The 45,736-nt window shown below is 66.7% G+C and carries 42 protein-coding genes, 1 tRNA gene and 4 pseudogenes; 26 read left to right on the forward strand and 21 right to left on the reverse strand.

Annotation, left to right across the window (positions count from 1 at the left end; genetic code table 11):
* Nucleotides 1–317: 317 nt before the first annotated feature.
* Both BST17_RS25525 and BST17_RS25530 read left to right on the forward strand, forming a co-directional pair.
* Nucleotides 318–1,496 (forward strand): nitrate ABC transporter substrate-binding protein, encoded by a 1,179-nt coding sequence (locus BST17_RS25525; protein ID WP_083061709.1) that lies wholly within the window; start codon nt 318–320, stop codon nt 1,494–1,496.
* Between the two features lie 32 nt (nt 1,497–1,528).
* Nucleotides 1,529–2,497 (forward strand): isopenicillin N synthase family dioxygenase, encoded by a 969-nt coding sequence (locus BST17_RS25530; protein WP_083061710.1) that lies wholly within the window; start codon nt 1,529–1,531, stop codon nt 2,495–2,497.
* 20 nt (nt 2,498–2,517) lie between these two features.
* Here BST17_RS25530 and BST17_RS25535 read toward each other — a convergent pair whose 3' ends face one another.
* From BST17_RS25535 to BST17_RS25550, 4 genes are all read right to left on the reverse strand, one after another.
* On the reverse strand, nt 2,518–3,165 hold the full coding sequence (locus BST17_RS25535; protein WP_165762348.1) for a TetR/AcrR family transcriptional regulator: 648 nt from the start codon (nt 3,163–3,165) through the stop codon (nt 2,518–2,520).
* Entirely contained in the window at nt 3,122–4,390 is a 1,269-nt protein-coding gene (locus BST17_RS25540) for an oxygenase MpaB family protein (protein ID WP_083061711.1), read from the reverse strand. Before BST17_RS25540 ends, BST17_RS25535 begins: the two co-directional genes overlap by 44 nt.
* 106 nt (nt 4,391–4,496) lie before the next feature.
* Nucleotides 4,497–5,483, reverse strand: a complete 987-nt coding sequence (locus tag BST17_RS25545) for an NAD(P)H-quinone oxidoreductase (RefSeq protein WP_083061712.1) — start codon at nt 5,481–5,483, stop codon at nt 4,497–4,499.
* Nucleotide 5,484: 1 nt separating this feature from the next.
* On the reverse strand, nt 5,485–6,030 hold the full coding sequence (locus BST17_RS25550) for a hypothetical protein (RefSeq protein WP_083061713.1): 546 nt from the start codon (nt 6,028–6,030) through the stop codon (nt 5,485–5,487).
* A 158-nt stretch (nt 6,031–6,188) separates the two neighbouring features.
* Here BST17_RS25550 and BST17_RS25555 point away from each other — a divergent pair, with 158 nt between their 5' ends.
* Nucleotides 6,189–7,076 carry an oxygenase MpaB family protein gene (locus BST17_RS25555; protein WP_207573718.1) on the forward strand — a complete coding sequence of 296 codons (888 nt, stop codon included), beginning with the start codon at nt 6,189–6,191 and terminating at the stop codon, nt 7,074–7,076.
* A gap of 92 nt (nt 7,077–7,168) precedes the next feature.
* A pseudogene (locus BST17_RS25560) lies at nt 7,169–8,515 on the forward strand (amino acid permease); the annotation flags it as partial.
* A 56-nt stretch (nt 8,516–8,571) separates the two neighbouring features.
* Here BST17_RS25560 and BST17_RS25565 read toward each other — a convergent pair.
* Nucleotides 8,572–9,138: a dihydrofolate reductase family protein gene (locus BST17_RS25565; protein WP_083061747.1), complete on the reverse strand. Its 567-nt coding sequence runs from the start codon at nt 9,136–9,138 to the stop codon at nt 8,572–8,574.
* Between the two features lie 125 nt (nt 9,139–9,263).
* Here BST17_RS25565 and BST17_RS25570 point away from each other — a divergent pair, with 125 nt between their 5' ends.
* Nucleotides 9,264–9,380 carry a DUF2256 domain-containing protein gene (locus BST17_RS25570; protein ID WP_234807829.1) on the forward strand — a complete coding sequence of 39 codons (117 nt, stop codon included), beginning with the start codon at nt 9,264–9,266 and terminating at the stop codon, nt 9,378–9,380.
* On the opposite strand, the gene BST17_RS25575 is transcribed toward BST17_RS25570, so the two are convergent.
* Nucleotides 9,377–10,306 carry an NAD(P)/FAD-dependent oxidoreductase gene (locus BST17_RS25575; protein ID WP_083061715.1) on the reverse strand — a complete coding sequence of 310 codons (930 nt, stop codon included), beginning with the start codon at nt 10,304–10,306 and terminating at the stop codon, nt 9,377–9,379. The two genes, BST17_RS25570 and BST17_RS25575, sit on opposite strands and share 4 nt — an antisense overlap.
* Nucleotides 10,307–10,402: 96 nt before the next feature.
* Here BST17_RS25575 and BST17_RS25580 point away from each other — a divergent pair, with 96 nt between their 5' ends.
* The 3 genes from BST17_RS25580 (at nt 10,403) to BST17_RS29095 (ending at nt 12,341) form a co-directional block, all read left to right on the forward strand.
* On the forward strand, nt 10,403–10,642 hold the full coding sequence (locus tag BST17_RS25580; RefSeq protein WP_083061716.1) for a hypothetical protein: 240 nt from the start codon (nt 10,403–10,405) through the stop codon (nt 10,640–10,642).
* Between the two features lie 332 nt (nt 10,643–10,974).
* On the forward strand, nt 10,975–11,583 hold the full coding sequence (locus tag BST17_RS29090; protein ID WP_133053597.1) for a hypothetical protein: 609 nt from the start codon (nt 10,975–10,977) through the stop codon (nt 11,581–11,583).
* Nucleotides 11,580–12,341: a hypothetical protein gene (locus tag BST17_RS29095; protein WP_133053598.1), complete on the forward strand. Its 762-nt coding sequence runs from the start codon at nt 11,580–11,582 to the stop codon at nt 12,339–12,341. Before BST17_RS29090 ends, BST17_RS29095 begins: the two co-directional genes overlap by 4 nt.
* Here the strand turns inward: BST17_RS29095 and BST17_RS29930 are convergent.
* Both BST17_RS29930 and BST17_RS25605 read right to left on the reverse strand, forming a co-directional pair.
* Nucleotides 12,338–12,520 (reverse strand): hypothetical protein, encoded by a 183-nt coding sequence (locus BST17_RS29930; RefSeq protein WP_308214669.1) that lies wholly within the window; start codon nt 12,518–12,520, stop codon nt 12,338–12,340. The genes BST17_RS29095 and BST17_RS29930 overlap by 4 nt on opposite strands.
* Before the next feature lie 303 nt (nt 12,521–12,823).
* Nucleotides 12,824–13,705, reverse strand: a complete 882-nt coding sequence (locus BST17_RS25605) for a hypothetical protein (protein WP_083061721.1) — start codon at nt 13,703–13,705, stop codon at nt 12,824–12,826.
* Between the two features lie 547 nt (nt 13,706–14,252).
* On the opposite strand from BST17_RS25605, the gene BST17_RS25610 reads away from it, so the two are divergent.
* From BST17_RS25610 to BST17_RS29100, 3 genes are read left to right on the forward strand one after another with little or no spacing between them, the layout of a single operon-like run.
* The gene (locus BST17_RS25610) at nt 14,253–15,182 is read left to right on the forward strand and encodes a hypothetical protein (RefSeq protein ID WP_133053599.1); all 930 of its coding nucleotides are present in this window, start codon (nt 14,253–14,255) and stop codon (nt 15,180–15,182) included.
* A complete protein-coding gene (locus BST17_RS29775; protein ID WP_234807826.1) occupies nt 15,179–15,904 on the forward strand; it encodes a DUF8453 domain-containing protein in 726 nt (241 codons plus the stop codon). The genes BST17_RS25610 and BST17_RS29775 overlap by 4 nt, the downstream gene beginning before the upstream one ends.
* Nucleotides 15,901–16,434, forward strand: a complete 534-nt coding sequence (locus BST17_RS29100; protein ID WP_133053600.1) for a hypothetical protein — start codon at nt 15,901–15,903, stop codon at nt 16,432–16,434. Before BST17_RS29775 ends, BST17_RS29100 begins: the two co-directional genes overlap by 4 nt.
* Nucleotides 16,435–16,461: 27 nt before the next feature.
* Here BST17_RS29100 and BST17_RS25625 read toward each other — a convergent pair.
* The 4 genes and pseudogenes from BST17_RS25625 to BST17_RS25640 form a co-directional block, all read right to left on the reverse strand.
* Nucleotides 16,462–17,123, reverse strand: a pseudogene (locus BST17_RS25625) (tyrosine-type recombinase/integrase); the annotation flags it as partial.
* 571 nt (nt 17,124–17,694) lie between these two features.
* Nucleotides 17,695–17,768: transfer RNA gene (locus BST17_RS25630), tRNA-Leu, on the reverse strand.
* 69 nt (nt 17,769–17,837) lie between these two features.
* The gene (gene glsA, locus BST17_RS25635; RefSeq protein ID WP_083061724.1) at nt 17,838–19,844 is read right to left on the reverse strand and encodes a glutaminase A; all 2,007 of its coding nucleotides are present in this window, start codon (nt 19,842–19,844) and stop codon (nt 17,838–17,840) included.
* Nucleotides 19,845–19,972: 128 nt separating this feature from the next.
* Complete coding sequence (locus BST17_RS25640) at nt 19,973–21,292, reverse strand: HNH endonuclease signature motif containing protein (protein ID WP_083061725.1); 1,320 nt, start codon at nt 21,290–21,292, stop codon at nt 19,973–19,975.
* A 146-nt stretch (nt 21,293–21,438) separates the two neighbouring features.
* Here BST17_RS25640 and BST17_RS25645 point away from each other — a divergent pair, with 146 nt between their 5' ends.
* Together BST17_RS25645 and BST17_RS29900 are read left to right on the forward strand one after the other, a co-directional pair.
* On the forward strand, nt 21,439–21,984 hold the full coding sequence (locus tag BST17_RS25645; protein ID WP_083061726.1) for a DUF6611 family protein: 546 nt from the start codon (nt 21,439–21,441) through the stop codon (nt 21,982–21,984).
* Nucleotides 21,981–22,112 (forward strand): hypothetical protein, encoded by a 132-nt coding sequence (locus tag BST17_RS29900; protein ID WP_264001855.1) that lies wholly within the window; start codon nt 21,981–21,983, stop codon nt 22,110–22,112. Before BST17_RS25645 ends, BST17_RS29900 begins: the two co-directional genes overlap by 4 nt.
* Here BST17_RS29900 and BST17_RS25650 read toward each other — a convergent pair.
* The 4 genes from BST17_RS25650 to BST17_RS25665 all read right to left on the reverse strand — a co-directional run bounded on the left by BST17_RS25650 (nt 22,091) and on the right by BST17_RS25665 (nt 24,608).
* The gene (locus BST17_RS25650) at nt 22,091–22,402 is read right to left on the reverse strand and encodes a DUF308 domain-containing protein (protein WP_083061727.1); all 312 of its coding nucleotides are present in this window, start codon (nt 22,400–22,402) and stop codon (nt 22,091–22,093) included. The genes BST17_RS29900 and BST17_RS25650 overlap by 22 nt on opposite strands.
* An 18-nt stretch (nt 22,403–22,420) precedes the next feature.
* The gene (locus BST17_RS25655; protein ID WP_083061728.1) at nt 22,421–23,047 is read right to left on the reverse strand and encodes a flavodoxin family protein; all 627 of its coding nucleotides are present in this window, start codon (nt 23,045–23,047) and stop codon (nt 22,421–22,423) included.
* Nucleotides 23,048–23,187: 140 nt separating this feature from the next.
* Nucleotides 23,188–23,880 (reverse strand): hypothetical protein, encoded by a 693-nt coding sequence (locus BST17_RS25660; protein ID WP_083061729.1) that lies wholly within the window; start codon nt 23,878–23,880, stop codon nt 23,188–23,190.
* A gap of 41 nt (nt 23,881–23,921) precedes the next feature.
* On the reverse strand, nt 23,922–24,608 hold the full coding sequence (locus tag BST17_RS25665) for a type III PLP-dependent enzyme domain-containing protein (protein WP_083061730.1): 687 nt from the start codon (nt 24,606–24,608) through the stop codon (nt 23,922–23,924).
* 215 nt (nt 24,609–24,823) lie between these two features.
* Here BST17_RS25665 and BST17_RS28885 point away from each other — a divergent pair, with 215 nt between their 5' ends.
* The 8 genes and pseudogenes from BST17_RS28885 to BST17_RS25700 all read left to right on the forward strand — a co-directional run.
* A complete protein-coding gene (locus BST17_RS28885) occupies nt 24,824–24,919 on the forward strand; it encodes a potassium-transporting ATPase (RefSeq protein ID WP_109750299.1) in 96 nt (31 codons plus the stop codon).
* Nucleotides 24,916–25,005, forward strand: coding sequence for a potassium-transporting ATPase subunit F (locus BST17_RS28890; protein ID WP_109750300.1), 90 nt, complete (start codon nt 24,916–24,918; stop codon nt 25,003–25,005). The genes BST17_RS28885 and BST17_RS28890 overlap by 4 nt, the downstream gene beginning before the upstream one ends.
* Complete coding sequence (gene kdpA, locus BST17_RS25675) at nt 25,005–26,675, forward strand: potassium-transporting ATPase subunit KdpA (protein WP_083061731.1); 1,671 nt, start codon at nt 25,005–25,007, stop codon at nt 26,673–26,675. The genes BST17_RS28890 and kdpA overlap by 1 nt, the downstream gene beginning before the upstream one ends.
* Nucleotides 26,675–28,801 (forward strand): potassium-transporting ATPase subunit KdpB, encoded by a 2,127-nt coding sequence (gene kdpB, locus BST17_RS25680; RefSeq protein WP_083061732.1) that lies wholly within the window; start codon nt 26,675–26,677, stop codon nt 28,799–28,801. Before kdpA ends, kdpB begins: the two co-directional genes overlap by 1 nt.
* Before the next feature lies 1 nt (nt 28,802).
* Nucleotides 28,803–29,663, forward strand: coding sequence for a potassium-transporting ATPase subunit C (locus BST17_RS25685; RefSeq protein WP_083061733.1), 861 nt, complete (start codon nt 28,803–28,805; stop codon nt 29,661–29,663).
* Nucleotides 29,647–32,187, forward strand: coding sequence for a DUF4118 domain-containing protein (locus tag BST17_RS25690; protein ID WP_234807831.1), 2,541 nt, complete (start codon nt 29,647–29,649; stop codon nt 32,185–32,187). The genes BST17_RS25685 and BST17_RS25690 overlap by 17 nt, the downstream gene beginning before the upstream one ends.
* Nucleotides 32,184–32,864, forward strand: a complete 681-nt coding sequence (locus BST17_RS25695) for a response regulator (RefSeq protein ID WP_083061735.1) — start codon at nt 32,184–32,186, stop codon at nt 32,862–32,864. The genes BST17_RS25690 and BST17_RS25695 overlap by 4 nt, the downstream gene beginning before the upstream one ends.
* Nucleotides 32,865–32,886: 22 nt before the next feature.
* Nucleotides 32,887–34,659, forward strand: a pseudogene (locus BST17_RS25700) (DUF4118 domain-containing protein); the annotation flags it as partial.
* On the opposite strand, the gene BST17_RS25705 reads toward BST17_RS25700, so the two are convergent.
* A complete protein-coding gene (locus tag BST17_RS25705) occupies nt 34,656–35,549 on the reverse strand; it encodes a helix-turn-helix domain-containing protein (protein ID WP_234807828.1) in 894 nt (297 codons plus the stop codon). The pseudogene BST17_RS25700 and the gene BST17_RS25705 overlap by 4 nt on opposite strands.
* On the opposite strand from BST17_RS25705, the gene BST17_RS25710 reads away from it, so the two are divergent.
* Both BST17_RS25710 and BST17_RS25715 read left to right on the forward strand, forming a co-directional pair.
* Nucleotides 35,548–36,099 (forward strand): TIGR03086 family metal-binding protein, encoded by a 552-nt coding sequence (locus BST17_RS25710; RefSeq protein ID WP_083061738.1) that lies wholly within the window; start codon nt 35,548–35,550, stop codon nt 36,097–36,099. The genes BST17_RS25705 and BST17_RS25710 overlap by 2 nt on opposite strands.
* Nucleotides 36,100–36,383: 284 nt before the next feature.
* Nucleotides 36,384–38,285: a propionyl-CoA synthetase gene (locus tag BST17_RS25715; protein ID WP_264001854.1), complete on the forward strand. Its 1,902-nt coding sequence runs from the start codon at nt 36,384–36,386 to the stop codon at nt 38,283–38,285.
* Nucleotides 38,286–38,340: 55 nt separating this feature from the next.
* Here the strand turns inward: BST17_RS25715 and BST17_RS25720 are convergent, their stop codons facing one another.
* A complete protein-coding gene (locus BST17_RS25720; protein ID WP_109750301.1) occupies nt 38,341–39,531 on the reverse strand; it encodes a cytochrome P450 in 1,191 nt (396 codons plus the stop codon).
* Entirely contained in the window at nt 39,519–40,355 is an 837-nt protein-coding gene (locus BST17_RS25725; RefSeq protein WP_083061740.1) for a mycofactocin-coupled SDR family oxidoreductase, read from the reverse strand. Before BST17_RS25725 ends, BST17_RS25720 begins: the two co-directional genes overlap by 13 nt.
* Nucleotides 40,356–40,404: 49 nt before the next feature.
* Here BST17_RS25725 and BST17_RS25730 point away from each other — a divergent pair.
* Nucleotides 40,405–40,989 (forward strand): annotated as a pseudogene (locus BST17_RS25730) (TetR/AcrR family transcriptional regulator); the annotation flags it as partial.
* An 11-nt stretch (nt 40,990–41,000) separates the two neighbouring features.
* Here BST17_RS25730 and BST17_RS25735 read toward each other — a convergent pair.
* On the reverse strand, nt 41,001–41,837 hold the full coding sequence (locus BST17_RS25735; RefSeq protein ID WP_083061742.1) for a siderophore-interacting protein: 837 nt from the start codon (nt 41,835–41,837) through the stop codon (nt 41,001–41,003).
* A 323-nt stretch (nt 41,838–42,160) separates the two neighbouring features.
* Complete coding sequence (locus tag BST17_RS25740) at nt 42,161–44,080, reverse strand: heavy metal translocating P-type ATPase (RefSeq protein ID WP_083061743.1); 1,920 nt, start codon at nt 44,078–44,080, stop codon at nt 42,161–42,163.
* Between the two features lie 71 nt (nt 44,081–44,151).
* Here BST17_RS25740 and BST17_RS25745 point away from each other — a divergent pair, with 71 nt between their 5' ends.
* Together BST17_RS25745 and BST17_RS25750 are read left to right on the forward strand one after the other, a co-directional pair.
* A complete protein-coding gene (locus BST17_RS25745) occupies nt 44,152–44,505 on the forward strand; it encodes an ArsR/SmtB family transcription factor (RefSeq protein WP_083061750.1) in 354 nt (117 codons plus the stop codon).
* A gap of 309 nt (nt 44,506–44,814) precedes the next feature.
* The coding region (locus tag BST17_RS25750; RefSeq protein WP_083061744.1) for an MPT63 family protein at nt 44,815–45,736 on the forward strand (922 nt) is incomplete at its 3' end.

Consider the following 45,736-nt stretch of genomic DNA (forward strand, 5'->3'; position numbering starts at 1 on the left):
GGGGGGGGGGGGCGGGGGGGGGGGGGGGCTGGGCGGGGGCCGTATCCACTGGAGACTCCTGGGGCTGGCGGATCGTGAAGTTACATGCAACGTGACGTCTATCCGGTCCAACCCAGACTCGATTACATGTATTACCTCCGTGTTTCCGAAGGTAAATCGCAGGTAAGACTTCGCGGTGAAATCCCAGTTGGGCCGACGTACATAGTGCATGCGGGCCGAGTTTTACACCGCTGCAACAGAAACCGTGATTACATGCATTGTCGGCACCCAGCGGTGCGCTCGCCGATACTCCCCCACCAAGGTTACCGAGGACTTCCATGAATCGATCAGCCCTGTCCCGTGCGGCTGCCCTCACCGCCGTCACCTCCGTCGTGCTCACCGCATGCTCCTCGGCGCAGACACCCTCCGCCGAGGAGACCGGCCCGCGATCGGTCGCGCTGGAGCCGGCCCCGGAGGTCCAACAACTGGCCGATGTCTGTCCGGCCGATGTCGGCGTCCAGTTGCAGTGGCAGCCGCAGTCCGACCAGGGCGCGCTGTTCGCCATGCTGGGGCCCGGCTATCAGGTGGACACCAACGACAAGTCCGTCACCGGGCCGCTGGTGGCCGGCGGTCGGGACACCGGTGTCGATCTGACCCTCAAGGCCGGTGGCCCCGCCATCGGGTTCCAGTCCGTGCCCTCCCAGCTCTACCTCGACGACGCGCTGATGCTGGGCATCGTGCACGGTGACATGCTGGTGGCTGCCGCGGCCGATCAGCCCGTCACCGGGGTCACGCCGCTGCTGAAGTACAGCCCCGCCATCCTGATGTGGGATCCGGCGACGCATCCGGATTTCACGACCGTCGCCGATATCGGCAAGACCGATGCCACCGTCGTCACCTCCGAGGGCCAGATCTACCCCTCCTGGCTGGTCGCCAAGGGCATGCTCAAGCAATCCCAGATCGATCCCAGCTACGACGGTTCACCCGCCCGGTTCGTCGGGGATCCCTCGATCGTCCAGCAGGGTTTCGCCAACTCCGAGCCCTACGTCTACGAGCACGACACCCCGGAGTGGGGCAAGCCGGTCGGCTGGGGACTGGTCAAGGATGTCGGCTACGACATCTACGCCTCCAACATGACGGTGCGGTCGGATCGGGTCGACGAGCTGGCACCGTGCCTGGAGAAACTGGTACCGATCATCCAGCAGGCCGGCGTGGACTACGCCGCCGCCCCGGAAGCGGTCAACGCGACCATCGTCGACATCATCGGCCAGGACCCCACCTACTCGCCCTACACCCAGGGTGAGGCCGACTACGGAGCCCAGATCCTGGTGGAGACCGGTCTGCTGGCCGCCGAGGCAGACGGCTCGTTCGGTGTCTACGACCCGGCACGCACCGCAGCCAATGTCGACGACCTGCGCGCTGTGCTGGCCACCACCGGCAACACCGTTCCGACCGACACGACCGTGGAGGACCTCTTCACCAACCGGTTCACCGATTCGTCGATCGCGATGAACTGACCGACCGCCGACAAAAAAGGACACAGCCGAACATGGTCGAGATGACCGAATTGCAGCGAGAGCGCGCGATGGGCGCGTTGGGCACCGAGAGCGATCGCGAGGTGCGCCGTATCTCGTTGACCGACCTGGCGACCCGCCGCGACGAGATTGCCGATGAGATATGGAGCGCGGCAACCGATATCGGATTCTTCCAAGTGGTCGATCACGGGATCGACCTGGACCGGGTACGGGCAGCCTTCGACATGGCAGAGCGGTTCTTCGCGCTGCCCCCGCAGGTGAAATCCCGTTGGCCCAAGCGCTACAACTCGGGGTGGGAGCAGCTGACCCAGATACGGCCGTCGGTGGGTGTCCCCGACCAGAAGGAGTCCTACCAGGTCACCCTGTCCAACATGGATGGCCTCTGGCCCGATGATGAGGAGCTGCCCGGATTCGCCTCCACGATGCTCGATTTCGAGCACCGCTGCTGGGCGCTCGCTATGCAGTTGCTGTCGCTGTTCGCCGACAAGCTGGGGTTCGAGCGCGATTTCTTCACCCGTGCCCACAACCCCTCGTCGAGCACCTACCAGAGCACCCTGCGGCTGCTGCACTATTTCCCGCTGCCTGCGGAGGCCGATCTGACCGGTGTCTGGCGCGCCGGCGCCCATACCGACTTCGACTGCCTGACGCTGTTGTTCCAGCGGCAGGGGCAGGGCGGACTGCAGGTCTGCCCGGGCAAGGAGCGGGACACTCAGGAATGGACGTCGGTGCACCCGTCCGATGAAGCGATCACCTGCAACATCGGCGACATGCTGATGCGCTGGAGCGACGACCTGTTGCCCTCGAATTTCCACCGGGTGCGCAGCCCCGGGCCGACCGATCACCGTGGTGCCCGTTACAGCATCGCCTTCTTCGCCCAGGCCAACAGCGAGGTGACCGTCGCCGGGCCGCAGGGCAAGTATCCGCCGATCAGCGCCAAAGATTATCTACAGCAACGCATCAACGCGAACTTCGTCAAGAAGTGACCGGCGTCGCTGCGTCCGGCTCAGCCTCGGGTGCGGGTGATGCCGGAGATGCAGACGCGCGCCGCGTTCTCGGCAGTCTCCTCGACCCCGGCGTTCGCCCGCTCGCCGTCACGCCAGGTGATGGTCGAGTTACACATCCCGATGATGAGCAATGCCAGCGAAACCGGCGGCCCATCGAAGAAGACGCCCGCCTGCTGCCCATCGGCGATGACTTCCGCCACCCGATGAATGTAGGCCGAGATCCCGGCACGTAACGGCTCGGCCCGGTCGCTGTTCAATTTGTTCAACTCGTTGAACTGGACCTGAAACTGGCTGGGGGCAGCCGACACCACCCGCACGTGGTTGCGCACCAATGCGGCCAGCTTGACATCGGGCGGGTCATCGGCGGCGAATATCGGTTCGGCCGAGGAGTTCATCGCCTCCCCCGCCTCGGCGATCAGCTCGTAGAGGATGTCTTCCTTCGCGCGGAAATAGTGGTAGACCGCCTGTCGGCGGAAGCCGAGTTCGTCGGCAATCTGACCGAGGTTCGTCTCGCGGAACCCTTGACGGGCGAACAGCGCCGTCGCGGACTCGAGTATCTGTCGGCGGCGTGCCGCGTCTCTGGGCTCGACCACGCCGCCCAGGTTAGCGGGAAAGCGTTTCGACCGGACTGAAGCTCCCACGGCCACTGCCCAGGGTGCGGGCGTTCTCCGCCCGGCGCCACGCCCGGTGTCGCTCGTCGACCCACTCGGCGATCGCCGGGCTCTGCCGGCATGCGGTGTCGCGAAGGTAGTTCGGAACGACGCGCAGCAGTGGGGCGTACCGCCACCAGCCGACATCCGGGAACCCCGACTTGGTGTACGACGAGGGTGTGTAGAAGTAGGCATGCCCCAGTTGTGCCCGGTAGTTGATCTCGGCGGCGATCCGACGCAGTCCGGTGGCATCGGCCGGTGGCTTGTAGGTGTCCATGAACGAATGGCACAGCGCTCGGCTGTCGTCGTTGTCATCGGTGCGTTGCGCCAGGGCCAGTAGCCGCATCGCACGGAAGCCGTCGTCGATGGATTCCGGATACCACGCCGGCTCGACCCCAATCACATGGCCGATGTAGCGCTGCATGTGCATCAGTGCCACGATGTCGGCGTCGCTGGTTCGGTAGCCGAGTCGCTTGAGGTCCTGGCCGGCGATCATCGACCCCGCCATCAGGGTGCTGAACATGTTGAACTGGCTGATCGGCACACCGTAGCGGGAGCGATCCCATTCGCCGTGCCCCAGGACGCGCGACCGGATCATGCAGTGCAACAAGCGAACCCGTAGCGACGTCACGAATCCTGGATGTCCAGGCCGCATACCGCCGGGTTCGCTGGTGTCGGTCCAGTGCTTACACGTCTCCCAGAACCTGTTCAGCGCGGAGTTGCCGGTGTAGGCGCCGGTCAGAATCAGCGGCTTGGTGACCGACGGCGTGCGGTAGCCCGCGAAGGTGGCCATCCCGAAGTAGGGGTAGAGCTCCTTGCCATAGCGCCGGAACACCCGGGCACCCCGATCGAAGAGGTCCCAGTCCAGCCATTCCGGATCGGTGTTGATCTGGTGGAACAGTTCCACCAGCGAGGCAGACGGGTCGTCGACCGCGTCCATTCCCTGTTCCAGCGCCGTCGTGAATTCCGCGCGTGCCTGCCTGACCGATCCCCGGGACCGGGCGTCGGCGTACCAGGCGTCGCCCAGCCGGTCGCCGTGGTCCAGGCCGCGGCCCATCGCCTCGGCCAGCGTGTCGTCGATGGTGACGTCGACGCCGGAGAGCTCGCCGAGGCGCGCCGTCAGCGCCCGGGCGAAAGGCTTGTCCGTGATGTCGAAGTAGACGAACTCCGTCGGGAAGCGCTGCTCGGTGGTCGTGACACGGTCCGTCGATGCCGCTGCCATGGTGTCTCCAATCTCGGGCCTGCCACGACGATAGCTCCTTGCTTGCGCGCAAGCAAGGAGCTATCGACACCATCGCCTCGGCGATCGGGCGCTGATCTTCGCCGGCCTAGGTCCGGCCGTTGTCCAGGATCACCTTGCCCACCGTGCGCTTGGACTCGAGAAGTTCGTGCGCGCGGGCCGCCTCGTCCATCGGCACGACGGTGTCCACGACCGCCCGCACCGCACCGCTTTCGAACAGCGGCAGCACCTCCTGGCTGACGCCGGCGATGATGGCGGCCTTCTGGTCGAGCGGACGCGCCCGCAGCATGGTGGCGGTGACGCTGGCGCGCTTGGACATCAACGCTGCCAGATCGAGCATCGCCGGGGCCGTCGATCCTCCGATGGTCACCAGATGACCGTCCGGGGCCAGGCATTCGATGTTGCGGGCCAGATAGTCCGCGCCGACGACGTCGAGGATCGCGTCGACACCGCGGCCGTCGGTGGCCGCCAGCGTGACGGTGACGAAATCCTCGGTGCGGTAGTTGATCCCGGTTTGTGCGCCGAGGTCGAGGCCGGCCCGCACCTTGGCGTCGGTGCCGGCGGTGGTGATCACCCGGGCACCGATCGCGGTGGCCCATTGGATTGCAAAACTGCCGATGCCACCACCGGCACCGTGGATCAACACCGCCTGGCCGGCGGTCAGTCCGGCGATCATGGCCAGGTTGGAGTACACGGTGGCGGCGACCTCGGGCACGGCCGCGGCCTCGATGGCGCTGAGCCCCTTCGGGATCGGCATCACCTGGGTGGCCGGGACCGCGACCTCGTCGGCGTAGCCGCCGCCGTCGAGGAGTGCGCACACCTGGTCTCCGGGTGACCACCCGGAGACCTCGGCACCGACGGCGGTGATGGTGCCCGCGCATTCCAGTCCGAGGGGCCGCGGAGCCCACGCCGGCACGGGGTAGTGCCCACGGCGCTGCATCAGGTCGGCATTGTTGACCCCGGCGGCCGCGATGCCGATCACCACCTCGTGTGGCCGCGGCCGGATCGGATCGACCGGCCGCCACCGTAGGACCTCCGGCGGGCCGGGGGCATCGAACAGGATTGCCGACCCCATCTCAGCTGCGCCCGAATGCGCGGCGGGCAATGCTGTTCGCATAGCGCGGGGTCTCGACCCGACAGTGCGCACCCGAGGCCTCCTGACGCGCGGCCGCCGCCTCCTCGAAGGTCTGCCCCTGTGCGGCAATGAATTTCAGGAAGTCCTCGGTGGGATGCGAGGTCACGGTGTTGGTGTAGCGGCAACGGTCGCCGTCGAGCTGTTCCATGTTCAGTTCCCAAATGACCTGGGTGGTGGTCCATCCGGCCGGGGTGAGGATGTCGGACAGCGACACCATCTTGCAGTAGTGCGGTTCGGCGACCTCGTAACGGTACTGCTGCACCACCAGACCGGTGCCGATCATCTCGACGTTGATCGACATCGGGGTGCCGTCATCGTCCACCGTGTACCCGGCGGCCTTGTGGTCACCCGGCGCACACCGCTGGTACTCGTGCGTCGGGAGGGTCTTGAGCCACTCGGCGATGTCGACCCGTGCGAACGGCGCCTCGACATCGGCGGTGACGATGGCGTGGGAAAGGATCAGATCCTCGCGGACTGCGATGCTCATGGTGCGCTCCTGCCTGTTGCGGTGACACCTCCAGCCTGTCCGCGCGGGTTCGCCGCAACAATGCCGCTGTCGTGACCCACGCAGGTAGCGCTAGCACCCAGCGCCGCCGGTTTTGCACACCTCGTCGTCACCCGGCGTCGCCACGTACCGTCGTAGTCATGGTGCTGGCACGGGAGCTGGGTTCGGTCAGGGACGGTCTGGGCCGCGCGCTGTTCGGGTTGGTGGCCGGGCCGGAGGGGCCGGACAACCGCGCCCGGATCCACGGCACACCCGGGCCCCGGTGGTTCGGCGAGGATCGGCCGATCCGGCGCGTCCACGCCGACGCATCGATGTTCGTCGGCGGGTTGCGGGCGCTGCTGCTGCAGTCGCTGCACCCGCTGGCGATGGCCGGGGTCGCCGAGCATTCCGACTACCGGGGCGATCCATGGGGTCGACTGCAGCGCACCAGCACCTTTCTGGCGGTCACGACGTTCGGGGCGGCGCCCGACGCGCAACGCGCCGTCGACAAGGTGCGTGGCATCCATCGCCGGGTGCACGGGGTGGCGCCGGACGGCCGACCCTACGATGCGTCCGATCCGCACCTGTTGGAATGGGTGCACATCGCCGAGATCGACAGTTTCCTGCTGGCGCACCAGCTCTACGGCGCCCGGCCGCTGGATCAGGCCGGCCGGGACGGCTACGTCGCCGACACCGCCCGTGTCGCCGAGGCACTGGGCGTACCGCACCCGCCGCGCACCGAGCGCGAACTGCGCGATCGCATCGAGGCGTACCGGCCGGAACTGCGCAGCACCGCGGCCGCCCGCGATGCTGCCCGCTTCCTGCTACTGACACCGCCGCTGCCGCTGCCGGCCCGCGCTCCCTATGCGGCGCTGGCCGCCACGTCGGTGGCCATGCTGCCGAGCTGGGCACGGAAACCGTTGTGGTTGCCGTACTTCCCACCCCTGGAAGCGACGGTGGTGCGAGTGTCGGGCCGGGTACTGGTCGGTGGCATCCGCTGGGTCATGACAGCGGGCCGCGAGGACCTGGATCACGCGACGCCGGCCTGACGGCCCGCCGGCCTGATCGCCGGGAGTGAGTGCGATCACAGCTGGGTACTCCACTCCGATCGATTTTCACCCGGACGGCGTCGGAGGTTTTCATGAGCGAGGCACCCACCCTCAAAAGGTCGCTCAGCCAGCGGCAACTGACCATGATCGCGATCGGCGGCGTGATCGGCGCCGGGCTGTTCGTCGGGTCCGGCGTGGTCATCGGCGATACCGGACCTGGCGCGTTCTTGACCTACGGTTTGGCCGGCGTGCTGATCATCATGGTGATGCGGATGCTGGCCGAGATGGCGGTCGCAAACCCGTCCACTGGATCCTTCGCCGACTACTCCCGCAATGCCCTCGGCCACTGGGCGGGGTTCTCCGTGGGCTGGTTGTACTGGTACTTCTGGGTGATCGTCGTGGGCTTCGAGGCCATCGCCGGAGCCAAGATCATCCAATACTGGATGGATGTACCGCTGTGGTTGTCGGCGCTGATCTTCATGGTGCTGATGACGGCCACCAACCTGTTCTCCGTCGCCTCCTACGGCGAATTCGAGTTCTGGTTCGCCGGCATCAAGGTGGCCGCGATCATCGGATTCATCGCGCTCGGTTCGGCTTTCATCTTCGGACTGTGGCCGGACAAGTCCGCGGACTTCTCGAACCTGACCAGTCACGGGGGATTCATGCCGCTGGGCTTCGGGGTGATCACCGTCGGCATCGTCACCGTCATCTTCTCGATGGTCGGCGCGGAGATCGCCACCATCGCCGCGGCCGAGTCCGCCGACCCGGAACGGGCCGTCGCCAAGGCGGCGAACTCGGTGATCCTGCGCATCCTGGTGTTCTACGTCGGCGCCGTCCTCGTGCTCGTGCTGATCGTGCCGTGGAACGACGAGAGCGTGGCCGCGTCACCGTTCGTCGCGGCGTTCACCGAGATGGGCATCCCGTACGCCGACCACGTCATGAACGCCATCGTGCTGACCGCGGTGCTGAGTTGCCTGAACTCCGGGCTTTACACCGCCTCCCGGATGCTGTTCGTGCTGGCCCAGCGTCGGGAGGCGCCGCCGGCACTGGTGAAGGTGACCCGCCGCGGCGTGCCGGCCAACGCGATCCTGGCCTCATCGGTGATCGGCTTTCTCTGCGTCATTGCCGCGGCGGTCTCCCCCGACACCATCTTCGCCTTCCTGCTCAACTCCAGCGGCGCGATCATCCTGTTCGTCTACCTGCTGATCTCGATCTCACAGATCGTGCTGCGCTACCGGACCCCGGATTCGGAGCTGCGGGTCAAGATGTGGCTGTTCCCCGTGCTGTCGGTGCTCACCGCACTGGGCATCGTCGCGATCCTGGTGCAGATGTTCATCGATACCGCGCTGCGCTCGCAGCTGGTGTTGAGCCTGCTGTCCTGGGCGGTGGTGATCCTGCTCTATCTGGCCAACAAGTGGTTCGTGAAACGGCATCCCGCCGAACCCGATCCGGAGGTGACGGCCCCGGCCGGCGAACAGTCGCTGCGGTGACGCGTTCAGTCGCGTGTCGTCTCGTAGCGGAGCAGGACCGTGCCGCCGGGAAAGGTGCGATTTTCCAGTAGCCGCAGCGAGACCCACGACGGCAGCGTCGGGAAGAACGGGGTTCCCCCACCGACCAGCGTGGGTGCGATGACAATTCGGAACTCATCGACCAGGCCGGCCTGCACGATCGGGGCGGCCAGCGTCGCACCCGCCACCTCCATCTGCCCGTCGGTATCGGCCTTGAGCTTGGTCACCACCTCGACCGGATCGCCACGCTCCAGCCGGGAGTTCCACTCCACGGACTCCAGGGTGCGGGAGAACACGACCTTGGGCATCGCGCACCACACCCGCGCGAAGTCGACGATCAGCGGGGTGGCGTCCGGCGCCTCCTCGGCGGTCGGCCAGTAGGCCGACATCAGTTCGTAGAGCCGCCGGCCGTAGATCGACACGGCGGTCTCGCGCTCGAAGTCGTTCCAGTACTGGTGCAGTTCATCGCTGGGATCGGACCAGTCGATGTTGCCCTGCGCATCCGCGATGTAGCCGTCCGCCGAGACGTTGAAGCCGTAGATCAGTTTTCCCATGACCATCAGACTGCCCGGGCGGGCGAAACTCATTGCGGATCCCGCGGCTCGACACGACGCGCGGTGGGTATACCTCTGCCACGATTGTCGGCGAGGAGAACGAGGCGTTGGGCAAGAACACCGAGGTGAAAATCTGCGCGACCTGCGGTCGGCCGTTCCACAACCGCAAGAAGTGGTCGTCGCGCGGCCAATGGGAGCAGATCCGCTACTGTTCCCGCCGCTGCCGGGGCGCCGCCTCCTAGCTCAGGGCGGCCGCCAGCGCGGCGCCCAGCCGGTTGCCCGATAGCCATGCCGACTCAACGCGCGGCGCACCCGACGGGCACCAGGCATCCCCGCAGATCCCCAAGCGTCGCCCCGCGGCGGTCGACAGTCCGAACTCGGCACCACCGTGCGTGCCTGCGGGTTTCGCGAACGTCCATCGGTGCGCGTGTGTCCACAAGGGTCCGGCGTCGATGTTCAGAAGGCGTTGGAGCGCGGTGAGCACCGGGGTGACGGCGTCCTCGGGCCGGTCCAGGTGTTCGCGCGCCCGTGTCGCCGTGGTGTGCACCACCAGTACTGGCGCACCGTCACCGCGGCGAGCGCCGTCGTCGGCGATGAAGGCGATGTCCGGGTCGTCGTTGACGAAGGCGGCGTCGGCGAACGGCCAGGTGCGCTGCGGCCAGCCGGCCGCGACGGCGATCACCGGTTCGTAGTCCACCCACTCGCAGGCGTGGGGTGCCAGCCGCGCGGCCTGCGGGTCGGGCATCGCCAGCACCGTGGCGTCATGGGTGAGGGTGTCCAGGGAGTCGACTGCAGACTCGAGTTGGACGCCGTCGGGAAGCAGGTCGCGGACCAGGGACCGCAGCCCGCCCGGCGTCGCGAAGCGGAGCGGGCCCGCGGTGACGTCCTGCCCATCCGGGGAGATGACGTTGAAGGTGTCGGTCCACGGGCGGGCGAGCCCGCGCGTGACCCAGTCCTCGGCGATGGACACGAACTCCGGATCCTTGGCGGTGAAGTAGGCGGCGCCCATGTCGACGCGGCGTCCGTGCAGCGTCGGTGAGGCCATCCGGCCACCCGGGGCGCGGCCGCGCTCGAAGATGTCGACGACGATGTCGCGCTGCCGCAACGCGCGGGCGCACGCCACCCCGGACAGACCCGCCCCGATGACCGCTACCCGTGGTGATGCCATGTCGCGAGAGTAGCCGGGCGGGCGGATACCTCCACCAAACGAACAGATTCAGCAAACGCTATGCGGACTTGTCGAGGTCGTCTAACGTTCCCGACCGTGAACAAACTGACGTTGGCGATAATTTTGATCGGTGCCGGTCTCGCGGTGGCGCCTGTAGCCCAGGCCGAGGAGTGCGACTCCAACTACTCCGGCGCGTGCGTGCCGGTCGACAGCGACGTCGACTGCGCCGGCGGCAGCGGGAACGGTCCGTCATACGTCCAGGGACCGGTGACCGTCGTCGGCAACGACATCTACGACCTCGATCGCGACGGCAACGGGGTGGCCTGCGAGTCGTAGGCACCGGCTGCGGCGCTCGTGCCCCCAGTCGGACTCGAACCGACACTTGGCGGATTTTAAGTAGGGGCTTCCGGGTTTTCGGCAGGTCCCGCGACCTCCGAAAATAGTTCGCTGAATCGTACAAATTTGCTGCAAGTACATATTTCTCGCGTAACTAGATTGGGTTGCGGGCGGGCTCCGGTAGATCCCTGGTCGCCGGTATTTCACCGGTATTTCTGAGTTGGCTACGCGCGTAGCGACACGCCAATACAACGGTATCGCAAACGTCAATATTGTCGCATTATCGTTGTAACCTGGACTTTCACGTTTGACACGCGATCCAGGGGAACCGCATGACCGATGACGCCGCATCCGCCGGCAAGTTCGTACTCAAGATCACCGGGCCAGGAATGAGCTTCGAGCACGAGATCAATTCCTCGGCCATCCCCTCAGCGATCCAGTTAGCGCTTAATGGACAAAACGGCACGCCCGCGCCAACACCGCCGCCACCTCCCGGTTGGCAGGCCACGGACGACACCGTCGACTTAGACACGCCCGCCAAACCCGCGAGCGTGTCGGGTGGGCCAAAAAAAGCGGCCAAGAAGTCCGGGTCCAAGAAGCTCAACTTCTCACCGACAAAGGACATCAACTTTGCGCCACCAGGCGAAACTGCGTGGAAAGACTTTGCAGCGCAGAAGAACCCAGGCCCACTTCAAGAGAAAGCACTTGTGGCGGTCTACTACATGCAGAATACACTGAAGCGCAAGATATCTACGGGCGACGTCATCGCGGCGTTCAATGTTATCGGATGGAAGAACCCGGCTAATCCTGCGAACAAGCTTCAGGTCGCCGGGACGCTGGGATGGCTCGACACCAGCGACATGACCGACATCAAGACCGTGTGGGCTGGCCAAAACTACGTCGAGCACGACCTGCCTAAAGCAGCCAAACCCAAGAAATGATCGATCGGGCAAAGGCTCTAGCTTCGCTTCCACAAGGGCTCCAAGACGAACTATTCGACGAGTACGACGATATCGTTCGCAATTACCGCGAAGGTCGCTGGAAAGCAAGCGGTCTCGATGGCGGCAGATTCAGCGAAGTTGCCTATAATGTGCTGCTGGGCATCACGACAGGCACGTTTCCGGCGAATGCAAATAAGCCTTCCAACTTCAAGGCCAAGTGCGACGCATTCGCGACCGACAACCAGAAGTACCCACCAGCCAATTCGCCCCATTCCGCGCGAGTGCTAATTCCACGAATCTTGGCTGTACTCTACGACGTCCGCAACAATCGCAATGTCGGTCACATCGGCGGCGATGTCCCCTCCAACCACATGGACGCGGAGCTCGTTCTCCACTGCTCGCAGTGGGTCATGGCTGAGTTCGTCCGAATCTTCCATGGACTCAGCGTCGTCAACGCAACAGCAACCGTCGCCGCACTTGTCGAACGAACTGTCCCAACAATTTGGGAGGTAGGTAACAAGAAGCGCGTACTCAAGACCGACCTACCGCTGGCCGACAAGACGTTGCTGCTTCTCTACTCGACGACCGGGCCGGTCCAGGACAAGGTCCTGGCCGACTGGCTGGAGCAGCCGAGACTGGACAACTACAAGCGAGTTCTCCGCGCTCTTCACAAAGCAAAGTGGGTCGAGTACTCCACCGACGGATCGGTCACGCTCTCGCCAACCGGCACTGGCGAGGTCGAGGACCGCCTGCTTTAATTCGCCTGCTGCCGAGGCAGATTGACAACATTGTTCGGCAACTCATCGGTCGGCTTCGCCGGGACGGTCGGCTCGGGCAGCGTGTTGAGCGCGCCACCGTCCTCCTCGGGGATGTAGTCACCGTAGGTGTCCAGGGTCAGGGTAAAAGTGCTGCGCCCGAGCCACTTCGATACCTGCATAAAGTGCTCACCCGCCGAGAGCTGGAGCACCGCGACGCATGCCGGAGGTCATGCAGCCGTACGCCCTTGGTGGCCGGCGCATCTTTCGTCGCGGGTCGGCTCGCAGGTAGACCGACCGCCTCCAACGCGGGTCGGAAGATCGTGTCGAGCGGCCCGACCCTTGGGCCGAACCGGGCAACCGTGCAGCTGCCGTGCAGGGGTGCCGTACGGCGGTCCCTAGACCTCAACCGGGGCGGGTCTTCTTCGCCCTCGGCCATTGGGCACCTTCAGACGCCCGCCCCGGTTTGAGTCACCAAGGTCGTTCTACGGGCAGCTTTCGATGCCAGCCGAACCGTTCAGCTCCAGCGCAATGCCGAGAATCGCGTCGGACTCGGCTGGCGTGAACCGCATGCCAATGAGTGCGTCCTTCGCGTCAGCGATCGCCTTGTTGCTCGCTCCGTTTGCGCTGCCGAATGTCGAGCACGTTCGGTCCCACGCCACGCTGACCAACTCGTAATCCAGATAGCCGAAGCCTTGGTCTCTGAGCCCCGAGAGAATCGGCCGCTCGGCCGCTTCCGGGACTGCCGTGAGGAACTCGTCAACAGTCCGAGCGTTCGCGGCTCGCTGCTTTGGGGTTGCCGTGGCCGTAGCCGTGGGTCTGGACGTCGTGGTGGTCGGTATCGCAGGTGCCGCGGTTGGAGTTTGCGTATCGAGCCGCGACGCGAGGTCCGAGTCACCGCAACGACGCTCAGCCTTTCGTCCGGCAATAATCTGCGAAACAGGCTTTCCGAGTTCAGCAGCAAACTCGGGATCAGGCGGCACCGCCCATTTGCCGTCCTCATACGCCATATCGAACTGGACTAGAAAACCGAGGGCTTTGAGGCGCACGACGGCTCTGTTTGAACCCTCCATACGAACACCGGAAACGGTCACCGGCATCATCTGGATCGAACTTTGGCAGGTTTCGCTAAGCACCACATAATCGTTTTGACTAATGCCGTCGCGGATCTGCTCGGTAAACATCAGCCAAACACCCGCGTAGTCACCCGCCTGTCGACGGTCCGACCACTCCTGGGCCACCGCAGTCGCGGCTTCGAGCGTCTGCGGGTCGCCAGACTCCCAAGGCAGCGACAAATCCGATAGTTCGTCGCAACCCGACACCGGAACGATGAGCACCGCCAAGAGGGCAGTGGCGAAAATGCGCATACGGCGAAGGCTAACTACAAAGCCCAAGATCAGGGCGCATTTTTCGACGTAGCCGCTCCCGAAGTAGCCAGTTAGCTGGGGACGTCTCCCCTCGCCAGGCGATCGGTATCCCACCGGTAATTCCGTCGGTACCTAGCCGACCTAGCTACCCGAAACAGCCCTCTAGCAAGCCTTTGAGCGTGCCCCCAGTCGGACTCGAACCGACACTTGGCGGATTTTAAGCGGGAAACGCCAGCTTTCCAGCGGTAGCTGCACTGGGCCGCCGCGATCCATCCGCGGCCACAAAAGCGCATTTCAGACGGTACAGAAACGGTGCTGACGATCCATCAGAGGCAGCACGGTCCGTTGCCGCACGTCCGCAGGTTGCCGAACGCCTGCTGACGCGGTGCTGACACAGAGCGACGCCAGCCTCGTTGCTGACGGAGATGACATGGACTGTCCGCCAGTCGGCCGACTCAGCCGTGTCCTCAGCAAATCTGTCGGACGCGTCGATTACGTTGTTTTGGTGCGCTGACCATGGGTCGGGGCGGGATGAACGGATCATAGGATGAGTGATACACAGCCGACAGTGAATTCTGACGAAGGCTTCAGCCATCAGAAGTGCTACGCCAACACGCGTGGCGGGTGTTCGACCAAGATCACCGGTGAGCACTACGTGTCGCACGGGCTCATCAAGTTGTATGGCAACAATGACCCTGCCTACAAGGTTCAGCACCGCACCGGCAAGGGAGTTGGACACCCCGTGCAACCGAAAGAGTTTAAGGCCAACATCCTCTGCACGAACCACAACTCCGGGTTGCACCATGCCGACGACGCTGCGCTCGAGTTCGCTACTTTCCTGCGCAGGAACGCCTTTCAGTACAACGCAGGAGCCGGCGATTGGGGTGACTCTGAGGAAATCACCATCTCCGGCGACGACATGCAGCGCTGGGTACTGAAGCTGTTTCTCAACCACGCAGTCAAGGATCACTTCACGGTTCAGCAGGACAAGAAAGTCTCGTTTCCGACGGAAGCAATTGACTTGCTATTGGACCGCGCTGCTTGGCCGCCCACGTGGGGGCTGTGCGTGGCTGCCGACACTACGAACCGCCGCATGTGGTTCGATCCGTTTCAGATCAAGGAAGCCATCGATGTTGACTGGTGGGGCTGTGCACCATTTGTGTTCCATGACGAGACCTGGCTAGGCGGCGCGATCGTCGACCTGGCACACGTCAGTTTCGGTCTGACTCTGTTCAACCCTGGAAGGCACGACGTCCGATTTGAAAATCCGGACAACCCAATCCGAGGAACACTCCAGCGGCCGAAGTATCTCGCATGGGAACTCAACGGTGTGAAGAAGCGCGTCAATTTCCGATGGGACGACCCGTGGCAGCGACAGGGACTTACCTACACGCTGCGAACCCAGAATCGGGAAGACAGGTTGAAAGGACTGGCGCCACAAGGGCGTCAGTTCAGGAAACGTGGAATGGCCGAGTGACCGTGGACGCGAACTTCTGGGCGGCAGTTGCAGCCATCGCGCAGTCCGCCACGGTTATTGTGGCGGTCCTGGCGGCGATATACGCACGCGGGCAAGTCAGGGAAGCCCGCGAGACTCGTGAGCGTGTAGCCCAGCCTGAGATCGTCGTTTTCGTCGATCATCACCAAATCCGACGGTATGTAGACCTAGTTATCAAGAACTTCGGGCAGACAACGGCTTACAACATCCAAATAACATTGCCAGATCTTCAAGTGGCCCGGTACAAGAGCAGAGCTACTGACGAAGAGGTCACTCACCTTCTGATGCCGAGAGCGATCGCCGTGCTCGCGCCAGGTCAGGAATGGAGGACAGTGTGGGACTCCGCGGTTCGGCGGGAGAACTTCGAAGGCACACTGCAAGACCAGTACGTCGGTCGTGTCGACTTCGATGACAGAGTCGATGGACCGGGCAAACGAAGCTACTCGAATCCCATAATCCTTGATGTCAAGATGTTCTGGAACACAATGTGGATTGAGCGCAAGAAGGGAAGGTCGATCGAAAACGCTCTCTACGACATCGCCGAAACGCTGGAAAACTACAAGGATGAGCACGACGGGATCTGGGTCTACACAGTTCCCGGCGACGAGGAGCGTCAATATAGGAAGCGGCTCGAGGATGATCCAGAGTTCGCCTTCGACGAATTTATGGACAAAGCCAAACGCGAGGAGCGTCGACAACCATGACGCATTTATGGGAAATTTGGGCTGCCGCTGATCCAGGTTCACCTGCAACGCAACCTGACGGGCTGACTCAACCATGGGCAACCGTTATCGCAGCAACTATTGCAATCCTCGGAGCACTCTTCGCCTACCTTGGCGTCACGAAAACGACCCGCACAACGCGGAAAGAGAACCGAAGATCGGAAAAGGTTCGTGTACTTGATAATGCTTGGACTGCCGTTGTTAAGTACAGCAGAGCCCTTGAACGTCTGAATAATATTGATGCACCAGGCGAACGCGCCACAGAAATCACAAAGATGGCTGCAGGGCCGATGTGGGACCTGTCGGACGAGTACGTAGTCGCCGTTACCAAGTTGCCTATCTATAACTTCGGAGTCGCCTTTGCAGCAGTTTCAAAGCTGCATGCCTCAGAAATCAAGATATGGGAATCCCTTCGCGCCAATCCCCTCGAAAAGGCCGACGAAACGCGTGCGACGCAACTCTACAAAGAGGCTGAGAGTGCAATCAAGTACTCACTCGAAGCCCTCGATTGACGATAGCGCGGTGCGCCTTCAAAGGCCTCAGTTGGCCTTTGCAAGTGGGATTACGCTGGCCCCGACCCCCACAACACCTCGGCCGACCTTTGGCGCGGCCTGGTCATCTTCGTTGATGTAGTCCGCGTAGGTAGTCAGCGTCAGAACGAATGTACTGTGCCCCAGCCACTTTGACACCTGCATATAGTGCTCCCCTGCGCTGAGATTCATGGTAGCGAACGTGTGCCGCAGATCATGGAAGCGAACGTGTGCCGCAGATCATGGAAGCGCACGGCTCCGAGACCCAGCGCCTTGGTGGCGGGTTGCAGGTAGTGCTCGTACAGCGCTGCCGCGCACACCGGCTTGGCCCAATCGAAGACATAGCGATTCCGCCTCCCGGGAAACAGCGGGGCGTTCGGGTGATGCTTGTTGCCGGCCGAATTGGTGACCGAGAACGGATGGACATCGGTCAGGTAGTCCCGAAGTTCGTCGGCCAGCCACGGGGCCAGTGGCACGATGCGGTCAGTGGAAGCATCGCTTTTGGGCGTTCCGTAGACCCACTGAACGGTGGCAGACGGTGAGCCGTCCTCCCGTTTCACCCGCTTGCGCCGGGCGGTGCGTGTGATGCGAATGCTGCCCACGGTGCCGGGGATAGCCGACAGCGTCACGTCCTACACCTGAAGGCCCTGCAGCTCACTGGCCCGCACTCCTTGCATGCGCACGCTTGTGCACGTTGCGGGCGACCAACAAGCCGAGGCACCAACCGACCTCGAAATGCTGCCCGAATAGACGGGCATCTTGCTCTACGGACATCTTGCTCAGCTCTTCCGATTGAATCTGGGTTGAGTGAGCGCTCCGCACAACCATAACTCGATATGTAGCTGGCACACAACTGAAAGTCAGCTTCTAACTGCATATTTCGATCCCCATGGGACCCTTATGGCTTTGCTGGGTCGTACGCATTTCCTGCATCACAGCGCTTAAATCGCGCTACCAGCGGCCACAGTTTCCTAGTTGCACTAAATGCCTCATCTGTCACATTGCTGACAGCTTCCAAAACTTGCCCTGTCCTGGGGCTGATGATTCGACTAAGAGGACGGGCGCGCAGGCACCGGCACCCGGGTTTGTGTTGCCGAACACACCGGTCGCACTCTTTGCCGCGTCAGCGGGCTCCCGACTTAAGTCAACTGATTGCTGACGCGCTGCTGACGCGGAACCCGAAAGCGTGGTCGACCGCTCACTTGTTCGACCCAAAAAACGCCTTTACCTGGTCTTTCTCAGTGCCCCCAGTCGGACTCGAACCGACACTTGGCGGATTTTAAGTCCGCTGCCTCTGCCAATTGGGCTATGGGGGCGTGTGCACGTCAGAGCGTACTGGAGGCCACCACCGGGCAGCGCACCCACGAAGTCGCGGGCCGACAGTCTCAGTCCCGTAGCGGTGGGCCGTCACCGGAAGGCACTGCTGCGCTGAGTTTCTCGGGTATCTCACCGGGCCGATACCCCGGCAGCCGGGACGCCGGCAGGATCGCCACGACGCTGATCCCTGCCAGGATCAGTAGCCCCAGCTTCAACGCCCGCAGGCGCGCGTCGGTGTTGATCTGCACCGCGGCGTCCACCTCGGACTGCGAGGCGTCGGTCCGGGACAGCACCTCGCGCAGCTGGTCATTGCTGACGAAGTTCACCTGGTCCAGGTCGACCTGCGCGATCAGCCGGTCCGGGATCTCGACATCGTTGATCACGGCCTGGCCGACGTTGAGCGACAGGATGCCGACCAGCATGGCGCCGGCCAGCGCGGTGCCCACCGCCGAGGCGAGGTTCTGTGTCGTCCCGCGAACCGACCCGACATCACCGGCGAGTTCCTTGGGCGCAGCGGTGACCAGGACGTTGAACACGAGGGTCACCAGCGCGCCCTGACCGATGCCGAAGACGATGAGTCCGATGATCGTCGGGGCCGTCTCCCAGTTGTTGGTCACCACCACCGACAGCCAGACCAGCGCGACGGTGGTCAGAGTGAACGAGAAGACACCGATGGTCCGTGGGGTGAACCGCTTGTAGAACCGCACCACCAGCGTCGCGGTGATAGAAACGGTCAGGTTGAACGGCAGCATCGCCATCGACGTGTCGAACGGCGTGCGCCCCTGGACGATCTGGATGTACAGCGGCACCGTGAAGTTCAGCGCCGCCTCCAGCGCCACCACGATGAACATGGCATACACGGCGGCTCGTTCCCGCGAAGACCCGAGTACCGACAGGCTCACCAACGGCACCTTGCCGGTCCGGGTGCGGTGCCGCGTCCACACGAAAAACGCCTGCCCCAGCACGATTCCGATGAGCACCAACACCGGCGCCGGCGACAGACCCAACAGATCGAACGGGGCCTCGGGGTTGGCCTGGAACACGCCCCACCCGTTCAGGTTGTTGAAGCCCAGCGTCAGCGACACGATCGCCACACCGATCAGCAGCGCGGCGAACACGTCGATGTCGACCGATTTGTCACCGGCGGCCGAGTGCAACCGGAAGCTGAACAGGAACACCGCGACGGCCAGGACCAGCACGATGACGAACACCGGCCGCCAGCCGACGAATGTGCCGAGGGTGCCGCCGATCAGGAACGCACACACTCCGGACAGGGCGCGAGCCGAGCCGAGTGATCCGACGCCGGTGGCAGCGAGGACGGCCAGGGTGTCCCGGCACACCCCGGCCGATACGACCCTGCGCCCGGTCACCGGGTTGACGCCGCCATCGGCGAGCGTCGCACCCATGATGGCCAGATCCTTCGCCGTTACCCGTAGTGCGCACTGCCGGGTGTAGACGTCGACCACCGCCAGCGGATCAAGATCCAACCGGCCATAGCTTTCCAGCAACCGGGCGATCGCGCGGTTGCGCTGATTGGTCTGCGCCTCGGATTGATAGACCGTCTCGTCCAGTTCGAGCGGGCGGCCGGCGAACTCCGACAGACCGCGGACGATGTGCTCCCACTGGGCCTGTGGCGCCTCCCCCGGGATGAGCGCGGTCGTCGCGATGGCGCCGGCGTTGACCATGGGATTCATCGGGTGGCCGTTGTTGAGCTCGATGGCGATCACCGAGTTGAACGGCAACCCGGTGTTGTTCACCCCGATCCGCTCCGCCACGGCCTGATGCCCGAGTTCCTCGCACACCAGCGCGTAGACGAACGCCTTCGAGATCGACTGGATCGAGAACTCGATATCGCAGTCACCGGATGTGTGCACGCCGCCGTCGACTTCGGCGACGCAGACACCGAACCAGTTCGGATCGGCCTCGGCCAGCACCGGGATGTAGTCCGCGACGGCCCCGGCGGTGTCTGCCCGGCAGCGGCGATGCGCCGCCTCGACCAGCGATTCAACCTCCGAGAATTCGGGAAGCTCGCCGGTGTACGCCGCTTGTACGACGTCGCCCACCTCGACATCCATTGCCGGGCCCCTCCGTACCGCATCGCCGTGCCAGGCCACGCCGGAGCGTGCGGATAGGGCCCAGCCTAGGCAAGTGCAGCGGGTGAGGGGCCGGTTCGAGGTGACCGGGTATCGGCTGCTCTGCGCAGCTAATTGTCGGCAGCCGGCGGGGCCTTCGGTTCGAAGGGTGTGTACCACCACCAGTGGGCTTTCTCCCCCGACGGTCCGCGGCATGGCGCGACATGCGGTGGCGGTCCGGTCGGTGGGCGTGCCAGCGACGCCGAGGTCAGGGTGCGGCCCTGGGAGTCGGTGACGGTCAGCGCGTCGGCGGGCCCGGTCAGGGTGATCTCACCCTTGTGGTGCAGGCGGTGGTGAAAGGGGCACAGCAACACCAGGTTCCACAGCTCGGTGGGCCCGCCGTGCTCCCAATGCACCAGATGATGGGCATGCAGCCCGCGGGTGGCCCCACAGCCGGGCACCACACAGGTCGGGTCACGGTGCTCCAACGCCCGCCGCAACCGCCGGCTGATGGTGCGGGTGGCACGCCCGGACCCCATCGGCACACCGTGGCGTTGCAGCCACACCTCACAGGTGGCGTCACACAGCAGGAACTGACGATCAGCATCGCTGAGCACCGGCCCCAGGTGCAGGGCTGCGGATGCCTTCTCGATGTCGTAGTGCACCACCACCGTGGTGTGCGCCCCGTGCGGCCGCGCGGCCGCCTCGGCGTCCCAGCCGGCCTCGATGACACTCATGAACGCATCCACATTGTCGGGGAACGGCGGCGCCGGATCAGTGGGCACACTGACCTGATCCTCGATGCGCACCTCCGGTGTCTGGGCGGCGTCACGGCCGGCTTGGGCGTCGCGATCGCGCCGCCACTGCGCGATCAACCCATCCTTGCGTGCATCCAACGCGGCATCGAACTTGGCGGCCTCCAGCTTGGGCAACCGGATCCGGTAGCTGGTGTACCCGTCCTGCTCAATCCGACTGAATGACCGCTTGGGTTCCGGTGCGGGTTCGGGGTCGGGGCGGGGTTCCTGCTTGACCGCGGTCCGCAGCTGGGTGACGGTGGCGGTCGTGGCCAGCTCGGCATAGTGGTCATCGGAGCCGTCGGCGGCATGTTCGGCGATCACCCCGAACTGGTCGACCGACAACTGCCCCGCACGCAGACTCTCGGCCAGACGGGGAAACACCTCGATGCGTTGGGCGATCGCCACCATCACCTGAGCATTGCGTGGTGACATACCGAACCGCCAGGCCACCAACTCCGGCAACGAACGGCACCCGGTGTCACCCCACAGCGAGGGGCCGTCACCGCCGTCGATCTCGGCGACAATCTCCACCAGCCGCCCGTCGAGGGCGTTGCGCTGGCCGATCACCTCGGCCGCTTCGGCGTACAAGCCCAGCAGCCGGTCCGACACCGCATCCGCCGCATCAGCGGCGAAAACGTCTGTGGGAGGCGGCATACCACGATTCTAGAGAGGGGGTCCGACAAGTAACGGCGGTCGCCGAGGCCGATCCGGGACGCAGAAGTCGTCAGGAAACCGGCACCGCCCGTCAAGATTCCGTACAGATCGACCAGACCCGCGCAACCGCGGCGCATCGTGGATCGGTGACCAATACCTTCAGGCAACTGTGCCGGCTCCTGCTGGATGGTGACACCGTCTGGGGCACAGTGGAAATCCGACCGCAACGTTGGGGTGCCACTGCGTACCGGATCGTCGTCTACCCGCCGGGGATCACCTCCGAGGAGCGTCGCCGGGTCCGGGTGTGGCGTGGCTTCTACGCGTGGGGCACCGGGCTGTGGCTGGCCTCGACCGCGATACTGTCCGGATTCACCGAACCGTGGACCGCTGTCGCGCTGGCCTGCGCCGTATCGCTGAGCCTCGGAGCCATCGCCTTCGCCCGCGCCGGATCCCTTCGCGCCGCGGTCCGCACGGCCGATGTCACCGTCGCGGTGCCGAATCCCGACCGGGCACTGCTTCTTCGCGCCCGCCAGGTGCGGAACATCGGCGTGACGATGGTGCGCGCCGATCACAGCATGCGTGACGGCGACATCAGCGTTGCCGACCACGAGTTGATCTGGCATCACGCCTACGCGCAACTGGAACACAACATCGTGTTGCCGTCCGTCGGGCGTTACGGCGGTGTTCGATGACCGACCTGATCGCCGCGCTCACCCTGCTGGGCGCACCAGCGTTGGCGCTCTTCGCCGTCCGGTGCGCCATCGCCCGGCAGTTTCGGCGCGAACGCGACGACCCCGCTCAGCTCGTCGGCGGCTCGTAGGGAACCTCGGGATTGTCGCGGTGCCACTCGACCTGCTGCTCTTTGACTTTGCGGTGAAAACGGTTCAGCCAGAACAGTCCACCGGCGATCAGCACCACCGCCAAGATCACCGCCACGACACCGGCGGTGCGTGTGCCGTTTGCGAACGAGAACAGCCCGATGACCATGGCCAGCACACCCAGTCCCACCGAGACGATTCCCGGCGCGTTCTTGCCCGCCTTCATCGCCTCGCCGGCGTGCTGCCGATAGGTGCGCGAGTGGTCGACCGGATCTTTTGATGTGTCAGGCATGACGGCTCCCGTGAGTTCTCATTGATACGCCGGATAGAGGGACTGTTTGAGCGTGCGCGCCAGATGTACCGCATTGCGGGCCGCCGCCTCGGTCGTCGAGGCCACCTGCTCGGGCACCTCGTCGAGATCGTTGAAATCCTCGGATCCCATCGCGGGTCCGGTCCAGTAGGTGCATCCCTGGGCCGGGATGCTGAACCCCACATCGTTGAGGCCCTGAAAGACGTCCGCGACGACCTTGTGCGCACCGTCCTCATTACCGACGACGCTGACCAGCGCGACCTTGCCCACCATGGCGGGGCGGCCCTCGTCGTCGGTGGTGGACAGGTCCGCGTCCAGACGCTCCAGCACCCGCTGGGTCACCGAGGACGGATGTCCCAACCAGATCGGGGTGCTGAGCAGCAGGATGTCGGCGGCCAGGATCTTCCCCCGGATCTGCGGCCACTGGTCACTGTCGCCCATGTCGACCTCGACGCCCGGTGCGATGTGAAAGTCGACGCAGCGCACCAACTCGCACTCGACGCCGTCCTTGCGCAGGTAGCCGAACACGTGCTCGGCCATGGACTGGCTACTGGAAGGCGCCGGGCTGGCTTTCAGGCTACACACCAGGGCGACCGCCCGGATTGCCGATGGGGCGTTGGTGGTCATGCTGGCTCAGGTACCCCGTGCAGGGGCGATCAAACGGAATGGGCCCGTTTTCACAGCCGCGGATCGGGGCATCCCGGCGGGTCGAGAGCGCGCTGCGACAACGTCAATATCAGAACGCGACAGTCACTTTCGCGTCCAGGCTAAGCCGTCGGCACGTCCCAGACCGAGGCGTCGACCGGGCTACCGGTGACCATTTCCACGGCGGTGAAGATGAACTCGTCCTCGGTCATGTCACCGTCGACGGCCACCTGCCGCAACGCCTCGTTGACCAGCGGGAAGCCGGCGGCCAGGTCGAAGGTCCAGCCGCCGTCGGTCCGCACGAACTCCCAGTCGGCACCGGCGGGTTCGCCCTGCACCAGCATGGGCGCGTACGCCCGGTCACCCTCGATGCGCACCTCGCCCAGGGTGTTGCCCTCCAGCGCGGCGGCGTCGATCATCCCCTCGTTCACCCCGTAGACCAGCAGACCGGCCCCGTCCATGGTGTCGAAGTCCGGCGGGGTCTCGACCCGCATGCGCGCGATCATCAGGCGGTCCATCATCCCGGCCTGTGCGACCTCCGCCGGACCGGCCGTCCGGGCGAGGTGCACCACCTGGTCGTAGTGCGCGATGGTGTCCGGGCTGATCAGGGCGGGCACCGCGGCGCCGTTCTGCGCGCCGGCCTCGGTCCGGTACTGCTCGAACACCGTCCGCACGGCCTCGGCGTCGGCGGCCGGATCGATCGCCTCCTCGGTACTCGCCGAACTGACCGGCGAGCCCTCCAACTCCCGTTCGCCTGCGCAGCCGCCCAACAGCGCCGTCATGGCCAGGAATCCCGCCGCCAGGTGCAGCCGCACCGGATCACCTCCGCGTCACGAAGTCATTGCCATCGCAAACTCTAACCGGTGCCGCCGCGGCATGCGGGCCCCAAGGTCAGCACGGGCCTCGGCAGCCGCCACCGCGCACAACCGTCATCGATGGCCTCGTCGACGGCGGATGCGATGGACGTCAGCTGCTGTTTGTCCGCCCGTAACCACGCCGCGGCCGGCCCGCCGTCCAGACTTATCCGGGTCACCTCGGCGCCGTCACGGCGCAGGGCCGCCACCCGGCCGAGCAGCTGCCCGGCGGCATCAGCCCACCGCAATGGCTCCGAAGAGTCCACGCTGCAATGTATTCCGACCACATCCACGCCGTCGAAACGGTAGTCGGCGAGCAGACAACCCAGATCCAGGTGCACCGCGGCCGCACCACCGGTCAGTTCCGCGAGGACATTGAGGTGCCGTGGCGTGGACGCAACGAAGCGGGTCACCCCGCAGGACAACGCGCCCGAGATGCCGATGGACGAGGGCCCGCACCGCCACAGCACCTGTTCGGGTGCCACCCCGGCCGAGCGCACCAGGCCCAGCTCCCACGCGTCGGCGACGTACACGCTCACACCGTGTGCGCGCACCCACGCCGACACCAGCGGATCGGCCAACAGCAGCGCGGGCAGGCCGCAGGCGGATTTCGGCAGGACTCGTCGCACGACCCGCACAGCGGCGCGCAGCCGGTGCGGATGACCTGCATGCGTATCAAGATCCGTCATCACTTCGGTCTACGCTCGCCAGCTGGCCGCAGCCTGTGCAGTAGCCCAGACCACACCCAGAAAGCCGCCGCGTAGTGACCGCGTAAAGATGGCCACCCGGGCCGTCAAGGAAGCGTCAAGGCCCAGCTCACCGGCGAAAACCGGACGTAGTTTGGCCTTCGCCACCGATCCGATCCGGCGGGGGCGTCAACAACCGCAGGAGTGCTGATCTCGTCGTGACGACCACCGTGTCCATCGTCATCTTCCTCGCGCTGACCATCGCGATCTTCGCGCTGCTCGGCCTGGTGCAGAAGTTGGTCGAGCGGCTGTGAACCTTGCCAACGGCGTCGGCCTCGCGCTGGCGATCCTGATCGCGCTGTTCCTGTTCGCGGCCCTGCTCTTCCCGGAGAGGTTCTAGTGTCCACGACCACCGCGGGGATCATCTTCCTCGCCGCACTCGTCATCGTGCTGGCCGTCACCCACGTGCCGCTCGGCGATTACATGTACCGGGTCTACACCGACCCCAACGACTCCCGCATCGAACGCGGCATCTACCGGCTGATCGGCGCCGACCCGAAGGCCGAGCAGACCTGGGGCGCGTACGCCCGCAGCGTGCTCGCCTTCTCCGCGGTCAGCATCGGATTCCTGTTCGTGTTCCAGTTGGTGCAGGGCAAATTGCCGCTGCACCTGAACGACCCGGCCACCGAGATGACCCCGGCACTGGCCTGGAACACCGCGGTCAGCTTCGTCACCAACACCAACTGGCAGGCCTACTCCGGCGAGACCACCCAGGGCCACCTGGTGCAGATGGCCGGGCTGACCGTGCAGAACTTCGTCTCGGCCGCCGTCGGCATGGCCGTGGCCATCGCCTTCGTGCGCGGCCTGGTCCGGCGCAGCACCGGCGATCTCGGCAACTTCTGGGTCGACCTGGTGCGCGGCAGCCTGCGCATCCTGCTGCCACTGTCGGTCATCGGTGCCATCGTGCTGATCGCAGGCGGCGTCATCCAGAACTTCGCGGTGCACGACCAGGTGATCGAGACCATCGCCGGCGGGCAGCAGACCATCACCGGCGGCCCGGTCGCCAGCCAGGAGGTCATCAAGGAACTCGGCACCAACGGTGGCGGTTTCTACAACGCCAACTCCGCGCACCCGTTCGAGAATCCGACGACGTGGACGAACTGGCTGCAGATCCTGCTCATCTGCCTGATCCCGTTCGCGCTGCCGCGCTCGTTCGGTCGGATGGTGGGCAACAAGAAGCAGGGGTACGCGATCGTCGCGGTGATGGCCACCATCGCCACGCTGAGCGTCAGCCTGCTCATGCTGTTCCAGTTGCAGGCCCACGGCACGGTCCCGACCGCGGTCGGCGCGGCCACCGAGGGTGTGGAACAACGCTTCGGCGTGGCCAATTCGGCCGTCTTCGCCGCCGCCACGACGCTGACCTCCACCGGTGCGGTGGACTCGTTCCACGACTCCTACACCAGCCTCGGTGGGCTGATGACGATGTTCAACATGCAACTCGGCGAGGTCGCCCCCGGCGGTGTCGGGTCGGGCCTCTACGGCATGCTGATCCTGGCGATCATCACCGTGTTCGTCGCCGGACTGATGGTGGGACGCACCCCCGAGTATCTCGGCAAGAAGATCACCCCGCGCGAGATCAAGTTCGCCGCAACGTATTTCCTGATCACCCCGCTGCTGGTGCTCACCGGGACGGCGCTGGCGATGGCGATGCCCGGGCAACGCGCCGGAATGCTCAACACCGGGCCGCACGGACTGTCCGAGGTGCTCTACGCCTTCACCTCGGCGTCCAACAACAACGGTTCCGCGTTCGCCGGCATCGGCGTCAACACCGAGTGGTACAACACCGCACTGGGGCTGGCCATGGTGTTCGGTCGCTTCCTGCCGATCATCCTGGTGCTGGCGCTGGCCGGTTCGTTTGCCGCCCAGGCGAAGACGCCCGAGTCCGTCGGCACCCTGCCCACCCACCGGCCGCAGTTCGTCGGCATGGTCGTCGGGGTGACCGTCATCCTGGTCGCCCTGACGTTCCTGCCCATGCTCGCGCTCGGCCCCCTCGCTGAAGGAATCCACTGATGTCCACCGCCACCGCCGATCCGACTGCCACCACCGCCCCGCGCACCCCGAAGGACTCCGTGCGCAGCGGACTGCTCGACCCGATGATGCTGTGGAAGTCGGTACCCGACGCGCTGGGCAAACTCGACCCGCGCACGCTGTGGCGCAACCCGGTCATGTTCATCGTCGAGATCGGTGCCGTCTGGAGCACCGTGCTGGCCGTCACCGACCCGTCCTGGTTCGCCTGGCTGATCGTGGGATGGCTGTGGCTGACCGTGGTCTTCGCCAACCTGGCCGAGGCCGTCGCCGAGGGGCGCGGCAAGGCCCAGGCCGACAGCCTGCGCAAGGCCAAGACCGACACCATGGCGCGCCGGGTCACCGACTCCGGCGGTGAGGAGCAGGTGGCCGCCCCACTGCTCCGACAGGGTGATGTGGTGATCGTCGAAGCGGGACAGACGATCCCCGAGGACGGCGACGTCATCGAGGGCATCGCCTCGGTCGATGAATCCGCCATCACCGGTGAGTCCGCACCCGTCGTCCGCGAATCGGGCGGTGATCGATCGGCGGTGACCGGTGGCACCACGGTGCTCAGCGACCGCATCGTCGTCAGGATCACCCAGAAGCCCGGGGAGAGCTTCATCGACCGGATGATCGGTCTGGTGGAGGGCGCCAACCGGCAGAAGACCCCCAACGAGGTGGCGCTCAACATCCTGCTGGCCTCGCTGAGCATCATCTTCGTGTTCGCCGTCGCGACGTTGCAGCCGCTGGCGATCTTCTCCAAGGCCAACAACCCCGGTGTGCCGGATTCGTTGTCGCTCACCGGCGATGGCGTCACCGGCATCGTGATGGTCGCGCTGCTGGTGTGCCTGATCCCCACCACCATCGGTGCGCTGCTGAGCGCCATCGGTATTGCCGGGATGGACCGGTTGGTGCAGCGCAACGTGCTGGCGATGTCCGGCCGCGCCGTCGAGGCCGCCGGCGATGTGAACACCCTGCTGCTCGACAAGACCGGCACCATCACCCTGGGCAACCGCCAGGCCGCGGCCTTCGTGGCGCTGGCCGGGGTCACCGATGACGAATTGGCCGACGCCGCGCAATTGTCCAGCCTGGCCGACGAGACGCCCGAGGGCCGCTCCATCGTGGTGTTCGCCAAGCAGCAGTACGGCTTACGGGCAAGGACGCCCGGCGAGCTCAGCCACGCACACTGGGTGGAGTTCACCGCGCAGACCCGGATGTCCGGTGTCGACCTGGACGGCCACCAGCTCCGCAAGGGTGCCACGCAGTCGGTCGCGGAATGGATCCGTTCCGAGGGCGGCACCGTGCCGAACGAACTCGGCGACATCGTGACCGCCATCTCGAAGGCCGGCGGCACCCCGCTGGCCGTCGGCGAGGTCCGCGACGGCCGGGCCCGTGCGCTCGGCGTCATCCACCTCAAGGATGTGGTGAAGCAGGGCATGCGGGAACGCTTCGACGAGATGCGTCGCATGGGCATTCGCACCGTCATGATCACCGGTGACAACCCGATGACCGCCAAGGCGATCGCTGAGGAGGCGGGCGTCGACGACTTCCTGGCCGAGGCCACCCCCGAGGACAAGATGGCCCTGATCAAGAAGGAGCAGGCCGGCGGCAAGCTGGTCGCGATGACCGGGGACGGCACCAACGACGCCCCGGCGCTGGCTCAGGCCGATGTCGGAGTGGCCATGAACACCGGCACCTCGGCGGCCAAAGAGGCCGGCAACATGGTCGATCTGGATTCCGACCCCACCAAATTGATCGAGATCGTCGAGATCGGCAAGCAGTTGCTGATCACCCGTGGCGCACTGACCACCTTCAGCATCGCCAACGACATCGCGAAGTACTTCGCGATCATCCCGGCGTTGTTCGTCGCGCTGTTCCCCGGCCTGGACCTGTTGAACATCATGCGGCTGCACAGCCCGCAGTCGGCGATCCTGTCGGCGGTGATCTTCAACGCCGTCGTGATCGTCGTGCTGATCCCGCTGGCCCTCAAGGGTGTGCGCTACACACCGGCCAGCGCGTCGAAGCTGTTGAGCCGCAACCTGTTCATCTATGGCCTCGGCGGGGTCATCGCGCCGTTCATCGGCATCAAGCTGATCGACCTGGTCGTCCAACTATTCCCGGGAATGTGACATGAACTTCGCCAATCTCCTCCGTCAGCACACCGCCGCACTGCGCGCGCTGCTGGTGCTCACCGTGATCCTCGGGCTGGCCTACCCGGCGTTCATCTGGCTGGTGGCACAACTGCCCGGCCTGCGTGACCGGGCCGCCGGTTCGCTGCTCGAAGCCGACGGAAAGCCGGTGGGCAGCAGCCTGATCGGCCAGTCTTTCACCGACGCGGACGGAAATCCGTTGCCGCGGTACTTCCAGTCCCGCCCGGGCGGGTACGACCCGCTGGCCACCGGGGCGAGCAACCTCGGACCCGAGGACGTGGTGGACACTGCCGACGATCCAGCAGGAGGCCGCACCAGCCTGCTGACCGATGTGTGCACCCGCAGCCTGACGGTCGCCGAATTCGAAGGTGTGAACGGCGCCCGGCCGTTCTGCACGGCCGACGGGGTCGGCGCGGTGCTGTCGGTCATCGGCCCCCGCGATGCGCGCGGCAACGTCACCGAGCCGGCCCGGGTGGTCAGCGTGAGCCAGGTCTGCCCGGCGGCGCCGTTCACGACGACCTATCGCGGCGTCCGGGTGGAATGCGCCGAACCCGGCGCGGACTACACGATGGGCCAGATCGTGCCGGTGCACGGGCCGGAGGTCGACCCGGCGGTGCCCGCCGACGCGGTCACCGCCGGCGGCAGCGGGCTGGACCCGCACATCTCCCCCGCCTATGCGGCGCTGCAGGTGAACCGGGTCGCCGAGGCACGCGGTATCAGCACCGAGCAGGTTCGCGCACTGGTCGACGAGCACACCGAGGGCCGCACGCTCGGATTCCTCGGCGAGCCACGGGTCAACGTCCTGGCGTTGAACCTGGCGCTGGATCAGTTGGGTGGATGATGGGCTGGTGACCGACCGACCGAAACGCGGGGAGCTGCGCATCTACCTGGGCGCAGCTCCCGGCGTCGGGAAGACCTTCGCGATGCTCGGCGAGGCGCACCGGCGCCTGGAACGCGGCACCGACCTGGTGGCCGCTGTCGTCGAAACCCACGGCCGGACCAAGACCGCCGAACTCTTGGACGGCATCGAGATCATCCCGCCGCGCTACGTCGAGTACCGCGGCGCCGGCTTCCCGGAACTCGACGTCGACGCCGTACTGGCCCGCCGTCCACAGGTGGTGCTGGTCGACGAATTGGCCCACACCAACACCCCGGGCAGCGCGAACCCCAAGCGTTGGCAGGACATCGAGCAGCTGTTGGCCGCCGGCATCACGGTGATCACCACCGTCAACGTGCAGCACCTGGAGAGCCTCAACGATGTGGTCGCCCAGATCACCGGCATCGAGCAGCAGGAGAAGGTGCCCGACGAGGTGGTCCGCGCCGCGGATCAGATCGAACTGGTCGACATCACCCCGGAAGCGCTGCGGCGCAGGCTTTCCCACGGCAACGTCTACTCCCCCGATCGGATCGACGCCGCCCTGTCGAACTATTTCCGGCGCGGCAATCTCACCGCGCTGCGCGAGCTGGCGCTGCTGTGGCTTGCCGACCAGGTCGATGCCGCGTTGGCAAAGTACCGCTCCGACAACAAGATCACCGCAACCTGGGAGGCGCGCGAGCGGGTGGTCGTCGCGGTCACCGGCGACAGGGAATCCGAGACCCTGGTGCGCCGGGCCTCGCGCATCGCCTCGAAGTCCAGCGCCGAACTGATGATCGTGCACGTGGTGCGCGGCGACGGTCTGGCCGGGGTATCTGCCCCGATGATGGGTGCCGTGCGCGACCTGGCAGCCAGCCTGGGTGCCACCGTGCACACCGTCGTCGGCGATGACGTACCGGCTGCGCTACTGGATTTCGCGCGCGAGATGAATGCCACCCAGCTCGTCATCGGGACATCCCGACGCTCACGCTGGGCGCGCATCGTCGACGAGGGCATCGGCGCGACGGTGGTGCAGAACAGCGACACGATCGACGTACACATGGTCACCCATGAGCAGACCCGCCGCGGCGCCGCCCGCTCGGGCAAGCGGACCTGGCAGCAGCACGCCATGTCGTGGCTGGCCGCGCTGGTGGTGCCCTCGGCGCTGGCCGCCGTCGCGGTGCTGTGGCTGGACCCCTACCTCGGGGTCAGCGGGGAAAGCGCACTGTTCTTCATCGGTGTGCTGGCGGTGGCGCTACTCGGCGGCGTGGCGCCGGCCGCGCTGTCGGCGGTGCTGTCCGGGCTGCTCATCAACTACTTCCTGGCCGAGCCGCGCTACACCTTCACCATCTCCGAACCCGACAGCGCCCTCACCATCGCGGTGCTGCTGATGGTCGCCGTCGCGGTGGCCGCGCTCGTCGACGGCGCGGCCAAACGGGCCCGCGAAGCCCGCCGCGCGTCCCAGGAGGCCGAGCTGCTGGCGCATTTCGCCGGCTCGGTGCTGCGCGGCGCAGATCCGGCGGCGCTGCTGGACCGGGTCCGCGAGGTGTACTCGCAGACCTCGGTGAGCCTGCTGCGCGAGCGCGACGGGGACGCGGTGGTGGTCGCCTGCGCCGGCAAGGATCCGTGCGTGGAAGTCGACAACGCCGACACCGCGATCGAGGTGGGCGATGACGAGTTCTGGCTGCTGCTGGCGGGGCGCCGACTGCCCGCCCGGGATCGCCGGGTGCTCGGCGCCGTCGCCAAACAGGCCGCCGGCCTGGTCCGGCAGCGTGAGCTGATCGAGGAGGCCGGCCGCGCCGAGGCAATCGCCCGGGCCGACGAACTGCGCCGCTCGCTGCTCTCGGCGGTCAGCCACGACCTGCGCACCCCGCTGGCCGGCGCCAAGGCCGCGGTGTCCAGTCTGCGCAGTGACGATATCGACTTCTCGCCCGAGGACACCGCCGAGCTGCTGGCCACCGTCGAGGAGTCCGTCGACCAGCTGACCGCTCTGGTGGGCAACCTGCTGGACTCCTCGCGGTTGGCTGCCGGAGTGGTCAGACCCGAGCTGCGCCGGGTGTACCTGGAGGAGGCCGTGCAGCGCGCGCTGCTGGGAATCAGCCGCAGCTCCGCGGGTTTCGGCCTGGACCGGGTCAAGGTGGACGTCGGCGACGCGGTCGCGTTGGCCGACGCCGGGCTGCTGGAACGGGTGCTGGTGAACGTGATCGACAACGCGCTGCGCTACAGCGGCGGCAGCCCGGTGCGGGTGAACGCCGGCCGGGTGGGTGACCGGGTGTTGATCACCATCGCCGACGAGGGTCCCGGGATTCCGCGCGGCGCCGAGGAGCAGTTGTTCGCCCCGTTCCAGCGTCTCGGCGACCAGGACAACACCACCGGTGTCGGTCTCGGGCTGTCGGTGGCGAACGGTTTCGTCGCCGCCATGGGCGGCACCATCTCCGCCACCGATACCCCCGGCGGTGGGCTGACGGTCGTGATCGAGCTGGGGGCACCCGAGGAAGGACCGCACCCATGACCCGGGTCCTGGTGATCGACGACGAGCCGCAGATCCTGCGGGCGCTGCGGATCAACCTGTCGGTGCGCGGCTACGAGGTGAGCACTGCGGCCACCGGTGCCGAGGCGCTGCGCGCGGCCGCCGATCACCGCCCCGACGTGGTGATCCTCGACCTCGGGTTACCCGACATGTCCGGTATCGATGTGCTGGCCGGGTTGCGGGGCTGGCTGACCGTCCCGGTGATCGTGCTCTCGGCGCGTACCGATTCCTCGGACAAGGTGGAGGCCCTCGACGCCGGGGCCGACGACTATGTGACGAAACCGTTCGGGATGGACGAGTTCCTGGCCCGGCTGCGCGCCGCGGTGCGACGGGCCAGCGCGGCCACCGAGGACGACCAGCCAGTCGTCGAAACATCCTCCTTCACAGTCGATCTCGCCGCCAAGAAGGTCACCAAGAGCGGCACCGAGGTGCATCTGACACCGACCGAGTGGGGCATGCTGGAGATGCTGGTGCGCCACCGCGGCAAGCTGGTCGGCCGCGAGGAGCTGCTCAAGGAGGTGTGGGGACCGGCCTATGCCAAGGAAACCCACTATCTGCGGGTGTACCTGGCGCAGCTGCGCCGCAAGCTGGAGGTCGACCCATCGCGACCCAAACACCTGATCACCGAGGCCGGGATGGGATACCGCTTCCAGGAGTAGCGCCGCAGGGGATGATGGGTGGGTGAGCCTCCTCGGCCGTAAGCGCGCAGATCTGCGCATCTACCTCGGTGCCGCGCCCGGCGTCGGCAAGACGTTCTCGATGCTCGGCGAGGCCCAGCGCCGGATGAGCCGCGGCACCGATGTCGTGGCCGCGGTGATCGAGACCCACGGCCGCCGCCGCACCGCCCAGCAGCTCGCCGGTATCGAGGTGGTCCCGCCGATTCATGTCGAGCACGAGGGCACCCGGTACGCCGAACTGGACGTCGAGGCGGTGCTGGCCCGGCGGCCGCAGGTGGTGCTGGTCGACGAACTGGCGCACACCAACACCCCGGGCAGCCGTAACGCGCACCGCTGGCAGGACGTCGAGGAGTTCCTCGCCGCCGGAATCACGGTCATCAGCACCGTCAACGTTCAGCACCTGGAGAGCCTGCACGACGTCGTCGGCCACATCACCGGTATCACCGAAGCGCAGCGGATCCCCGACGAGATCGTGCGCGCGGCCGACCAGATCGAGTTGGTGGATATCACACCGGAAGCGTTGCGGCGCAGGATCGCCCACGGCAATGTGGTGCCATCCGACCAGATCGACGCAGCGCTGGACGACTACTTCCGGCCCGGGAATCTGTCGGCGCTGCGGCAGCTGGCGCTGCTGTGGCTGGCCGATCAGGTCGACGCCGCACTGGCCCGGTACCGCTCCGACAAGAACATCACCGACACCTGGGAGGCCCGCGAACGGGTGGTGGTCGCGGTGTCCGGCGGACCGGAATCCGAGACGCTGGTGCGCCGCGCGTCCCGGATCGCCTCACGCTCCGGCGCCGAACTGAAGGTGCTGCACATCGTGCAGGGCGACGGTCTGGTGGCAATCACCCCGCAGCAGCGCAAGATGCTGCGCGAGCTGGCCGCCAGCCTGGGAGCCACCATGCACACCGTCGTCGGCGAGGACATCGCCGCCACCCTGCTGGAGTTCGCGCGCAGCGCCAACGCCACCCAGTTGGTGATCGGCACCTCGCGTCGGTCGCGGTGGGCCCGGATGTTCGACGAGGGGATCGGCGCGCAGGTGATCGCCCAGTCCGGCAATGTCGACGTGCACATGGTCACCCATCCCGAAGCCCACACCGGCATGTCGTGGTCGCGATCGTCGTTGCACCGCAGGCGATTCTTGTCCTGGCTCACGGCGCTGGGCATCCCGGCGGTCATCTGCGCGGTGACCACCGGGCTGCCGGAGGGGACGCTCGGGATCGGCGGGCAGAGCGCGTTGTTCTTCACCGGCGTGGTGGCCGCGGCACTGGTCGGCGGGATCGCGCCGGCGGCCCTGTGCGCCGTGCTCTCCGGTGTGCTGCTCACCTACTTCGTGGTCAGCCCGGTACACAGCTTCGCGGTCTACGACTCCGACAGCGTCGTCACCATCGTCGTGCTGCTGGCCGTCGCGGTGGCCGTCGCCCTGCTGGTGGACCGCGCCGCCCACCGCGCGACGGAGGCACGGCGCGCCGCGCAGGAGGCCGAGTTGCTGGCGCTGTTCGCCGATGCGGCGCTGCGCGACGCCGATCTGGACGTCCTGCTCGACCGGCTACGGGAGGCGTATTCGCAACGGGCGGTGAGCATCGTGTCCGCCGACGGGACGGTACTGGCCGGCGTCGGCCACGATCCGTGCGCGGGCGTCGACGCCGCGGACACCGCGATCGACGTCGCCGATCACGACCACTGGCTGCTGCTGTCCGGTCGGACCCTGACCACCAGGGACCGCCGCGTGCTCAGCGCCGTCGCCGAGCAGGCGGTGTCGATGGTCAGGCGTCAGTCGACGTAACGCGCGGCGAACACTCCCGGTGTCACGCCGGTGACGCGGCGGAAGTCGCGGCTCAGGTGCGCCTCGTCGGCGTAGCCGAGATCGGCCGCCACCGCGGCCACGGTGGTGGCACCGGTGCGCAGCCGCCATGTCGCGTCCTGGATGCGGCGGCGGCGCACCAGCCATTTCGGGCTGAGCCCGACCCGGTGGCTGGTCAGTCGCTGCAGGGTGCGCTCGCCGATCCCGAACTGCGCGCAGACATCGGCGACGCGGTTGACCTCGGGGTTGTCCTCGATGTGGGCGACGATGTCGTTGACGGTGCGGCCCTGCTCGTCGACCGGCAGGAAGCGGCGCAGAAATTCGGCATAGCAGTCGACGGCCGCCGACTGTGCCTGCCGGGCAATCGGATCGGCGGTCATGACCGCGCGGATCCGACCGGCCAGCGCCGCCCCTGGCGCGCCGAGCAGGTCGGCGAGCTCGACATGGGTGTCGGTCCACCGCGACACCGCGCCGCCGGTGATCAGTGCCCCGGCGGCCGGTTCGAACATCACCCCGGCGGCCCAGCCGTCCCCGGTCAGCGGGGTGCCGGCCAATCCCGAGGCCGGACCGTAGAAGCGGGCGTAGGAGTCGGTGACCACCATCAGGCACACCGGGTACTGCAGCACCTGCTGGGTGAAGGTCTCCCCGGCCGGCACCTGCCAGACCGGAATCCAGAACCGCCGCACCAGACCGGCGAGGTCGGCGGGCGCATCCGGGCGCGACATGTGGATGGCCGCCCGGTGGGCCGGGTCGAGCAGGTGGGCGGGCTCGTCCGCGACGGTGTTCTCGGGTCTGTCGGGTTTGTCGGGTTTGTCGGGTTTGTCCAATCCGCTCGCCATCTCACTGCCTAACGTCTGGCCCATGACGGATTCGAGTGTTGCAGAGACCTACGCCGGCCTGACCGACGGGATGGCCGCCGTGATCGCCGCGGTGGACCCGCAGCAGTGGGATGCCGCGAGTCCGTGCGCGGGCTGGTCGGCGCGCGACGTGCTGGCGCACCTGATCGACACCCAGCGCGACTTCTTCGAGCGCCACGGATTCACCTTGCCGCCGCGCCCGGACCCCGCCGACCCGGTGGCCGCCTGGTCCTCGCACACCGCCAGGATCCGCGAGATCCTGGCCGACCCGCAGGTGGCCGCGCGCGCCTTCGACGGTCATTTCGGCCCGACCACCATCGGCGAGACGCTTCTGCAGTTCTACGGATTCGACCTGATCGCACACCGCTGGGACATCGCCGCGGTGACCGCGTCGCCGTACCGCTTCACCGACGGTGAACTGGATCGGTTGGAGGCCGCCATCGCCGGCTTCGGTGATGCCATCCGGATGGAGGGTGTGTGCGGTCCGGCCGTGCCGGTCGGCGCCGACGCGGACCGGCAGAGCCGGGTGCTCGCCGCGCTGGGTCGGGCCGGCTGAGCGACGGGTCCCGGTGCGCCCCCGGCGGCCGACCCGGTTCCTGCGACTACGTCTGCTGACTGCGACGACCAGATTGCCGCCAGGGTTGCCGATTGCCCGCTCCCTGGAATGCCGGACGACCGTGGACCCGGTCTCGCGACGAGATCGGGTGCACGGTCGTACCGTGGTGGTCGTCCGCCCCGATTCGCGACCCTCGTGTCGATCTCGGCCAAGCGTCTCGCAGGGGTACCCGGCCCGGAATTCCCCACCCGGGCCGGTTTCGCCTGTTGCAACCGCATTGCAACGTGACGCAGATTACGGTGCTGTCCATGTCCGGCTACCGTGCAATTTTCGACGCCAGCATCTCCGACCCGGAGGCGTTCTGGGCCGACGCCGCCAAGGCCGTCACCTGGACCCGGGAACCACAGCGGGTGCTCGACGATGACAACCCGCCGTTCTACCGGTGGTTCCCCGGCGGCGAGCTCAACACCTGCGCCAATGCCCTCGACCGGCATATCGGCGAGCGCGGTGACCAGGCGGCGCTGATCTACGACTCCCCGGTGACCGGCACGAAGCGCACCTACACCTACCGCGAGCTGCTCGACCAGACCGCCCGGTTCGCCGGCGTGCTGCGCGGCCTCGGCGTCGAAAAGGGCGACCGGGTGGTCATCTACATGCCGATGGTGCCCGAGGCCGTCATCGCCATGCTGGCCTGCGCCCGGCTCGGCGCGGTGCACTCGGTGGTGTTCGGCGGTTTCGCCGGCCACGAGCTGGCCACCCGCATCGACGACGCCCGGCCCACCGTGGTGGTGTCGGCGTCCTGCGGTATCGAGCCGACCCGCACCGTCGAGTACAAGCCGATGCTGGACACCGCGCTCACGCTGGCCGAGCACACCACGCCCAAGTGTGTGATCCTGCAGCGCGAACAGCATCCCTGCGAGCTGATCGAGGGCCGCGATATCGACTGGGCGGAGGCCATGGCTGCCGCCGAGCCGGTGGACCCGGTCCCGGTGGCCGCCACCGATCCGCTGTACGTGCTCTACACCTCCGGCACCACCGGCAGGCCCAAGGGCATCGTCCGCGACAACGGCGGGCACGCCGTCGCGCTGCTGTGGACCATGCGCCACATCTACGACCTGAACCCCGGTGAGGTGTTCTGGGCGGCCTCCGATGTCGGCTGGGTCGTCGGGCACTCCTACATCGTCTACGCGCCACTGTTGCTGGGCGCGACCACCGTTCTCTACGAAGGAAAACCGGTCGGGACGCCGGATGCCGGCGCGTTCTGGCGGGTGGCCGCCGAACACAACGTCAAGGCGCTGTTCACCGCGCCGACCGCCATCCGGGCCATCAAGAAGGAGGACCCGGACGCCACCAAGCTCGCCGACTACGACCTGTCCGGATTGAAGTACCTGTTCCAGGCCGGCGAGCGGCTGGACCCGGGCACCTACGAGTGGGCATCGTCGAAGCTGGGCATCCCGATCATCGACCACTGGTGGCAGACCGAGACCGGGTGGGCGATCGCGGCCGACCCGATGGGTATCGAGCAGCTACCGGTCAAGGCGGGGTCGGCAACGGTGCCGATGCCCGGTTACGACGTCCGGGTGCTGCGCCCGGACGGCTCGGAATGCGATGCGGGCGAGGAAGGTTCGATCGTCGTCAAGCTGCCGTTGCCGCCGGGCACGCTGCCGACGCTGTGGGGCGAGGACGACCGTTACGTGTCGTCCTATCTGCGGGCCTTCGACGGGTACTACCTGACCGGCGACGGCGGGCACATCGACTCCGACGGGTACCTGTTCGTGGTCGGACGCACCGATGACGTCATCAACGTGGCCGGGCACCGGATGTCGACGGGGTCCATCGAGGCCGTGCTGGCCACCCACCCCGCGGTCGCCGAGTGCGCGGTGATCGGGGTGTCCGATGATCTCAAGGGTCAGGTCCCGCGCGCGCTGGTGGTGCTCAAATCCGGGTTCACCGCCGACGGACTGGACACCGAGTTGATCGAGGCGGTGCGCAACGACATCGGTGCCGTCGCGAGCTTCAAGCTGGTGGATGTGGTTGCGGCGCTGCCGAAGACCCGCTCGGGCAAGATCCTGCGCAAGACGATGCGCGGGATCGCCGACGGTAAGGACGAGCCGGTGCCCTCGACCATCGAGGATCCCTCGGTGTTGGAGGCGCTGAAGGCCACGCTGTCGCAACGCCGAAACTGAGGACGATGGCGGGATCGGGCGCCGATCTCGCCATCATCTTCAGAGCCGGCCGGTCCTAGAACGTGATTCGCAGCTTCTCCCAGCCGCGCACGGTCGAGGTCGGTGCCAGCTGTGCGGTGTCGTAGTCGATCTCCCACTCGGGGAACCGGTTGAGTAACTCGTCGAGGGCCACCCGGCCTTCGAGGCGGGCGAGATTGGCTCCGAGGCAGTAGTGCAGACCCTTACCGAAGGTGAGGTGGCTGATGTTGTCCCGGTGAATGTCGAACTGATCGGGCGACCGGTAGCGGCGCGGGTCCCGGTTGGCCGCACCGAACAGCAGCAGCATCGCACTGCCGGCCGGCACGGTCTGCCCATGCGCTTCGAAATCCCTTGCCACCCAACGCGCGACGTGTGGTCCGGTCGGCTCGAACCGCAGCGTCTCGTCGACCACACGGTTCAACAGCGAGCGATCCCTTTGCACCTGCCTGCGCTGGTCGGGATGTTCGGCGAGCACCTTGGCCAGCCAGCCGATCAGTCTGCCGGTGGTCTCGTTGCCCGCGCCGGCGACCACCTGGGTGTAGTGCAGCACCTCCTTGCGGGTGAGCTTGCGGGTCACCCCGTCCTGGTCGGTGAACTCGACGTTGAGCAGCGCGGTCATCAGGTCGTCGGACGGGTGCTCGGAGCGCCATTGCACGTAATCGGCGTAGATGCGGCCATCGGCGATCCTGTCGGCATCGCGCACCTTCATCGGGGCGCCGGGCCTGGTGCGCAGGTTCGCGTCATTGGCGTCGCGCACGCCGATCTGCTCGGATTCGGGGATGCCCAGGAGCATTCCGATGACGCGCATCGGCATCATCGACGCCAGCTCGGCGATGATGTCGAAGCCGCCGGAACCCACCTGCGGGTCCAGGCAGCGCACACAGAACTCGCGGATCTGATCCTCGATGGCCGCCATCCGGCGTGGGGTGAAGACCCGCGACATCAACGAGCGCAGCATCGAGTGCACCGGCGGGTCCTCGAACATCATCACCCCCTCGGGCATGTCGAAGTCCGACTGCACCAGCTCCAGGATGTCACTTCGGCTGTTGGAGAACGTCTCCCAGTCCGACAGAGCCCGCTCGACGTCAGCGTGCCGGGACAGCGCCCAGAACCGGTAGGTCTCGTTGTGATACAGCGGCGCCTCGTCGCGCAGTGCCGCATACGTCGGATACGGATCGCGCACGATGCCGACGTCGTACGGGTCGTAGTAAACCGTCACTTCAGGCAGCTGCCCGCGTCGACCGGCAGCGTCACACCGGTGATGTAGCGCGCCTCATCCGAGGCCAGGAACAGCACCGCGTTGCTGATGTCCTCGGGTGTCACCCACGGGATCGGCAGCATGTGGAAGGCCCGGCAGATGGGTTCCAGATCATCAGGCCCCGGGTCCTCCAGGTCGGGGCGGAACATCCGATAGGTCTTGTCGTTCATCAGCATCGGACTGTTGACGTGGGTGGGATGCACCGAGTTCACCCTGATGGAGTGCTGGCCAAGCTCCACGGCGAAGCTGCGCATCAGACCGACCACACCGTGTTTGGCCGCGACGTAGTGACCGGTGTGCGGGTAGGCCTTGGTACCGGCCACCGAACTCGTCAGGATGACGGAACCACCATGCCCGCCGGCCAGGATGTGGGGCACCGCGGCCTTCACCGACTTCCAGACCCCGGAAAGGTTGACGTCGATCATCTCCTGCCAGAGATCCTCGTCCATCCGGTCGAGTTTCACCCCGGTGGTGCCGATGCCTGCGTTGGCGACGACGATGTCGAGCCGGCCCAGTTGTTCGACGCCGCTGCCGACCGCGTCGGTGAGGGCGGCGTGATCGCGCACATCCACCTCGGCGGTGACGATCCGGCGGCCCAGATTCTTGACCAGATCCGCGGTCTCGGCCAGATCCTCCACAGTGGCGCCGAGCGCCGGTGACCTGTCGAAGGCGGCACAGATATCGACGGCAATGATGTCGGCACCCTCGGCGGCCAGCCGGACCGCGTGACTGCGGCCCTGGCCCCGGGCAGCGCCGGTGATGAATGCAACCTTGCCCTCGACCCGACCCGCCATGGCTCGTCCTCCACCTTTTGGGCACTCGCCCAAGATGTATGCTCGGCCCATGTCTAGCAGCGCAGCTGCAAAGCGGTCAAGGGAGCGGGATTCGACGACCCGCAGCGCATTGATCCGAGCGACCGCCCAAATCATGCTGGACGAGGGGTATGCCGCGGCGACATCGCGGCGGGTGGCCGCCCGGGCCGGTGTGAAGCCGGCGCTGGTGCATTACTACTTCCCGAGCATGGACGACCTCTACCTCGCCGTCCTGCAGTCCGGTGCCGAGATCAACCTGGATCGCCAGCGCCAGACGCTCAGCCAGGATGCGCCGCTGCGTGCGCTCTGGGAGCTCAACAACACCGCGGGTGCGCAGCTGTGGATGGAATTCATGGCGCTGGCCAACCATCGCAAAACGATCCGCAGCGAGATTGCCGCCTACGCCACCCGCTTCCGGGACCTCGAGGAGGCCACGCTGAGCGCGGCGCTACGAGCCCACGGTGTCGATACCGACGCGTTCCCGCCGGTGGTGATGTCGATGATCGTCGCCGGCCTGGCGCGCATCATGGTGCTGGAAGACGGCCTGGGTATCGACCGCGGGCACCGCGAGGCGCAAGCCTTCATCGATCGCCATCTGAACCGTTTCGAATTGCCGGGCCACCCGGGTCAGAGCCCCGCGCGCTCCAGCGCCTCGTCGAACTCCTCATCGGCGACCCGCTCGGATTTGCCGTCGGCGACCGCCCGCTCCCAGACCGCCACGACCTCGTCGGAGACCAGGGCGAACTTGGCGTCCCAGACCTCGGAGTCGAACCGCCAGTAGCCGGTGACGTCGAGTTGGTCGACCGTCCAGCCGGCCCCGCGCAAAAACTTGCGCACCGCCCGCGACTCCGCGGCCTCCCCCGCGAACCAGCAGTACCCCTTGCCCTCCGGTAGTACCTGGGCACGGACCGTCGCCGCGAGTTCGCTTGTCGCATGGCCGTTTCCGCTGCCCACCCGGCGCACCAGGGTCAGCCCGGCAGCGGTCGGCAGGTAGTCCAGGTCGTCGTCGTCGACAACCTCGACGATCGCCGTGACCGGCACCGCGCCCGGCAGCTCGTCGATGATTCGGGCCAGCGCCGGCAGGCCCGCCATATCAGCCACCAGCAGCTGCCATTCGGTGTCCGGGGCCGGGCGATACCACGACCGGGCGTGGTCGAGCCCGACCCGGTCACCGGCAGCGGCGCGGGCCGCCCAGCTCGTCGCGACGCCGCGGGCGTGCAGCACGATGTCGACGACGATGCGGTCACGGTCGTGGGAACGCACCGAGTAGTTGCGCGCCTCGGCGTCCGCAGCCTGCGGGTCGACGCGCGTCCCGTCGCTTGCTGTCGGGAAGTAGATGGCGACGGCCGAGTCCCCACCCGGTTTGACGTCGAGGGCCGCCGGGTCGTCGACCTGCAGGGTGATCCGGCGCAGCCGGGGGTTCAGGTGTGTCGCCTCGACGACCGATGCATACGAGAAGCTCACGTGTCCGAGGCTATCCGGAAATCGGGACGGGCAGGTGACTCCCCCGCCGCGCAGCCGACAGCTCCGCTCATACCGGGTAGCCGAGCACCGGCCCGTCCACGGCGATCCGCACCCGCTGTCCGGCGACGTAGGACTGTGTTGCGGGACAACGGAGGCGTTACTGAGAATCGCTCCGGAGGGTCCCGGCGGGTGCTCGACGAGCGTTCGCCCCGCCCGATGCCGGACCGCGGGGCCGGGTGCGAAGAGATCGCCGCCCGCCCGCGCTACGGAGTCATCCCAAAGTCACTGGACAGCAATACTTCTCAGACGAGCCAACATCGGATTCAGCCATCCGCCGATCCGCCTGGCCGCCCTCCCCGCACCACTGCGGCGTCCCATGCCCGGTTCCGCAACAGCCGCAGCCCGTTGAGCGCCACGATGATGGTCGATCCCTCGTGGCCGGCCACACCGAGCGGAAGTGGCAGATGCCAGAACAGGTCCCAGGTCACCAGTACCACGATGAAGCCACCGGCGATCGCGAGATTCGCCAGCACCAGCCGTCGCGCCCGCCGGGCCAGCGCCAGCACTGCCGGGATGGCGGCCAGATCATCACGCACGGTGATGGCGTCCGCCGTCTGCAGCGTGACATCCGATCCGCTGCGGCCCATCGCGATCGAGACATGCGCGGCCGCCATCGCAGGTGCATCGTTGACGCCGTCACCGACCACCAATACCCGGCCGGGCAGCTCGCGCACCGCGGCCACCTTCTCATCCGGAAGTAGTTCCGCGCGCATCTGCATGCCGAGATCATCGGCCAATTGTGCTGCGGCCCTGCGGTTGTCGCCGGTCAACAGTACCGGGTCATGCACGGTCAGCCGGCCCAGCTCGGCCACGGCGTCACCGGCGCCCGGCCGGGCAGCATCGCGCAGACCGATCACCCCGGCGACCACCCCGTCGACCGACACCACCACCGCGGTCGCGCCGGACTTCTCCAGGTCGGCGGCTTCCGGCGGCGGGGACGTCAATGCGGCCGGACTGAGCACCTCGACATGACGCCCGGCCACGATGGCGCGGACGCCACGGCCGGGCAGCGCGCGGAAATCGGTGGCGCCGGCGATATCGAGCCCCCGGTCCCGGGCCGCGGTCACGATCGCCCGCCCCAGCGGGTGCTCGCTGTACTGCTCGGCCGCAGCTGCCAAGCCCAGCACGGCATCGGCGGGCGCGGAGACCACCGTCGGGCGCCCGGTCGTCAACGTGCCGGTCTTGTCGAAGGCGACGGTCTCGACGGTGGCCAGATGCTCCATGGCCACAGCCGATTTCACCAGCACACCGTGTCGGCCCGCGGTGGCGATCGCCGAGAGCAGCGGTGGCATGGTCGCCAGCACCAACGCGCAGGGCGAGGCCACGATCATGAAGGTCATGGCCCGTAGCAGCGCATCGCGCAGGTCCGCTCCGAAGAGCAACGGGACGACGAACAGCGCCACGGTCGCGGCGACCATCCCCACCGAGTAGCGCTGCTCGATCTTCTCGATGAACAGTTGGGTGCGAGCCTTTGTCGCCGAGGCCTCCCCCACCATGGCCACGATGCGGGCCACCACACTGTCGGCGGGATCGCGGATCACCTCGGCCTGCAGCGCGCCGGAGCCGTTCAGCGTGCCCGCGAAGATCTCGCCCCCGACGCCGACCGCCACCGGCAACGGTTCGCCGGTGATGGTGGCCTGATCGACATCGCTGGCGCCCTGCACCACCGTCGCATCCGCGGAGACCCGCTCACCGGGCCGCACGAGGATGCGGTCGCCCACCCGCAGCGCCGATGCGGGAACCACCGTCTCGACACCGTCGTCGATCCGGACGGCGCGCTCGGGTGCCAGGTCCAGCAGCGCACGCACCGAGTCCTCGGTGCGCCGGGTCGCGACATCCTCCAGGGCGCCGGACGTCGCGAAGATGACGATCAGCAGGGCGCCGTCGAAGACCTGGCCGATCGCCGCGGCGCCGATCGCCGCGAGCACCATCAGCAGATCGACATCGAGGCGACGCCGGGCCAGTTCCAGTAGGCCGTCACGGCCCGGTTGCCAGCCGCCCGCGGCGTAGCACGCGAGATAGACTGTCCACCAAACTATTTCGGGAGCGCCCGCGAGTTGCAGGATGAGCCCGACGAGGAAGAGCGCCAACGCGGCCGCCGCCCAGCGCACCGAGTCCAGCGACCACGCCGACCGGCGCCGCGGCCTGTCGGTCAGCGGCTCGAATTCCGTCACCTCGGTCATCACCGATACATATAAACATGTAGAGTTCTACATGTCTAAAGGTGCAGATGCGGGCGTGGTTCAATGGACGCATGGGACACGGAGTCGAGGGACGCACCCCACCGGTGACATCACTCGACACCGCGTCGGCCGTGAAGGTCGCCGAAACCCTGCAGGCACTGGCCTCGCCGAACCGACTGCTGATCCTCACCCGGTTGCGCCAATCCCCGTGCACCGTCACCGACCTGTCCGCCGCCGTCGGCATGGAACAGTCCGCGGTCTCCAATCAACTCCGACTGCTGCGCGCGCTGGGATTGGTCTCCGGCGACCGCTCCGGGCGCAACATCATCTACCGCCTCTACGATGCGCACGTCGCACAACTGCTCGACGAGGCGGTGTACCACATCGAGCACCTGCGCCTCGGCGCCCGCGACGACACCGCCTGAGCACACGTTTCCCGCACGGCTTTCGCGAATCAGGCGGTGCGCCACCGACTGCTCATGAGCAAAGCCCGATGAGTTAGCAGGCCCCTCGCCGTTCAATGTGCTGACCTTTGTAGCAAAAGGCTGCCATACGCTTGAATTGTTTGCTGGCCATCGACGCCGCGAGCCTGCCGGCGCGCTGGCGATCCGGCGTCCCGGCGGCCGAGAGCGCCATCGACGGTTCCCTCACCCCACGCCACCTGCTAACTTCGGTCTGTGATGCACCCCATCGGGGGGATGCCGTCTCATCGACGACTCAGGAGTGGAATCACCGTGAAGACCACGAGCATTGCCGCCGCGTTTGCGGCTGCTGCCGTTGCCGCCGCAGGGGCGATCACCGCGTTCACCGCGCCGTCCGCCATCGCCGACGACCACGGCGCCGTCACCACCACCCAGCTCGGCAGCCAGGCCCAACTGCACGACGGCAACGTCATCCAGGGCTGGACCGTCACCGGGCTGAAGGTCAGCACCGACACCATCCCCGCTCAGGTGCACGGCACCTTGTGGGAGGCCACCGCGACCGATGAGGCCCTGCAGGGCAGCGCCACCCCGATCGTGTCGAACTTCAACGCCCGCGCCCGCAACGGCGAGACCTACCGTGCGCTGTGGGGTGTGGCGACCCCGCAGGGCGTGAACCCCTCCACCCTGTCCCAGGGCCAGAAGACCTCCGGCAAGGTGTACTTCGACGTCACCGGCGCCGCGCCGGACAGCGTCGTCTACGCGACCAGCGCCGCCGACCTGATCGTCTGGGTCACCCCGCCGCCGGCCGCCAGCACCGGAACCGGCTCGGGCAGCGGTGCCCGCACCTACCAGGCGCCGGCCGCCGCCGAGTCCACCGACGCCACGTCGACCACCGAGACCCCGGCTCCGGGCGAGGCGTCCACCGAGACGACCGAGACCCCGGCCACCCCGGCTCCGACGACGGCGCCCGCAGGCAGCCAGGGCACCCCGCTGCCCGAGGGTGCCCCGCAGACGGCTCCGGTCCCGGCCGGTAGCCAGGGCACCCCGCTGCCCGAGGGCCAGCCCGGCCTGACCCCGGCCGGTGTCCAGGAGGCATCGGTCCCCGGTGCTCCCGCAGCCGCGACAGCACCGGTTGCCGACGGCGCAGCCCCGGCCGCAGCTCCGGGTGCAGCACCCGCCCCGGCCGCAGCTCCGGGTGCACCCGCCCCGGCCGCCGCTCCGGGTACAGCACCCG

The organism is Mycolicibacterium bacteremicum, from assembly GCF_002086115.1.
Lineage (GTDB): Bacteria > Actinomycetota > Actinomycetes > Mycobacteriales > Mycobacteriaceae > Mycobacterium > Mycobacterium bacteremicum.

Excerpts from the sequence above, each read along its gene's own strand:
- BST17_RS25740 (WP_083061743.1), bottom strand. The coding sequence starts at position 44,080 with ATGACCGAGGTGACGGAATTCGAGCCGCTGACCGACAGGCCGCGGCGC.
- kdpB (WP_083061732.1), top strand. The coding sequence starts at position 26,675 with ATGTCCACCGCCACCGCCGATCCGACTGCCACCACCGCCCCGCGCACC.
- BST17_RS29930 (WP_308214669.1), bottom strand. The coding sequence starts at position 12,520 with ATGCAGGTATCGAAGTGGCTCGGGCGCAGCACTTTTACCCTGACCCTG.
- BST17_RS29100 (WP_133053600.1), top strand. The coding sequence starts at position 15,901 with ATGACGCATTTATGGGAAATTTGGGCTGCCGCTGATCCAGGTTCACCT.
- BST17_RS25550 (WP_083061713.1), bottom strand. The coding sequence starts at position 6,030 with ATGAGCATCGCAGTCCGCGAGGATCTGATCCTTTCCCACGCCATCGTC.
- BST17_RS25605 (WP_083061721.1), bottom strand. The coding sequence starts at position 13,705 with ATGCGCATTTTCGCCACTGCCCTCTTGGCGGTGCTCATCGTTCCGGTG.
- BST17_RS25565 (WP_083061747.1), bottom strand. The coding sequence starts at position 9,138 with ATGGGAAAACTGATCTACGGCTTCAACGTCTCGGCGGACGGCTACATC.
- BST17_RS25530 (WP_083061710.1), top strand. The coding sequence starts at position 1,529 with ATGGTCGAGATGACCGAATTGCAGCGAGAGCGCGCGATGGGCGCGTTG.
- BST17_RS25710 (WP_083061738.1), top strand. The coding sequence starts at position 35,548 with ATGACGGATTCGAGTGTTGCAGAGACCTACGCCGGCCTGACCGACGGG.
- BST17_RS25665 (WP_083061730.1), bottom strand. The coding sequence starts at position 24,608 with ATGACGGATCTTGATACGCATGCAGGTCATCCGCACCGGCTGCGCGCC.
- BST17_RS25610 (WP_133053599.1), top strand. The coding sequence starts at position 14,253 with ATGAGTGATACACAGCCGACAGTGAATTCTGACGAAGGCTTCAGCCAT.
- BST17_RS25575 (WP_083061715.1), bottom strand. The coding sequence starts at position 10,306 with ATGGCATCACCACGGGTAGCGGTCATCGGGGCGGGTCTGTCCGGGGTG.
- BST17_RS25545 (WP_083061712.1), bottom strand. The coding sequence starts at position 5,483 with ATGGGGTCGGCAATCCTGTTCGATGCCCCCGGCCCGCCGGAGGTCCTA.
- BST17_RS25540 (WP_083061711.1), bottom strand. The coding sequence starts at position 4,390 with ATGGCAGCGGCATCGACGGACCGTGTCACGACCACCGAGCAGCGCTTC.
- BST17_RS25555 (WP_207573718.1), top strand. The coding sequence starts at position 6,189 with ATGGTGCTGGCACGGGAGCTGGGTTCGGTCAGGGACGGTCTGGGCCGC.
- BST17_RS25655 (WP_083061728.1), bottom strand. The coding sequence starts at position 23,047 with ATGACCACCAACGCCCCATCGGCAATCCGGGCGGTCGCCCTGGTGTGT.
- BST17_RS25725 (WP_083061740.1), bottom strand. The coding sequence starts at position 40,355 with ATGGCGGGTCGGGTCGAGGGCAAGGTTGCATTCATCACCGGCGCTGCC.
- BST17_RS29900 (WP_264001855.1), top strand. The coding sequence starts at position 21,981 with ATGACCGACCTGATCGCCGCGCTCACCCTGCTGGGCGCACCAGCGTTG.
- BST17_RS25745 (WP_083061750.1), top strand. The coding sequence starts at position 44,152 with ATGGGACACGGAGTCGAGGGACGCACCCCACCGGTGACATCACTCGAC.
- BST17_RS29090 (WP_133053597.1), top strand. The coding sequence starts at position 10,975 with ATGACCGATGACGCCGCATCCGCCGGCAAGTTCGTACTCAAGATCACC.
- BST17_RS25640 (WP_083061725.1), bottom strand. The coding sequence starts at position 21,292 with ATGCCGCCTCCCACAGACGTTTTCGCCGCTGATGCGGCGGATGCGGTG.
- BST17_RS25525 (WP_083061709.1), top strand. The coding sequence starts at position 318 with ATGAATCGATCAGCCCTGTCCCGTGCGGCTGCCCTCACCGCCGTCACC.
- BST17_RS25685 (WP_083061733.1), top strand. The coding sequence starts at position 28,803 with ATGAACTTCGCCAATCTCCTCCGTCAGCACACCGCCGCACTGCGCGCG.
- glsA (WP_083061724.1), bottom strand. The coding sequence starts at position 19,844 with ATGGATGTCGAGGTGGGCGACGTCGTACAAGCGGCGTACACCGGCGAG.
- BST17_RS25705 (WP_234807828.1), bottom strand. The coding sequence starts at position 35,549 with ATGGGCCAGACGTTAGGCAGTGAGATGGCGAGCGGATTGGACAAACCC.
- BST17_RS25695 (WP_083061735.1), top strand. The coding sequence starts at position 32,184 with ATGACCCGGGTCCTGGTGATCGACGACGAGCCGCAGATCCTGCGGGCG.
- BST17_RS29095 (WP_133053598.1), top strand. The coding sequence starts at position 11,580 with ATGATCGATCGGGCAAAGGCTCTAGCTTCGCTTCCACAAGGGCTCCAA.
- BST17_RS25650 (WP_083061727.1), bottom strand. The coding sequence starts at position 22,402 with ATGCCTGACACATCAAAAGATCCGGTCGACCACTCGCGCACCTATCGG.